The 57,553-nt window shown below is 69.6% G+C and carries 47 protein-coding genes (2 of these 47 running past the window's edge); 18 read left to right on the top strand and 29 right to left on the bottom strand.

Going from position 1 to position 57,553, the window contains the following annotated elements; all coding sequences use genetic code 11:
• Positions 1-1,129: the 5' portion of a glutamate--cysteine ligase gene (locus F0P95_RS06950; protein WP_182336255.1), read on the bottom strand. Its footprint begins 251 nt before the window's first position; only the first 1,129 of its 1,380 coding nucleotides appear in the window; it begins with the start codon at positions 1,127-1,129; its stop codon lies beyond the left edge, outside the window.
• 341 nt (positions 1,130-1,470) lie between these two features.
• On the opposite strand from F0P95_RS06950, the gene F0P95_RS06945 reads away from it, so the two are divergent.
• The 3 genes from F0P95_RS06945 to F0P95_RS06935 all read left to right on the top strand — a co-directional run bounded on the left by F0P95_RS06945 (position 1,471) and on the right by F0P95_RS06935 (position 4,084).
• The gene (locus F0P95_RS06945) at positions 1,471-2,175 is read left to right on the top strand and encodes a VIT1/CCC1 transporter family protein (RefSeq protein ID WP_182336254.1); all 705 of its coding nucleotides are present in this window, start codon (positions 1,471-1,473) and stop codon (positions 2,173-2,175) included.
• A complete protein-coding gene (locus F0P95_RS06940; RefSeq protein ID WP_182336253.1) occupies positions 2,175-3,008 on the top strand; it encodes a helix-turn-helix transcriptional regulator in 834 nt (277 codons plus the stop codon). The genes F0P95_RS06945 and F0P95_RS06940 overlap by 1 nt, the downstream gene beginning before the upstream one ends.
• Before the next feature lie 107 nt (positions 3,009-3,115).
• Positions 3,116-4,084 carry an MBL fold metallo-hydrolase gene (locus F0P95_RS06935; protein ID WP_182336252.1) on the top strand — a complete coding sequence of 323 codons (969 nt, stop codon included), beginning with the start codon at positions 3,116-3,118 and terminating at the stop codon, positions 4,082-4,084.
• Between the two features lie 172 nt (positions 4,085-4,256).
• On the opposite strand, the gene yihA is transcribed toward F0P95_RS06935, so the two are convergent.
• Positions 4,257-4,856 carry a ribosome biogenesis GTP-binding protein YihA/YsxC gene (gene yihA / locus F0P95_RS06930; protein WP_182336250.1) on the bottom strand — a complete coding sequence of 200 codons (600 nt, stop codon included), beginning with the start codon at positions 4,854-4,856 and terminating at the stop codon, positions 4,257-4,259.
• Between the two features lie 125 nt (positions 4,857-4,981).
• Here yihA and F0P95_RS06925 point away from each other — a divergent pair, with 125 nt between their 5' ends.
• The 4 genes from F0P95_RS06925 to F0P95_RS06910 all read left to right on the top strand — a co-directional run bounded on the left by F0P95_RS06925 (position 4,982) and on the right by F0P95_RS06910 (position 8,242).
• Complete coding sequence (locus F0P95_RS06925; RefSeq protein WP_182336248.1) at positions 4,982-5,758, top strand: c-type cytochrome; 777 nt, start codon at positions 4,982-4,984, stop codon at positions 5,756-5,758.
• A 96-nt stretch (positions 5,759-5,854) separates the two neighbouring features.
• Entirely contained in the window at positions 5,855-6,499 is a 645-nt protein-coding gene (locus F0P95_RS06920) for a thiol:disulfide interchange protein DsbA/DsbL (protein WP_182336246.1), read from the top strand.
• 119 nt (positions 6,500-6,618) lie between these two features.
• Complete coding sequence (locus tag F0P95_RS06915; protein ID WP_182336244.1) at positions 6,619-7,434, top strand: thiol:disulfide interchange protein DsbA/DsbL; 816 nt, start codon at positions 6,619-6,621, stop codon at positions 7,432-7,434.
• Between the two features lie 70 nt (positions 7,435-7,504).
• Positions 7,505-8,242 carry an endonuclease/exonuclease/phosphatase family protein gene (locus F0P95_RS06910; protein ID WP_182212923.1) on the top strand — a complete coding sequence of 246 codons (738 nt, stop codon included), beginning with the start codon at positions 7,505-7,507 and terminating at the stop codon, positions 8,240-8,242.
• 51 nt (positions 8,243-8,293) lie between these two features.
• On the opposite strand, the gene F0P95_RS06905 is transcribed toward F0P95_RS06910, so the two are convergent.
• Both F0P95_RS06905 and F0P95_RS06900 read right to left on the bottom strand, forming a co-directional pair.
• Positions 8,294-9,172 (bottom strand): EamA family transporter, encoded by an 879-nt coding sequence (locus F0P95_RS06905; RefSeq protein WP_054662996.1) that lies wholly within the window; start codon positions 9,170-9,172, stop codon positions 8,294-8,296.
• Positions 9,173-9,271: 99 nt separating this feature from the next.
• Complete coding sequence (locus tag F0P95_RS06900; RefSeq protein WP_054662993.1) at positions 9,272-9,679, bottom strand: ExbD/TolR family protein; 408 nt, start codon at positions 9,677-9,679, stop codon at positions 9,272-9,274.
• Positions 9,680-9,865: 186 nt separating this feature from the next.
• Here F0P95_RS06900 and F0P95_RS06895 point away from each other — a divergent pair, with 186 nt between their 5' ends.
• Both F0P95_RS06895 and F0P95_RS06890 read left to right on the top strand, forming a co-directional pair.
• Complete coding sequence (locus F0P95_RS06895) at positions 9,866-11,824, top strand: transglycosylase SLT domain-containing protein (RefSeq protein ID WP_182336242.1); 1,959 nt, start codon at positions 9,866-9,868, stop codon at positions 11,822-11,824.
• On the top strand, positions 11,821-13,041 hold the full coding sequence (locus F0P95_RS06890; protein WP_182336241.1) for a multifunctional CCA addition/repair protein: 1,221 nt from the start codon (positions 11,821-11,823) through the stop codon (positions 13,039-13,041). Before F0P95_RS06895 ends, F0P95_RS06890 begins: the two co-directional genes overlap by 4 nt.
• A 38-nt stretch (positions 13,042-13,079) precedes the next feature.
• On the opposite strand, the gene F0P95_RS06885 is transcribed toward F0P95_RS06890, so the two are convergent.
• From F0P95_RS06885 to F0P95_RS06860, 6 genes are all read right to left on the bottom strand, one after another.
• A complete protein-coding gene (locus F0P95_RS06885) occupies positions 13,080-14,159 on the bottom strand; it encodes a S41 family peptidase (RefSeq protein ID WP_182336239.1) in 1,080 nt (359 codons plus the stop codon).
• A 63-nt stretch (positions 14,160-14,222) separates the two neighbouring features.
• The gene (locus F0P95_RS06880; RefSeq protein WP_182336237.1) at positions 14,223-15,311 is read right to left on the bottom strand and encodes an acyltransferase family protein; all 1,089 of its coding nucleotides are present in this window, start codon (positions 15,309-15,311) and stop codon (positions 14,223-14,225) included.
• Positions 15,312-15,897: 586 nt separating this feature from the next.
• Positions 15,898-17,037, bottom strand: coding sequence for an N-acetylglucosamine-6-phosphate deacetylase (gene nagA / locus F0P95_RS06875; protein ID WP_182336235.1), 1,140 nt, complete (start codon positions 17,035-17,037; stop codon positions 15,898-15,900).
• Between the two features lie 159 nt (positions 17,038-17,196).
• Positions 17,197-18,222, bottom strand: a complete 1,026-nt coding sequence (locus F0P95_RS06870; RefSeq protein WP_182336233.1) for an SIS domain-containing protein — start codon at positions 18,220-18,222, stop codon at positions 17,197-17,199.
• A 4-nt stretch (positions 18,223-18,226) separates the two neighbouring features.
• The gene (locus F0P95_RS06865; protein ID WP_182336231.1) at positions 18,227-19,303 is read right to left on the bottom strand and encodes a LacI family DNA-binding transcriptional regulator; all 1,077 of its coding nucleotides are present in this window, start codon (positions 19,301-19,303) and stop codon (positions 18,227-18,229) included.
• A 43-nt stretch (positions 19,304-19,346) separates the two neighbouring features.
• Positions 19,347-20,630 carry a sugar MFS transporter gene (locus F0P95_RS06860; RefSeq protein ID WP_182336230.1) on the bottom strand — a complete coding sequence of 428 codons (1,284 nt, stop codon included), beginning with the start codon at positions 20,628-20,630 and terminating at the stop codon, positions 19,347-19,349.
• Positions 20,631-21,002: 372 nt separating this feature from the next.
• Here F0P95_RS06860 and F0P95_RS06855 point away from each other — a divergent pair, with 372 nt between their 5' ends.
• From F0P95_RS06855 to F0P95_RS06830, 6 genes are all read left to right on the top strand, one after another.
• Positions 21,003-22,055 carry a glucokinase family protein gene (locus F0P95_RS06855; RefSeq protein WP_425507490.1) on the top strand — a complete coding sequence of 351 codons (1,053 nt, stop codon included), beginning with the start codon at positions 21,003-21,005 and terminating at the stop codon, positions 22,053-22,055.
• A gap of 60 nt (positions 22,056-22,115) precedes the next feature.
• Positions 22,116-24,791, top strand: coding sequence for a TonB-dependent receptor (locus F0P95_RS06850; protein ID WP_182336228.1), 2,676 nt, complete (start codon positions 22,116-22,118; stop codon positions 24,789-24,791).
• A gap of 109 nt (positions 24,792-24,900) precedes the next feature.
• Entirely contained in the window at positions 24,901-27,210 is a 2,310-nt protein-coding gene (locus F0P95_RS06845) for a family 20 glycosylhydrolase (protein WP_182336226.1), read from the top strand.
• A gap of 351 nt (positions 27,211-27,561) precedes the next feature.
• Positions 27,562-28,578 carry a glucokinase family protein gene (locus tag F0P95_RS06840; RefSeq protein WP_425515930.1) on the top strand — a complete coding sequence of 339 codons (1,017 nt, stop codon included), beginning with the start codon at positions 27,562-27,564 and terminating at the stop codon, positions 28,576-28,578.
• A gap of 117 nt (positions 28,579-28,695) precedes the next feature.
• The gene (locus tag F0P95_RS06835; protein WP_182336223.1) at positions 28,696-31,494 is read left to right on the top strand and encodes a TonB-dependent receptor; all 2,799 of its coding nucleotides are present in this window, start codon (positions 28,696-28,698) and stop codon (positions 31,492-31,494) included.
• A 169-nt stretch (positions 31,495-31,663) separates the two neighbouring features.
• A complete protein-coding gene (locus tag F0P95_RS06830; RefSeq protein ID WP_182336221.1) occupies positions 31,664-34,012 on the top strand; it encodes a beta-N-acetylhexosaminidase in 2,349 nt (782 codons plus the stop codon).
• A gap of 58 nt (positions 34,013-34,070) precedes the next feature.
• Here the strand turns inward: F0P95_RS06830 and F0P95_RS06825 are convergent, their stop codons facing one another.
• Positions 34,071-35,306, bottom strand: coding sequence for an exo-beta-N-acetylmuramidase NamZ family protein (locus F0P95_RS06825; protein ID WP_182336219.1), 1,236 nt, complete (start codon positions 35,304-35,306; stop codon positions 34,071-34,073).
• Positions 35,307-35,405: 99 nt separating this feature from the next.
• Between F0P95_RS06825 and F0P95_RS06820 the strand changes: the two genes are divergently transcribed.
• On the top strand, positions 35,406-37,703 hold the full coding sequence (locus tag F0P95_RS06820; RefSeq protein WP_232528883.1) for a beta-N-acetylhexosaminidase: 2,298 nt from the start codon (positions 35,406-35,408) through the stop codon (positions 37,701-37,703).
• Positions 37,704-37,769: 66 nt separating this feature from the next.
• On the opposite strand, the gene F0P95_RS06815 is transcribed toward F0P95_RS06820, so the two are convergent.
• From F0P95_RS06815 to F0P95_RS06800, 4 genes are all read right to left on the bottom strand, one after another.
• Entirely contained in the window at positions 37,770-38,135 is a 366-nt protein-coding gene (locus F0P95_RS06815; RefSeq protein WP_182336215.1) for a cupin domain-containing protein, read from the bottom strand.
• 62 nt (positions 38,136-38,197) lie between these two features.
• Positions 38,198-38,752 (bottom strand): hypothetical protein, encoded by a 555-nt coding sequence (locus F0P95_RS06810; protein ID WP_182336214.1) that lies wholly within the window; start codon positions 38,750-38,752, stop codon positions 38,198-38,200.
• A 310-nt stretch (positions 38,753-39,062) separates the two neighbouring features.
• Entirely contained in the window at positions 39,063-39,476 is a 414-nt protein-coding gene (locus tag F0P95_RS06805; protein WP_182336212.1) for a VanZ family protein, read from the bottom strand.
• On the bottom strand, positions 39,473-40,657 hold the full coding sequence (locus tag F0P95_RS06800; protein WP_182336210.1) for a class I SAM-dependent methyltransferase: 1,185 nt from the start codon (positions 40,655-40,657) through the stop codon (positions 39,473-39,475). The genes F0P95_RS06805 and F0P95_RS06800 overlap by 4 nt, the downstream gene beginning before the upstream one ends.
• Positions 40,658-40,711: 54 nt before the next feature.
• Here F0P95_RS06800 and F0P95_RS06795 point away from each other — a divergent pair, with 54 nt between their 5' ends.
• Positions 40,712-41,449, top strand: a complete 738-nt coding sequence (locus F0P95_RS06795) for a pteridine reductase (RefSeq protein ID WP_182336208.1) — start codon at positions 40,712-40,714, stop codon at positions 41,447-41,449.
• 92 nt (positions 41,450-41,541) lie between these two features.
• Here F0P95_RS06795 and folK read toward each other — a convergent pair whose 3' ends face one another.
• From folK to F0P95_RS06730, 13 genes are all read right to left on the bottom strand, one after another.
• Positions 41,542-42,030: a 2-amino-4-hydroxy-6-hydroxymethyldihydropteridine diphosphokinase gene (folK, locus tag F0P95_RS06790; RefSeq protein ID WP_182336206.1), complete on the bottom strand. Its 489-nt coding sequence runs from the start codon at positions 42,028-42,030 to the stop codon at positions 41,542-41,544.
• Positions 42,031-42,151: 121 nt separating this feature from the next.
• Positions 42,152-43,672 carry a hybrid sensor histidine kinase/response regulator gene (locus F0P95_RS06785; RefSeq protein ID WP_182336204.1) on the bottom strand — a complete coding sequence of 507 codons (1,521 nt, stop codon included), beginning with the start codon at positions 43,670-43,672 and terminating at the stop codon, positions 42,152-42,154.
• Between the two features lie 6 nt (positions 43,673-43,678).
• Positions 43,679-44,119, bottom strand: a complete 441-nt coding sequence (locus F0P95_RS06780) for a response regulator (RefSeq protein ID WP_054662938.1) — start codon at positions 44,117-44,119, stop codon at positions 43,679-43,681.
• An 11-nt stretch (positions 44,120-44,130) separates the two neighbouring features.
• The gene (locus tag F0P95_RS06775; RefSeq protein WP_182336202.1) at positions 44,131-45,936 is read right to left on the bottom strand and encodes a sensor histidine kinase; all 1,806 of its coding nucleotides are present in this window, start codon (positions 45,934-45,936) and stop codon (positions 44,131-44,133) included.
• A gap of 193 nt (positions 45,937-46,129) precedes the next feature.
• A complete protein-coding gene (locus tag F0P95_RS06770) occupies positions 46,130-46,477 on the bottom strand; it encodes a BON domain-containing protein (protein ID WP_182336201.1) in 348 nt (115 codons plus the stop codon).
• Positions 46,478-46,495: 18 nt separating this feature from the next.
• Complete coding sequence (gene gnd, locus F0P95_RS06765) at positions 46,496-47,410, bottom strand: phosphogluconate dehydrogenase (NAD(+)-dependent, decarboxylating) (protein WP_182336199.1); 915 nt, start codon at positions 47,408-47,410, stop codon at positions 46,496-46,498.
• Positions 47,395-48,681, bottom strand: coding sequence for a hypothetical protein (locus tag F0P95_RS06760; RefSeq protein ID WP_425515917.1), 1,287 nt, complete (start codon positions 48,679-48,681; stop codon positions 47,395-47,397). The genes gnd and F0P95_RS06760 overlap by 16 nt, the downstream gene beginning before the upstream one ends.
• A complete protein-coding gene (locus F0P95_RS06755; RefSeq protein ID WP_182336197.1) occupies positions 48,678-49,223 on the bottom strand; it encodes a DUF2242 domain-containing protein in 546 nt (181 codons plus the stop codon). Before F0P95_RS06755 ends, F0P95_RS06760 begins: the two co-directional genes overlap by 4 nt.
• Positions 49,224-49,318: 95 nt before the next feature.
• Positions 49,319-51,493, bottom strand: coding sequence for a carboxy terminal-processing peptidase (locus F0P95_RS06750; protein ID WP_182336195.1), 2,175 nt, complete (start codon positions 51,491-51,493; stop codon positions 49,319-49,321).
• Positions 51,494-51,878: 385 nt separating this feature from the next.
• On the bottom strand, positions 51,879-52,886 hold the full coding sequence (lipA, locus tag F0P95_RS06745) for a lipoyl synthase (RefSeq protein WP_182336193.1): 1,008 nt from the start codon (positions 52,884-52,886) through the stop codon (positions 51,879-51,881).
• A gap of 15 nt (positions 52,887-52,901) precedes the next feature.
• Positions 52,902-53,606: a lipoyl(octanoyl) transferase LipB gene (gene lipB, locus F0P95_RS06740; RefSeq protein WP_182336191.1), complete on the bottom strand. Its 705-nt coding sequence runs from the start codon at positions 53,604-53,606 to the stop codon at positions 52,902-52,904.
• Positions 53,594-53,872, bottom strand: coding sequence for a DUF493 family protein (locus F0P95_RS06735; RefSeq protein WP_182336190.1), 279 nt, complete (start codon positions 53,870-53,872; stop codon positions 53,594-53,596). The genes lipB and F0P95_RS06735 overlap by 13 nt, the downstream gene beginning before the upstream one ends.
• Positions 53,873-54,018: 146 nt before the next feature.
• On the bottom strand, positions 54,019-54,972 hold the full coding sequence (locus tag F0P95_RS06730; RefSeq protein ID WP_182336853.1) for a CsgG/HfaB family protein: 954 nt from the start codon (positions 54,970-54,972) through the stop codon (positions 54,019-54,021).
• 304 nt (positions 54,973-55,276) lie between these two features.
• Here F0P95_RS06730 and F0P95_RS06725 point away from each other — a divergent pair, with 304 nt between their 5' ends.
• Positions 55,277-56,335 carry a lipid A deacylase LpxR family protein gene (locus F0P95_RS06725; RefSeq protein WP_182336188.1) on the top strand — a complete coding sequence of 353 codons (1,059 nt, stop codon included), beginning with the start codon at positions 55,277-55,279 and terminating at the stop codon, positions 56,333-56,335.
• Between the two features lie 72 nt (positions 56,336-56,407).
• Here F0P95_RS06725 and F0P95_RS06720 read toward each other — a convergent pair whose 3' ends face one another.
• Positions 56,408-57,553, bottom strand: partial view of a D-alanyl-D-alanine carboxypeptidase family protein gene (locus tag F0P95_RS06720; protein ID WP_182336186.1) — the 3' portion only. The gene runs 54 nt beyond the window's last position; the window shows 1,146 of its 1,200 coding nt (coding positions 55-1,200); the start codon falls outside the window, past its right edge — the gene reads right to left on this strand; its stop codon occupies positions 56,408-56,410.

Below are 57,553 nucleotides of genomic sequence, written 5' to 3'. Positions count from 1 at the left end.
GCGGCACGCCGTCGCGCAGCGCATGGCGCTCGGCCAGGCTGAAATCCTTGACCAGGTCCCAGGCCGCATCCAGCGCGGCATCGTCGTACAGCAGGCCCACCCAGAACGCCGGCAACGCGCAGATCCGGCTCCACGGGCCGCTGTCGGCGCCGCGCATTTCCAGGTACTTCTTCAGCCGCACCTCGGGGAAGGCGGTGGTCATGTGGTCGGACCAGTCGCGCAGCGTCGGCAGCGCGCCCGGAAGTACGTCCAGCTGCCCCTTGAGGAAGCGACGGAACGACTTGCCGCTGGCGTCGTGGTAGACGCCATCGCGGTAGGAGAAGTACATCGGCACGTCGAGCAGGTAGTCGACGTAGCGCTCGTAGCCGAAGCCGTCCTCGAACACGAAGTCGAGCATGCCGGTGCGGTCGGCATCGGTGTCGGTCCAGATGTGCGAACGGTAGCTGAGGTAGCCGTTCGGCGCGCCTTCGGTGAACGGTGAATCGGCGAACAGCGCGGTGGCGATCGGCTGCAGCGCCAGCGACACCCGGAACTTCTTCACCATGTCCGCCTCGGAGGCATAGTCCAGGTTGACCTGGACCGTACTGGTGCGGGTCATCATGTCCAGGCCGAGCGAGCCGACCCTGGGCATGTACTCGCGCATGATGCGGTAGCGGCCCTTGGGCATCCACGGCATGTCCGAGCGCGTCCACTTGGGCTGGAAACCCATGCCCAGGAAGCCGAGCTGCAGTTCGCCGGCCACCTGCGCCACCTCGTTGAGGTGGGTGCCGGTTTCCACGCAGGTCTGGTGGATGCTCTCCAGCGCGCCGCCGGACAGCTCGAGCTGGCCGGCCGGCTCCAGCGTCACCGAGGCGCCGTCGCGCAGCAGGGCGATGGTGTTGCCCGGCCCCTGATCGACACGCTCCTGCACCGGCTCCCAGCCGAAACGGGTCAGCCCGGTCAGCAGCGCCTGGATGCCGCGCTCGCCCTCGAACGTCGGCGGGCGCAGGTCGTCCAGGCGGAACCCGAACTTCTCGTGCTCGGTGCCGATGCGCCACTGCGGGCGCGGCTTCTCGCCGGAGGCGATCACCTCCACCAGCTGCGAGCGGTCGGTAATGGGCGTATCGGCAACGTGGCTGGGGCTCGACAAGGGCTGGCTCGCAGTATTCTGGCTGGGCGGGAAATGGGGGCCTTCCCCCGGCATCACAAGAACCGGCCTGCAGTCCGTCGCGCTCGTCCCCGCGCCCCGTCCAGCGCCGGCAAGGCGCGCATCCACGCACGCTGCGCCTGCTCGGCTCCGCCACGGGCCACCGGCCCTCGCCCGCGATGGATCGCGAACAGCTCCCGAGCGCGCACTATATCGCGGCCCCCAGCGGCGGCATGTCGCGGTGACGGTTTTCAGCATCCCACCGGCGGCGACTTGACCGGCCCCGCCAGCGCGGCTGCGAGTCGTTTTCACCACCGGTCCACGTGCCGTCCTACACTGCGGCCATGAAACCGACCCGGCACATCGAAACCCATCGCTCCGAACGTGTCGGCTGGCTGCGCGCCGCCGTGCTCGGGGCCAACGACGGCATCGTCTCGGTCGCCGGCCTGGTGGTCGGCATCGCCGCCAGCGGCGCGCCAGCCTCCACCATCCTGGCCACCGGCGTCGCCGGCACCGTGGCCGGCGCCATGTCGATGGCCGCCGGCGAGTACGTCTCGGTGCAGTCGCAGGCCGATACCGAGCAGGCCGACCTGGCGCTGGAACGCCGCGAGCTGCACGAAGACCCGCATACCGAACTGGAAGAGCTGGCCGGCATCTACCGGCGGCGCGGGCTGACGCCCGAACTGGCGCACGAGGTGGCCGTACAGCTCACCGCGCACGACGCGCTCGGCGCGCACGCGCGCGACGAGCTGGGCATCACCGAGGAGCTGCGCGCGCGGCCGCTGCAGGCGGCGCTGGCCTCGGCCGGCGCGTTCGTCGTCGGTGCGATCCTGCCGGTGCTGACCGCGCTGTTCGCCCCCTACGCCTACGTTGCGCAGATCACCACCGTTTCCACCCTGCTCGGCCTGTGCATCACCGGCGCGATGGCCGCCCACGCCGGCGGTGCGTCGCGCCTGCGCGGCGCGCTGCGGGTGGTGTTCTGGGGTGCGCTGGCGATGGGCGCGGCGGCGGCCATCGGCAACCTGTTCGACACCCACCTCGCCGGTTGATGGCGCCCTTGGCGGCGGCACCCCACGCGCTGCTGGAACGGCTGGCGACGCTGGCCGACTGCCAGAACGCCGGCGACTATGCCTGCATTACCGCGCGCCGCGAACACGGCGCGTCCTCGGTCGAGATCCCGCGGCCGCAGTTCGCCATCCTGCTGCAGGGACGCAAGCACGTCCGTACCGCGCAGCAGACGCTGGAGCTCGCTCCCGGCGACCTGTTCCTGATCACCCGCCGCTGCCGGATCGACGTGGTCAACGTGCCCGACCCCGACAGCGGCCTGTATCTCAGCGCCATCGTGCCGCTGTGCGCCGAAGTACTGGCCGCCACGCGCAGCCTGTGGAGCGGGCCGCTGCCGGACGCCGGCGACCCGCTGGCGCGGCTGTCGCTGGCCGCGCACGGCACCGAGCTGCTGCAATGGCGCCAGGCACTGGAGCACGGCGACTACACCGCGGCGCGGCTGGCGCTGGCCACGATGACCGTGGCGTTCTGCGCGTCCGGCCACGGCAGCCTGCTGGTCGCACCGGAGCCCGGCCTGGGCGAGCGCATCCGCGACCTGGTCGCCGCCCAGCCCGGACGCAGCTGGCAGTCGCGCGATTTCGAACAGCACCTGGGCATCAGCGGCGCCACCCTGCGCCGGCGCCTGGCCAGCGAACGACTCGGCCTGCGCGAACTCATCGGCGATGCACGGCTGGCGCAGGCGATGCAGTTGCTCTACACCACCCGCCTGCCGCTGAAGACAGTGGCCGCGCGCGTCGGCTACCGCTCGCTGTCCAGCTTCAGCCGGCGCTTCTGCGAACGCTACGGGATGGACCCGTCCGCCATCGGCAACCACTGACGGCGCGGCGGCGGTGAGCGGATCGCGCGGCATTCCGAGCGCTTCGCAGGCATGGCCGGCGGCAACATGACGGCTCCGCGGCAATGCCGCCCCTGACGGAACCGCCCATGCCTCGCGCTGCCCTTCGCCCCCTCGCCCTGGCCCTGGCCCTGCTGCTGGCCACCGCCGGCGCCCACGCCGGCACCACGCATGTCCCGCGCACACAGGTCCCCGGCGTGTATCACCAGCAGATCGGCGACGTGCGCGTCACCGCGCTGTTCGACGGCACCGTGGCCCTGCCGCGGCAGGCGCTGACCGGCATTGCCCCGGGCGTGGTCACACGCCTGCTCGAGCACGGCTACGTGCCCGAGGACGGCAAGGGCCTGCAGACCGCGGTCAACGCCTACCTGGTACAGCGCGGTGGACACCTGGCGCTGGTCGATACCGGGGCCGCGCAATGCTTCGGCCCCGGCCTGGGCCAGGTACTGGCCAACCTGCGCGCCGCCGGCTACGACCCGGCCGAGGTCGACGACGTACTGCTGACCCACGCCCACCCGGATCACCTGTGCGGGCTGCTCGACGCCGACGGCAAGCCGGCGTTCGCCAACGCCACCGTGTGGCTGTCGCAGGCCGATGCCGGTTACTGGCTGGACCCGGCCAGCGAAGCCGGCGCGCCGCAAGCACTGCGTTTCGCCTTCCCGATGGCGCGCAGCGCGGTGGCGCCGTATGCCGCGGCCGGGCGCCTGCGACCTTTCGTCGCAGGCGATGCCCTGCCCGCCGGCATCACCGCGCTGGACAGCCACGGCCACACCCCGGGCCACGTCGCCTGGCGGATCGACGGCGGCGACGGCCAGCAACTGCTGGTCTGGGGCGACATCGTGCACTTCCACGCGGTCCAGTTCGCACGGCCCGATGCCAGCTACGAAGCCGACAGCGACCGCACGGCAGCCATTGCCAGCCGCCGCCGGCTGATGGCCGAGGCCGCGGCGGGCGGATGGTGGGTGGCCGGCGCGCACCTGCCGTTCCCCGGCCTGGGGCACGTGCGCCGGGAGGGCACGGCATTCGCGTGGGTGCCGGGCGAGTTCTCGCCGCTGTGACACGCGCGCGCTGCGCGCTGGCGCCCCACGGTCCGCGCCGCAGACCGCGGCGCCCCTGACTCAGGGGGCTTTGCCCCCGCCACGTTCCCGCCAGGCCGGGCCATGGAACAGCAGCCACCGGGCAGGTGTGTGGCGCATGGGAAAAGGCGGGAGTGCCCGCCTGGTGCCGGCGTTACAGGCCCAGCCAGCCGCCGATCACCGCGCGGGCCTCGTCCACGCCCTGTTTCGACTCGCCGGAGAAGGTCTGCACGCTGACCAGGTCGCCGAACGCGGCGGCCAGGTCCTTGCGCACCTTCTGCAGGGTCTGCGCCTGCTGGCCGCGGCCGAGCTTGTCGGCCTTGGTCAGCAGCGCATGCGCCGGCAGCCCGCGCTGCACCGCATAGGCGAGCATCTGCCGGTCGTAGTCCTTGAGCGGATGGCGGATGTCCATCACCACCACCAGCCCCTTGAGCGCGTCGCGGGTGCGGAAGTAGTTGTCGATGAAGGCCTGCCAGTGCGCCTGCAGTTCCTGCGGGACCTTGGCGTAGCCGTAGCCGGGCAGGTCGACCAGGTGCGCCTCGGGCGTGACCTGGAAGTACACCAGTTGCTGGGTGCGGCCCGGCGTCTTGGAGACGCGGGCCAGCGCGTTCTGGCGGGTCAGCGCGTTGAGCGCGCTGGACTTGCCGGCGTTGGAGCGCCCGGCGAATGCCACCTCGGCCCCTTCGTCCGGCGGCAATTGCCGGGCATTGTGGGCCGAAAGCAGATAACGGGCGCGTTCTAGGAGCTGTGACATGCGCATAGGATCGCACGCCGGGGGCCCCGCTGGCGCCCGTGCGTTGACCCTGCCATGAATCGGCGTGGATAATCCGGTCGATGCCGGCGCGGACCCGCCCGGCCCGTTCCACACGGAGCTTCTGCATGCGCCACGCTCGTGTCCTAGCCGTTTCTGCCCTTGTCATCCCGCTGATCGCCGTCGTCGCGTTCGCACAGAGTTCGGTCACGCCCGTGCCCGACAACGCGCCGGTGCAGACCGCACCGCTGGAGATCGACCTCAGCAAGACCCTGCCCGGCGACGCCGAGGCCGGCGAAGGCAAGGCGCAGGCCTGCGCTGCCTGCCATGGCGCCGACGGCAACTCCGCCGTGGAGATGTATCCGCGGCTGGCCGGCCAGAGCGAGCGCTACATCGCCCGCCAGTTGGCCCTGATCGCTGGCGGCCAGCGCACCGAAGGCGCGGTCGCCGCCATGCTGCCGTTCGTGCAGGGCATGACCGCGCAGGACATGCGCGACATCGGCGCCTTCTTCGCCCGCCAGAAGTCCGGCGCCGGCGTGGCCGACGACACCGCCATCGCCGACGGCACGTACGCCGGCATGAAGTTCTACGAGATCGGCCAGAAGCTGTACCGCAACGGCGATGCCAGCCGCGAGATCCCGGCGTGCATGGCCTGCCACGGCCCGACCGGCGCCGGCAATCCCGGCCCGGCCTACCCGCACATCGGCGGCCAGCACGCCATGTATGTCACCCAGCGCCTGCAGCACTACCAGGCGGGCCAGACCCAGGAAACCGATCCGTCGCAGTTCCGGATCATGGCCCAGGTGGCCGGCAAGCTCACCGAGCAGGAAATCCAGGCGCTGGCCAGCTACGTGCAGGGCCTGCACGCGCGTGCCGACGACGTGGCCGTGGCCGCGGCCCGTTGACCGCCTGACGGTGCCGGTCGCCGCGGCGACGAGCCCCCTGTTCGCGGATACGCCGACCCCTGTGGTCGGCGTCTCTTTTTCCAGTTGGAGACCTCAATGACGTATTTCCCGCGCGTGTTCCTTCTGCTGATGGCGCTGCTGCCGCTGGCCGCCTGTGCCGCCGACGCCGCGCCGGCGGAAGGCCAGGACTATGAGCTGATCGCCGAGCCCGGCCCGTTCGCACCGCTGGCGGGCAAGATCGAGGTGGTCGAGGTGTTCGGCTACCCCTGCATCCACTGCGCCCACTTCGAGCCGCTGCTGGAAGCCTGGGTCGCCAAGCTGCCGGCCGACGTCCGCTTCACCGCGGTGCCGGCTGCCTTCGGCGGCCATTGGGACGCCTATGCGCGCGCCTTCTACGCCGCCGAGCAGACCGGCGTGCTCAAGCGCAGCCACGCCGATGTGTTCAAGGCCCTGCACGAGCGGCGCAGCCTGCCGATGCAGAACGTGTCGCCGCAGGAACTGGCGACCTTCTACGCCGCCTACGGGGTGCAGCCGCAGCGCTACACCGATGCGCTGCGCAGCGACCAGACCGAAGCCAAGGTGAAGGCCGCGCGCGCCTTTGCCATGCGCGTGCGGGTGCCCGGCACGCCGGCACTGATCGTCAACGGCAAGTATCTGGTCAAGGGCCGCAGCTTCGAGGACCAACTGCGCATCGCCGGCGCCCTGGTGGAGCGCGAGCGCGCTGCCGCCCGGCGTCGCTGAGGCCGCACCGCAACATTCGACGAACCGGTTCAGCCGCTGCCGCGGATAATGTCATCATGCGCCCCGCGGTCGCCGCCGGCGGCCTGACGACCCGACGAATCCCTGCTGGAGATCCACCCATGAAGATCCGTTTCGTACTGGCCCTGGCGGCCCTGCTCCCGTTGATGGTGGCCTGCAAGGCCCAGGACGGCTCTGCCGACGCCGTCGCACCGGCCGCCGAACAACCGGCTGCCGCCCCCGCCCCGGCCGCCGAAGCTGCTGCCGAAGGCGCCGCCACGCCGGAAGCGGCCGGCGAACCGGCCGCCGCGCAGAACGCGGAGAACACCCCGGTACCGGCACAGGCGCGCCTGGTCGGCCCCGAGCCGGTGGCCGGCACCGACTACCTGGTGATCGACGGCGGCCAGCCGATCCAGCCGGCGACCGGCAAGATCGAAGTAGCCGAAGTCTTCGGCTACGTCTGCCCGGCCTGCGCGCGCTTCCAGCCGCTGATCGGGCCGTGGAAGGCGGGCCTGCCGTCGGACGTCAACTTCGTCTACGTGCCGGCCATGTTCGGCAGCATGTGGGATGACTACGGCCGCGCCTTCTATGCCGCCGAGGCGCTGGGCGTGCAGGAGAAGACCCACGACGCGCTGTACTCGGCCATCCACGTCGAGCAGTCGCTCAAGGGCGAGCTGGGCCGCGATTCGGTCGAGGACATCGCCAACTTCTACGCCAAGTTCGGCGTCAACCCGAAGACCTTCGCCGACACCATGGGCAGCTTCTCGGTGGTGGCCAAGACCAATCGCGCCAAGCAGTTCGCCCAGCGCAGCAAAATCACCGGCACGCCGTCGCTGATCGTCAACGGCAAGTACCTGGTCAAGGGCAAGAGCTACGAGGACATGCTGCGCATCGCCGACCACCTGATCGCACGCGAACGCGCCGCCAACGCCAAGTAAGGTATTAAGGGCCTCGTCGACACGAGGCCCTTGTTCCACCGCCGTGAAATCCCCCACCCACACCCTGCGCCTGCTCACGGCCAACATCCAGGCCGGCTCCAGCACGCGCCGTTACAGCGACTACGTGACCCGCAGCTGGTCGCACGCGCTGCCGTCGGGCAGCAAGCGCTCCAGCCTGGATGCGATCGCCAAGCTCGCCAGCGGCCGCGACATCGTCGGCCTGCAGGAGGCCGACCCCGGCAGCCTGCGCTCGGGCTTCACCAACCAGACCCACTACCTGGCCCAGCGCGCCGGCTTCAATTACTGGAGCCACCAGCCCAACCGGCGCATGGGCGGCGTCGCCTCCAGCGCCAATGGCCTGCTCAGCCGGCTGGAGCCGGTGGAAGTGCAGGATCACGCCCTGCCCGGCCGCATCGGCGGCCGCGGCGTCCTGCTGGCCCGCTTCGGCGACGGCCGCGAAGGGCTGGCGGTCGCCGTCGCGCACCTGTCGCTGGGAGTAGGCTCGCGCCTGTCGCAGCTGGATTTCATCGCCGACCTGATGTCCGACTACCCCAACGCGGTACTGATGGGCGATTTCAACTGCAAGGCCGAGCGCCCGGAAATGCAGGTGCTGTACCGCAAGACGCGGCTGCAGCCGCCCGGTTGCCTGGTACCCACCTTCCCCAGCTGGCGCCCGGACCGGGCCATCGACCATATCCTGGTCAGCGACAGCCTGCGCACGCTCGAGACCGGCGCCGTCGCCGCGGCCCATTCGGACCATCTGGCGGTGGAGATGCAGGTCGAGGTTCCGGGCAACAGCCTGCGCTGATCCCGCCGCACCGCCTGCGGCCGGACCGGCCGCACCCGGCATTGCGCGATCTCACGTCACCACGGCGGCCGCGGGCGGCGGCCGGCGCCGCGCGGTCGCCGCGCTGCCCACCGATGCCAGCACCGTGCAGCCAATCGCCAGCCACTGCAGGCCGGACAGCTGTTCGTGCAGCAGCAGCAGGGCCCACAGCGCGGCCACCGCCGGCTCCATGCTGATCAGGATGCCGAAGGTCTCCTTCGGCAGGCGCTTGAGCGCCATCATCTCCAGCGACATGGGGATCGCGCTGGACACCACCGCCACCAGCAGCCCGGCCAGCAGGATCGACGGCTGCAGCAGTGCCGTGCCGGCATGGGCCACGCCTACCGGCACCACCACCAGCGCCGCGACCGCCACGCCCAGCGATACCGAGTGCCCGGCATGCAGGTGCCCGGCACGCTTGCCGAACACGATGTACAGCGCCCAGCAGGCCGCGGCGCCCAGCGCATACAGCACGCCGGCCACGTCCAGCGCCGGCCCGCCGCTCAACGGCAGCAACAGCAGCAGCCCGGCCAGCGCGCAGCCGACCCACAGGAAGTCGATCGGCCGCCGCGAGGAGAACATCGCCACCGCCAGCGGGCCGATGAACTCGATGGCCACCGCGATGCCGAACGGAATCGTGCGCAGCGCCATGTAGAACAGCAGGTTCATCACCCCCAGCGCCAGCCCGTAGCGCAGGATCGCGACGCCGTCGACGCGGCTGGTATGCCAGCGCCAGGGCCGCCACAACAGCAGCAGGAACAGCGCCGAGAAGCCCACGCGCAGCGCGCTGGTGCCCTGGGCGCCGATCAGCGGGAACAGGTGTTTGGCATAGGACGTGCCGATGGCCAGCGAAGTCACCGAGCCGAGCACCGCCAGCGCCGGCAACAGCGGCGCGAATCGGGAAGTCTGCATGGGCGTAGTGTAGTGCGCCTGCGCCCGGCGGCGGCGCGCCGCGCGCCACTGCCCGTGGCTCCCGGGCCGCCCATCGCCACGGGCGGCCCGGCCAATCCCTCATCGCAGGAAGGCGATGCGTTCCATCCGTGCGTTGTCGGCCGCCGCCAGCACCTTGGCCATCGTGTCGTACTCGGCATCGGGACTGGCATCGATGCGCAGCTCCGGCAGGTTGCCGGCATGCAGTCGCGCCTGCTCCTGCAGCCGCGACTGCAGCGCGGCGATCGGCAGCGCCTGGCCATTCCAGGTGAGCTGGTTGGCCGCATCCACCCGCAGCTCGATCGGCGGTGGCGGATCCACGCGCGGCACCTGGCGGGTAGTGGGCTGCGGCAGGTCCACCGGAATCGGCCAGGACACCAGCGGCGCGGTGACGATGAAGATGATCAGCAATACCAGCATCACGTCCACCAGCGGCGTGACGTTGATATCGGCGATCGGCCCGGAACTTCCAGCTGCACTGAATGCCATGCTCCGCTCCTTCGGCGAGGCGGCACGCCTCGCCATCGACACTACGCCGCAGGCGCCCACGGGCAGCAGACGCACGCCCCCTGCGTTCAGCCACCGTTGCGCCTCATCGCCGGGTCGCGGGCCACGTTCATGCACGAGCCGGGATCGCCGCGGCGCTGTTGACGGGCGCCCGGCTATGCTTTGCCGATGAAACGGAATATCTGCCTGCTGTCTTTCGCCGCGTCCCTGCTGCTGGCCTGTACCGGCACCGGCGCACAGACCCTCGACGCCCAGCGCGCGGCCATGCGCGTGGCCATCGACAATGCCGAACGCGGCCAGTTCGATGCCGCCGCGACCGCGGGCCTGCGCAACCACCCGCTGTACGGCTGGCTCGAGTACAGCGCGTTGCGTCGTGGCATCGACACCGTGGACACGCCGCAGGCACTGGACTTCCTCAAGCGCTACCAGGGCCAGGCCGTGGCCGATGCGTTCCGCGCCGCGTGGCTGCCGGCGCTGGCGCGGCGCCAGGACTGGCCGACCCTGCTCGCCAACTGGCGGCCCAGCAACGACCCCGGCCTGCAGTGCGCCGAGCTCAACGCCCGCCTGGCCACCGGCAAGGCCGATGCCGGCTGGATCCGCGACGCGCAGGCGCTGTGGCGCAGCAGCGGCAAGTCCCTGCCCGATGCGTGCGACCCGGTGTTCGCCGGCCTCGCCGAGCGCGGCGGACTGACGCCGGCGCTGCGCTGGGAGCGCATCGATGCGGCCGCCGACGCACAGCAGCCCGGGGTGATGCGCGCGGCCGCGCGCGGCCTGCCCGCCGCCGAGCTGGCCCAGGCCAACGACTACGCCGCCTTCGTCGACAAGCCCGACGCACGCGCCCTGAACTGGCCCAGGAGCGAACGCAGCCGCCGCATCGCCACCGATGGCCTGGCAAGGCTGGCGCGGACCGACCCCGATGCCGCCGAGCGGCAGCTGCCGCAGTACGCGCAGGCACTGGCGCTGGATGCCGGGCAACAGGCGCAGGTGCGCTACCAGATCGCGCTGTGGACGGTGGCCTCGTACCTGCCGGACTCGGCGCGGCGATTGGCCGCGGTACCGGAATCGGCGTACGACGAGCGCCTGCACGAATGGCGCGCGCGCGAAGCGATGGCGCGTGGCGACTGGCCCTCGGCGCTGGCCGCGATCCGCGCGATGCCCGCGGGCCAGCGCAGCGACTCGCGCTGGCGCTGGTTCGAGGCGCGGCTGCTGGAAAAGACCGGCAGGGCCGCGGAGGCGACGCCGCTGTACCGCGCCGTCGCCACCGAACCGACCTTCCACGGCTTCCTCGCCGCGGACAAGCTGCGCCAGCCCTATGCGCTGTGCCCGTGGAACCCCGGCAGCGACCCGCAGACGCGTGCCGCGGTGGCCCGCGACCCGGCACTGGTGCGGGCGCTGGAGCTGTTCCGCATCGACCGCGCCACCTGGGCCGCGCGCGAATGGGCCGACGCGCTGTCGCGGTTCGACGATGCCCGGCGCCGGCTCGCCGTCGAAGTGGCGGGTGAAGCGGGCTGGTTCGACCGCGCCGTGTTCGCCCTCAAGGGGCCGCAGGAGATGCGCCTGTACGCGCTGCGGTTCCCGCTGTACCACGACGACACCATCCGCCGCGAAGCGGCACGCAACGCGCTGGATCCGGCGTGGGTCGCCGCCGAGATCCGCGCCGAGAGCACCTTCAACCCGAACGCGCGCTCGCCGGCCAACGCCCTCGGGTTGATGCAGGTGCTGCCCGCCACCGGCGCCAGCGTCGCCAGGCGCATCGGGCTGAGCGGCTATGGCGGCGCGGCCAGCCTCTACGATCCGGACACCAACATCGCCATCGGCACCGCCTACCTGCGGCAGCTGCTGGACACTTACGGCGGCCTGCCCTACGTCACCATCGCCGCCTACAACGCCGGGCCCACGCCGACGGCGCGCTGGCAGTCGCAGCGGCCCGGTTTCGACCCGGACTTCTGGATCGAGACCATCAGCTACAAGGAAACGCGCGAGTACGTCGCGCGCGTGCTTGCGTTCAGCGTGATCTACGACTGGCGCCTCAACGGCAAGGCGGTGCCGCTGGGCGACCGCATCGCCGGCCGCAACGTCCCGGCCTCGCGCGGCTTCGCCTGTCCGGCAGTGAAGGACGGCGCATGAAGACCTACCTGGTCGGCGGCGCGGTCCGCGACCGGCTGCTGGGGCTGGATGCGGGCGACCGCGACTGGGTGGTGGTCGGCGCCACCCAGCAGGAGATGGAGGCACGTGGCTTCAAGGCCGTTGGCCGCGACTTCCCGGTGTTCCTGCACCCGCATACCGGCGAGGAACACGCGCTGGCGCGTACCGAGCGCAAGAGTGGGCGCGGCTACCGCGGCTTCGTCGTCGACGCCGATCCATCGGTGACGCTGGAGCAGGACCTGCAACGCCGCGACTTCACCATCAATGCCATCGCCTGCGACGAGGAAAGCGGCAAGCTGGTCGATCCATGGGGCGGCGCGCGCGACATCCAGGCGCGCGTGCTGCGCCACGTCGGCCCGGCCTTCGTCGAGGATCCGCTGCGGGTACTGCGCGCGGCACGGTTCATGGCGCGCTTCGCACCGCTGGGGTTCACCTTGGCCCCGGAAACCGCCGCGCTGATGCGGGAGATCGCCGCCAGCGGCGAACTGGACGCGCTGGTACCCGAACGCATCTGGCAGGAACTGCGCAAGGCGCTGCGCGCTGCGCGCCCTTCCGCGTTCCTGCGCACCCTGCACGACACCGGCGCGCTGGCACCGATCCTGCCGGAAGTGGCCGCGCTGTACGGCATCCCGCAGCGCATCGAGTTCCACCCGGAAGTGGACACCGGGGTGCACCAGGAAATGGTCAGCGACATGGCCGCGCGGCTGGCGCCGGGCGACGACCTGGTCGGCTTCGCCGCGCTCACCCACGATCTCGGCAAGGCGCTCACCCCGGCAGACCAGCTGCCGCGCCATGTCATGCACGAACAGCGCGGGCTGAAGCCGCTGGCGGCGCTGTGCGACCGGCTGCGGATTCCCGCCGACCACCGCCAGCTGGCCGCGGCGGTATGCCGCGAGCACCTCAACGTGCACCGCATCGACGAGCTGCGCGACGCCACCGTGCTGGACCTGCTCCAGCGCTGCGACGGCTTCCGGCGCCCGGAACGCATCGCGCAGATGGCGCTGGCCTGCGAATGCGACAAGCGCGGCCGGCTCGGCTTCGAGGACAGCGACTATCCCCAGCGTGCCACGCTGCTGCGCCTGCACGCCGCGGCGCTGGCGATCAACGCACGCGACCTCGCCGCCGAAGGCCTGACCGGCCCGGCCGTGGGCGAAGCCTTGAAGCGGGCCCGGATCAACGCCATCGGCGCAGCCCGCTGAGGCGATGGAGGAGAACAGCCGGGGTCAGAGTGCATTTTTCAAGGGAACTGGACCCTGACCCCGGTTTTCCAGCGCGCTGCCGCAGGTTTTCCCGAGCAGGCCGGTTGGGACAGCAACCATACCTGCGCCAATCGCATCGCGTCGGCGCGTCCCGCCGCAGCGACATCGGGCACGATGCGACTGCCATCGCCAATGCCGTTGCGGTCCTTCATCACCGTGGTGGTGAGCAGCAGCGTGCTGCCATCGACCAGCGTCAATGGAACGTTGCCGGTGGAATAGCCCATCGTCGGCGTGCCGAAACTTCGGCTGGCCGGACGTCCGCGCAGCGCAAGCACGATGGCTTCGCCTGAGCTGGCGGTACGCCCGGACTGGAGCACCGCAACCGGGGCATCCGGCCTTCGCAGGCGACGAGTCGCATTGTCCGGAACCAGTAGCGACGCGTCGCCCACCCATACCGCCCCTTCCCGATAGCGCCAAGGCTGCAGGGTGGCACCGTCGAAGAAGTGACCGACGACATCCGGCCCATCGACCCGCCCGCGCAACAGCGGCCCCACGCCAAGCAGCATCGGCCACATGTTGCCGCCGGTGTTCTCGGCCAGGTCCACGATCCAGCCACAGCGACTGCCGTCATCCTGTTGCCAGAGGGCATCCTGCAGACGCTGCGCATGCCGGCGCTCGGCATCCCGCTGCAACCCGCGCGGGAGACCCAGATCGGGCAGATAGGGGCCGACGCTGACCAGACCAAGCCGCGCGTCGATCCGCTCGGCCCCCGGCTCCGCGATCGCTCCCACAGCCGGCACCACCGGGGCCGTATGCTCAGTCCTGCGGGACCTGTCACGTAGTTCTCCGGCCGACATCCACCCGCCATGACCGGCGGTCGCGCGGTTGATGGCCTCGGCCAGCAGCCTGCGTTGCCGTTCGGGATCACCCGTCGCGGCAAGATCACGACGCAACGTCATCCAGTCGACCCGGTCGTGGTGCAGCGCCTGGCGTTCCAGCAGGCCCAGCATCTGCTCCCGGGCCGGCAAAGACGGTACCGGGCTGGCCATGGCGGGGAGCGCCCACAGCGTCACCAACCACACCGCCACCGCCATCCCACACTTCTGCTTCCTGCGCATCCTGGTTCCATCCCTTGGAGCCCCCATACCGATGCAGGATAGAACAGCTCATTGAAAAGCCCGCTAGATCTTCAGGTAGATCCGGCGCCGGTCCAGCCACCACATCGGCAGCCACCAGACCGCGACGAAGGCGATGGCCATCGCCAGCGAGGCGGCTTCGGCCCCGGCCAGCGGGGTGATCCAGCGGTCGAACACATTGCCGTACAGCCAACCCCAGCCGCCGGTGCCCAGCAGCGCCAGCACCGTCACCCCGGAGCCGGCGTAGGCGGTGATCGCATTGACGCCGAAGCGCCGCCCCAGCGGCGGCCACTGCACGCGGTCGATGAGCATGTGCGCCAGCCACAGCGCCGCCAGCGCCCAGCCGGCGGTCCACAGCACGTAGGACGGGGTCCAGAGGTTCTTGTTGAGCGGCTGCCAGGTCGACCACAACGCCCCGAGCACCAACAGCACGATGGCCGCAGGCAGCAGGCGCGCCGGGCGACCGTCGCGCAGCAGGGCACCGGCGCGCAGGCCGATCAGGGTCGAGGCCAGGGCGCCGAGCGTTGAAAGCAGTCCTTCGGGATCGTGCCCCAGGCCGGTGGCGGCGTCGTACCGGTACGCCATGTCGCCGAACAGAACGGTGTCCACGCGGCTGGGCAGGTTGTGCCATGGCTCGAGCGTACCCCCGGCAGCCAGCAGCGCCGCGTAGCCGAACAGCAACAACAGCAGGCAGGCCCACTGCGTGGTCGCGCGCGACCAGATCGCCAGCACGCCGACGGCGGCGAAGCACACGCCGATGCGCTGCAGCACCCCCAGCGGACGGTAATGCGCAAGATCCAGCCACCACCACGCCAGCAGGTGCAGCAGCAGGCCCAGGCCGACGATGCGCGCCGCCCGCACCAGCACGGTGCGGGTCAGCACGGCGCGGTCGGCGCCCTGCTCGACCCGCGGCACCACGCCCAGCGCGATCGACACGCCGACGATCACCAGGAAGAACGGAAACACCAGGTCGGTGGGCGTGCACCCGTTCCATTGCGCGTGTTCCAGCGGCGCGTACACATGGCTCCAGGTGCCCGGGTTGTTGACCAGCAGCATGGCCGCGACGGTGATGCCGCGCAGGGCATCGACCGATGCAAAGCGGGTGGGTGCCTGCCTGGATGGGGAAGCGGTCATCGAGGGTGTCCCGTGCGATCAGGTAGCGGAGGCTGGCAGACACTGCATTGAGAAGCGATTGACCAGCCCTTCGGTCTGTTGAAAACAACTGCCGCCTTTGCCGGAACCACACGCAGAGGCCTGCTGTTGCTGTTGCTGTTGCTGTTGCTGTTGCTCGTGATTTTGACTTGCCGGGTTCCCTTCCGCAGTGACGGAGCCGACGGACAAGACCCCGCAAGGGGCGACGTGCAGGGATGCACGTCGTTTTTTCGACGAGACAGGGATGCCCCGTCGAAAAATCCCCGCCGCGGAGTGGATCCACGGTACCTCGGTGCCGTGGGCGCGAAGGCAGGGCGTGCTTCCCCTTGGTTACCTTCGCTCTGCACGAGCAAAGAGAAGTAACCCGCTCACCCGAAGCGGGAGCGAACGCCGTTGCCGTTGCCCAGCGCCGATCAAAACGGGGCTTCGTACGATCAAACGCTACGAGGCTCCGCCCCTACCCTCCCGCTCCGCACCCCGGCCCACGCCAGCGGCGTGGGTGCTCGAAGGCAGGCGCGCCAGCGGCGCGCAAACCGTGCCTTCCCGCCCCGAAGGGAGAAGAGCTCCCTCACTCCCGCTGCCCCGCGATCCACGTCGCCTGCACCTGCAGGGCGTCGTCCAACAGCACGAAATCCGCCTGGTAACCCGCCGCGATATGCCCGTAACGGTCGTCCACGCGCAGGAACTGCGCCGGATAGGTCGAGGCCATGCGCGCGGCTTCGGCCAGGGGCAGCCCGAGCAGGCCCACGGTGTTGCGCACGGCGCTGGCCATGTCCAGCGCGGAGCCGGCCAGCGAACCGGCCGCATTGCGCACCACGCCGTCGACGGCGGTGATCACCTCGCCATACAGCACGAACGAAGGATCGTCGGCGCCCACCATCGGCATCGCGTCGGTCACCAGCAGCACCTTGCCGCGCGGCTTGGCCGCCAGCGCCACGCGCAGGCTGGCCGGGTGCACGTGCACGCCATCGACGATCACCCCGCACCAGCTGTACGGATCCTCCAGCGCGGCGCCGACCACGCCGGGCTCGCGCCCCTGCAGTGGCGTCATCGCGTTGTACAGGTGGGTGAAGCCGCTGATCCCCGCATCCAGGCCGGCGCGGGTCTGTTCGTAGCTGCCCGCGGTGTGGCCGGCGCAGACGATGGCGCCGTTGCCGACCATCGCCCTGATGGTCTCCACCGGTACCCGCTCGGGTGCCAGCGTGATCACGGTGACACCGTTGTCCAGCGAGGTCGCCATCGCCACCTCGTCCGGCCCCGGCACGCGGAACTTGCCGGCGTCGTGGGTGCCCTTGCGCGCCGGCGCGATGTACGGGCCTTCCAGATGGATGCCGAGAATGCCGGGCACGCCTTCGGCGATGGCCTGGCGCACCGCGGCGATGGCCCGGGCCATCACTGCCGCATCGTCGCTGATCAGGGTCGGCATCATGCCGGTGGTACCGAAGCGCCGGTGCCCGCGCATCATCGTGCGCAGCGACGCCACGTCCGGGGCATTGTTGAGCAGGGCGCCACCGCCACCGTTGACCTGCACGTCGATGAAGCCCGGCAGCAGCCAGCCGCCGCCAAGATCGTGCTGCGGCACGCCCGCCGGCAGCGACGCCTCGGGCAGCACCGCGGCCACCTTGCCGTCCTGCACCAGCACCGCATGGCCGGAATGGAAGTCGTCGTTGCCCAGGACACGGGCGTTGGTCAATGCGTAGCGGGTCATCTTCTCGTTTCCGGATGTCCCCCCGCGCCCGGCGGCGGGAAGGATGAACAACGGCCGCGTCCCTGCCCTTGCCGGGGCGGCGGGGGAATGCCCGGCCCGCCCCTGGCCGGATCCGGTGCCTGGCTCGCCCGGCCTGTCGCGCAGGCCAGGGAACAGCGGTCAGACGGTTTCGGTCACCTTGTTCAGGTGCGGCGGCAGGTCCGGATTATGGCCCCTGCGCAGCGCCAGGGCGTTGATCGCACGGTAGAAGCTCTGCACCGTCAGCAGCGGCGCGCACAGCGGGTGCGGGGCCACCGCCACCGGCAGGTCGCCGCCCTCGCCCGCCAGCCAGACGCGTGCGCCGCGTGCGGCGAACTCGTCGGCCAGGGCGCGGGTGCCGGCGCCGGTCTCGTCCGGCTGGGCGAAGGCCAGCACCGGGAAATCCCGGCCCACCAGCGCCATCGGCCCGTGCTTGACCTCCGCCGAGCTGTAGCCCTCGGCGTGCAGGCCGCAGGTTTCCTTGAACTTGAGCGCGGCTTCCTGTGCCGCGGCCAGCCCGGGGCCACGACCGACGACGAACAGATTGTGCGCATCGACCAGGCCTTCGGTGAGCGCGCTCCAGTCGCACTGCCAGGCCTCGGCCAAGGCCGCGGGCAGGGCGTCGAGTGCGGCGATCAGGGTCGGGTCGTCGCGCCAGTACGCGCACAGCTGCAGGATCGCGGCCAGCGATGCCAGGTAGCTCTTGGTCGCGGCCACGCTGCGCTCGGCGCCGGCGCCGAGCGGGATCACCGTATCGGCCAGCTGCGCCAGCGGCGAATCCTCGACGTTGACCAGCGCCACCACGCGCGCGCCGGCGGCCTTGGCCGCCTCGGCGTTGCGCAGCAGGTCCGGACTCTTGCCGGACTGCGAGATCACCAGGTACAGCGCGCCCTGCAGCTTCTGCCTGGCTTCGTACACCGAGCCCACCGACGGCGAGGCCGAAGCGGTCACCAGCCCCAGCCGCGTCTCGAACAGGTACTTGGCATAGGTGGCGGCATGATCGGAGCTGCCGCGCGCGCAGGTCACCACGAACGGCGGCGGGTTCCCGCGCAGGTCCGCGGCCAGCGCGCGCACGCGCTCCTGGTTGCGGGCGAACTGGGCGGCGATCACCGAGGCGCTGGACGCGGCCTCGTTGAACATCAGGGTTTCGGTCTCGCTGGGCAACATGGTCCTACTCGGAAAGATCGTGGGAAGGGGAAGGCGGCCGCAACGGCTGCTGGCGCAACGGCGCGGTCGAGCCGCGCACCACCAGCTGCGGCACGAAGCCCTGGTTCTGCAGCTGCAGCGGGTTGTCCTCGTAGGCGTCGGTGCGCAGCTGGCTGATCAGCAGCCGCGCGGCATGCCGGGCAATGTCGCCGGTGGCCTGCTTGGCGGTGGTCAGCGCCGGCCACGACTGGCGCGAGAACGGGCTGTCCTCGAACCCGGCGATGGACAGGTCGTAGGGCACGTTCAGCCCGGCCGAGTTGGCCGCCGCCAGCACGCCGGCGGCGATCTCGTCGTTGGAGCCGAAGATCGCCGTGGGCGGCTCGCGCAACGCCAGCAGCCGGCGCGCGCCGCGGAAGCCATCGTCGAAGGTGTAGTCGCCGGGGATGACCAGGTGCTTGTCCAGCGGGATGCCGTAGTCCTTCAGCGCCGCCTCGTAGCCGGCGTAGCGCTCGCCGCTGGAACGATGCTCCGGCCCACCCCACAGGAAGCCGATGCGCTGGTGGCCGAGCTGGATCAGGTGTTCGGTGATCTCGTAGGCGGCGTCGCGGTCGTCCACGAACACGCAGGCGCCGTCGGCCGGGTCTTCGGTGGCGGCGATGATCCGCACCGTCTTGATCCCGCGCGCGTTGAGCGCGGCCACCAGCTCCGGGCGCTCGGACATCGGCGCGGTCAGCACCAGCCCGGCCAGGCGCGAACGCTGCACCCAGTCGGCCAGTTCCTCGGCCAGCATCGGCGAGGTCGAGTCGCAGGGGTGGATCTGCAGGCCGAAGCCGGTCTCGCGGCAGGCCGACAGCACCCCGTTCTGCACGCCGATGATGTGGTACGGATTCGGATTGTCGTAGACCAGCCCGATCACGAACGTGGTGTTGCTGCGCAGGTTGCGCGCCGACGGATCCGGCTCGTAGTCCAGCTCGGCGACCGCGCGCAGCACCCGCGCGCGGGTGGCCTGCATCACCGATGGCTCGTTGTTGATGACCCGCGATACGGTCTTGAGCGAGACCTTCGCCCGCTCGGCGACGTCCTTGATGGTGGGCCTGCGCATGACGGTTTCCTGCCTGGACTGACTGGCCGCCATGATGCTCGATTCAGCCGCCATGCGCGCGGCCCGCACGCTGCCCGCTGACAGCGAAATAGAGGATGTACAGGTAGCACGGCACCATCAGCGCCGCGAACACCAGCTGGAAGTCGAAGTGCTGCTTGAGCACCGCGAACGCCTGCGGAATGATCGCGCCACCGGCGATGCCCATCACCAGCAATGCCGAGCCGGTCTGGGTGAAACGGCCCAGGCCGCGGATCGCCAGCGGGAAGATCGCCGGCCACATCATCGCGTTGGCGAAGCCCAGCGCGGCCACGAAGCCCACCGAGACGTAGCCGCGGGTGACGTAGGCGCCCAGCGAGAACACCACCCCGAGCACCGCCGAAACCGCCAGCCAGCGTTCCTGCGAGATGAAGCGCGGGATCAGCACCAGCCCGACCAGGTAGCCGACCAGCATCGCCGTCAGCGTGTAGGAGGTGAACAGCTTGGTCTGGTCCAGCGGCAGGTCGAAGCCATGGCCGTAGGTACCGATGGCATCGCCGGCCATCACCTCGGCGCCGACGTAGACGAACAGGCACAGCACGCCCAGCCACAGGTGCGGGAACTGGAAGATGCTGCGCTTCTCCGGGGCGCCGTCGGCGGCCACGGCATTGGCCTCGGCCGCGCGTACTTCCGGCAGCGGCGAGAACAGCACGCCCACCGCCACCAGCAGCAGCACCCCGGCGATGACCATGTAGGGGGTATGGATCTTGGCGGCGAAATCGCTGAGCAGCTGCGCCTTGGTCGCCGCGTCGGCCACCTTCACCTGGGCGTCCAGGTCGCCGATGCCGTGCAGCACCAGCGAGCCGATCACGATCGGCGCCAGGATGCCGGCGACCTTGTTGCAGATGCCCATCAGCGCGATGCGCTGGGCCGCGCCCTCGATCGGGCCGAGGATCGAGATGTACGGGTTGACTGCCGTCTGCAGCAGCGCCATGCCGCCGCCGATCACGAACAGCCCGCCCAGCGCACCGGCGAACCAGCGCTGGGTCGCGAACTGCCCGAACAGCATCGCGCCCACCGCCATCACCGCCAGGCTCAACGCCAGGCCCTTCTTCATGCCGGTGAGGTTGAGGATCAGCGACGCCGGCAGGGCCAGGAAGAAATAGGACAGGTAGAACACCATCAGCACCAGGAACGCCGACACCTCGCTGACCTCGAAGGCCAGCTTGACGAAGGTGATCAGCGGCCCGTTGATCCAGGTACAGAATCCGAGGATGAAGAACAGACCGCCGACGATGGCGATCGAGGACGCCATGCCGGTGCGCGGCGTGGAGGCGGGAACGGCGGACATTGGCAAGGCTCCTGCAGCTGCGAGAGGGACGGCTCACGCCGACCGGTGGTAACTGGGAACAACGTTGTCACATTTATGGTTGGGTGCCGCCGCATTTGTCAACAACGCGTGCATGCGCGACCCGCCGACGGGCTGCCAGCCGGGACGCGGCAAGGCCATGCCGATCAACATGCCCGCCCTTAAAAAACGCAGGATTTGCCGCACGCCTGCTTTCGATTGCAACCTTGCGGGCAGAGCGGTCGGTGCGCAAAACGGCGCTGCGGCGCAACATCGAAAGTTTCAACTATTCGTTGACATCGTTGTCAGAACGATTACAGACTCGGCTCCCGATGGCGCCTGACGGGCGCTCCCCCAACGCCATAGGGAAACCGAGTGACCGCTGCCGCCCCCACACTGCAGACCTTTCCGCTCGACAGTGCGTCGCGGCCATTCATGGCCGCCGACGTGGGCGGCACGCATGTCCGCGTCGGCCTGATCCGCGCCGGTGGCAGCGACGGCGGGACCATCGAGATCCTGTCCTACCGCAAGTACCGCTGCGGCGACCACCCCAGCCTGAGCGCGATCCTGTCCGACTTCGGCAGCCATCATCCGCAGGTGGCGCACTGCGTCATCGCCACCGCCGGCTACCCGCTGGCCGATGGCAGCGTGATCTCAGCCAACCTGCCCTGGCCGCTGTCGGCCAGCCGCATCCGCGACGACCTCGGCTTCCAGGCCGTGCACCTGGTCAACGATTTCGAAGCCGTCGCCCATGCCGCCGCCCACATCGACGGCAGCCAGGTGCTGCAGCTCACCGGCCCGGCGCAGGCGCCGCGCGGCCCCACCCTCGTCGTCGGCCCCGGCACCGGCCTGGGCGCCGCGCTCTGGATTCCCGTCGGCGAGCGCTCCGTCGTGCTCGCCACCGAGGCCGGACAGGCCGCGCTGGCCGCCGGCAATGAACTGGAAATGGCCGTGCTGCAGCAGATGCTGCGCAACCGCAGCCACGTCTCCATCGAGCACGGCGCGCTGTCCGGGCCCGGCCTGCTCAATCTCTACAACGCACTGTGCGCCGTGCGCGGCGCCACGCCCGTGCACGCCACCCCCGATGCCGTCAGCGCCGCCGCCTGCGATGGCAGCGACCCGCTCGCGGTACAGACCCTGGAACTGTTCTGCGGAATCCTCGGTTCCACCATCGGCGACATGGCCCTGCTCTACGGCGTGCAGGGCGGCATCTACCTGGCCGGCGGCATCCTGCCAAAGCTCGGCCCGTTCCTCATCGGCAGCACCTTCGTCGAGCGTTTCCTCAACAAGGGACCCATGGCAAAGGCGCTGCAGCGCATTCCCGTGAAACTGGTCGAGCACGGGCAACTGGGCGTCATCGGCGCTGCCAGTTGGTATCTGGAAAAGTTGGCCACGCAAGCCTCGCAGCATAAGCAACAGATGCAATAGCAAGACCAGAAGTAAAGCGGCACGCCCGTGCCTTTCATTCCGATGTTGAGGAGAGACAACATGCACCGCAAGACCCTGCTTTCGGCAGCCATCGCCGGCTGCCTTGCCTTCAGCGCCCACGCGCAGGAAGCGCAGCCCAAGGCGACCGACCTGGACACCGTCACCGTCACCGGCATCCGCGGCTCGATGGAAAAGTCGCTGGACACCAAGCGCGAAGCCAATGCACGCGTCGAGGTCGTCACCGCGGAAGATGTCGGCAAGCTGCCGGCGCACAACGTCGCCGACACCCTGCAGCGCCTGCCGGGCGTGAACATCAGCTCGTCCAGCGCCGATGAAGGCGGCTTCGACGAAGCCGACCGCGTCAGCCTGCGCGGCACCAGCCCGAGCCTGACCCAGACCCTGATCAACGGCCACAGCGTCGGCTCGGCCGACTGGTTCGTGCTCAGCCAGGGCAGCAACGTCGGCCGCAGCGTCAGCTACACCCTGCTGCCGTCGGAACTGGTGCGCTCGGTGGAAGTGAACAAGTCCTCGCAGGCCAAGCTGCAGGACGGCGGCACCACCGGCACGGTCAACATCATCACCCGCAAGCCGCTTGAATTCGCCAAGCAGATCACCGCCGAAGCCTCGATCGGCGCGGTGCGCTCGGACCAGGCCAAGTCCAACGACCCGCAGCTCGCCGGCCTGTTCAACTACAAGAACGAGGACAGCACCTTCGGCGTGATGGTGCAGGCGTTCAGCCAGAAGCGCGAACTGCGCCGCGAAGCGCAGGAGCTGCCCTCGGGCTTCTTCCAGATCACCGGCAGGGACGGCAACGGCAACCTCACCGAAGTGGGCCTCAACAATCCGGACCTGATCGGCGCGTACGCGCCGGCCCTGCTCGGCTCGACCCTGTTCGAGCAGACCCGCGAGCGCAAGGGCGGCCTGCTCTCGCTGCAGTTCAAGCCGGCGGACAACCTGACCCTGGGCGTCGAAGGCTTCAGCTCGAAGATGGATGCCAACAACTACAACCGCAATTTCATGTTGTGGGGCGGCAACTTCGCCAATACCGAATCGCCCAAGCCCGGCTATGTGGTCAAGGACGGCGTGCTGACCAATGCCACGTATGCGGGCAAGCCCGGCACCAACTATGCCGTGTACGACATGATCTATCGCGAGGCGACGGCCAAGAGCAACTACCTCACGCTCGACGCCGACTGGCAGGTCAACGACCGGCTCGGCGCCAAGTTCCAGGCCGGTTCCACCAAGGGTGAAGGTTCTACCCCGCGCCAGTTCATCGCCGAGGTGACCCTGGCGGCCGACGCAGGCGCGAGCTGGGCCACCCACGGCATCGGCTCGCCGGTCGACTGGACCCTGGGGGGCGGCACCGACCCGAGCGACGTGACCAGCTTCGGCACCTGGGGCAACCAGCAGGTCACCGCACTGGACAAGGAGAAATGGTTCACCGCCGATTTCAACCAGTACTTCGACAACGGCACCCTGAACTCGATCGATTTCGGCCTGCGCTACGCCGACCACAAGCGCGAGGCGCTGTCCCCGGAAGGCGCCTCGCCGGGCGACATCTGGAGCACGCTCAAGAACGGCGCGACCGCCTCGTATCCGGGCGGCTTCGCCAGCAGCATCGGCGGCAGTTTCCCGCGCAACCTGTGGTACTTCACGCCGGCGGCGCTGAAGGAAGCCATCCTCAAGAACTCCACCTGGCTGTCCGGCAATGACGGCCCCACCGGCCGCCACAACTACGGCGGCGAGTGGAAGGTGGCGGAGAAGAACTTCGCCGGCTACGTGCAGGCCAACTTCTCGGGCGATCGCTGGAGCGGCAACGTCGGCCTGCGCTATGTCAACATCGACCAGGACATCGACACCTACCAGGCCGTCAGCAACCCGGCCAATGCCGACGTCAGCAGCCTGTTCGGCGCATGGAAGGCGCTGTCCTTCAACAACAAGCACAGCCGCGTGCTGCCGAGCGCGAACCTGAAGTTCGACATGGCCGACGACCTGGTGTTCCGTTTCGCCGCCTCGCAGACCCAGACCCTGCCCGACTACTCGGCACTGGGCGCCGCATCGAGCGGCTCGGACCTGAGCCGCACCGGCAGCGGCGGCAACCCGAAGCTCAACCCGGTGGTCTCGACCAACTTCGATGCCAACCTCGAGTGGTACTTCATGCCGCGCGGCCTGCTTTCGATCGGCGCCTACTCGATGAACCTGAAGGACTACGTCGCCTTCGGCACCGAGAAGCAGATGCTGTTCAGCGAGCTGACCAACAAGCTGGAGGAATACCAGGTCGCGGTTCCGGTCAACTCCAATGGCAAGGTGACCGGCGTCGAACTCGCCTACGAACAGCCGATCGGCGACAACTTCGGCGTCAACGCCAACTACACCTATGCCGACGGCAGCACCTCGCACACCTGGGCCGATGGCAGCAACAACCTGCTCGGCACGTCGAAGAACACCTACAACGTCGGCGGCTACTTCGAGAACGACACCTTCGGCGCGCGGGTGAGCTACACCTACCGTTCGGCGTTCCTGATCGGCCTGAAGGGCGCCAATCCCTACTACCAGGACGATTTCGGCACCCTGTCGCTGTCGCTGAGCTACAAGGCCACCGACTGGATGAGCGTCAGCTTCGATGCGCTGAACCTCAACAACCCGTCGCTGAAGTACTACCAGAGCGCGAGCATTCCGAGCGCGTTCTACAGCAATGGCCGCCAGTACTACCTGAACTTCCGCTTCAAGTACTGATCCATCCCGGCACGCTGCATCGCCGGACAGCATGACGCGCCGGGCCTGGATCATTCCGGGCCCGGCGTTTTTTTTGAGTACCCTCCAGAAAACACAGGAGCTCCGCCCGATGACGAAGTCCCTCCGCATGCGCCGCCGCACGACCTGGCTCGGCAGCTGCCTGCTGCTCGGCAGCATCGCCCTGCAGGCCCATGCCGCCGGCAGCGCCCCCATGCCATCGCTGATCCCGCAGCCGGCCCGCTACCAGGCGAGCGGCGGCGGGGACTTCGTGCTGGAAGCCGGCGCCCGCGCCGGCGGCAGCGATGATGCGGCGCGCCGCGCCGCCGGCCAGTTCGTGGAGTTGCTGGCACGCAACGGCGGCCCGACCCTGGCCGTGGCCGACGACGCCGGCCAGGCGCAGGTCCGCTTCCGCCTGGATCCCTCCGCGACCAACACCGCCGAGGGCTATGCGCTGAAGGTCTCCCGCACCGGCATCGAGATCAGCGCCGGCGACGACGTGGGCCTGTTCTACGGCGCGGTCACCGCCGCGCAGCTGCTCACCGGCGACGTCCCGGGCCGCGTCGCGGCCGCCACCATTGACGACACCCCGCGCTTCCGCTGGCGCGGGCTGATGCTGGATTCGGCACGCCATTTCCAGAGCATGGACGAGATCAGGAAGCTGCTCGACGCCATGGCCCAGCACAAGCTCAACACCTTCCACTGGCACCTGACCGACGACCAGGGCTGGCGCATGCAGATCAAGCGCTACCCGAAGCTGACCGAGGTCGGCAGCTGCCGGGTGCCGCTGGGCGATGCCGGCCGCGACCCGGCCACCGGCAAGCCGCGCCGCTACTGCGGCTACTACACGCAGGAACAGATCCGCGAGATCGTCGCCTATGCCGCGCAGCGGCACATCCAGGTGATCCCGGAGATCGACGTGCCCGGGCACGCCACCGCCGCCATCGCGGCGTACCCGGCGCTGGGCACCACCGGCAAGCCGCTGGTCATCGACAACCAGTGGGGCGTGTTCCCCAACCTGTTCAACACCGATGAAGGCACCCTGCGGTTCCTGGAGAACGTACTGCTGGAAGTGATCGACATGTTTCCGGCGCGCTACGTGCACATCGGCGGCGACGAGGCGGTCAAGGACCAGTGGATCGCCTCGCCGCGCGTGCAGGCGCACATGCGCAGGATCGGCGCGAAGAACGAGATGGAGATGCAGAGCCACCTCATCAAGCGCCTGGAGAAGTTCCTCGAGCAGCACGACCGGCGCCTGATCGGCTGGGACGAGATCCTCGAGGGCGGATTGCCGCCGGAGGCCACGGTGATGTCCTGGCGCGGCACCGAGGGTGGCCTGAAGGCCGCCAGCGAGGGCCACGACGTGGTGATGACCCCGGTCACCCACATGTACATGGACTACCTGCAGACGTCCTCGCCGAACGAGCCGCCGGGCCGGCCGACCACCATCGAGCTGCGCAAGGCCTATGAGTTCGAGCCGGTGCCCGCCGGACTGGCCGCCGACAAGCGCCAGCACATCCTCGGCCTGCAGGCCAACATGTTCACCGAGCACACCCGCAGCGACCGCATCCTCGAGCACAACCTGTTCCCGCGCCTGGCCGCGGTTGCCGAAACCGGCTGGAGCCCGGCGGACAAGCGCGACTTCGCCGGCTTCCTGCAGCGGTTGCCGCGCCAGCTGCAGCGCTACCGGGCGATGGGCATCGGCTATGCGCAGACCCCGTTCCAGGTGGACATGCACGACAGCGGCGACCGCGCCGCCGGCACCGCCCGGGTCACCCTCGACAATCCGCTCGGCTACGCGGTGCACTACACCCTGGACGGCAGCGAGGTCGGCCCCACCTCGCCGCGCTACACGCAGCCGCTGCAGGTCGGGCTGCCGGCCGATATCCGCGCCGCGGCGTTCTTCCAGGACCGCCCACTGGCAGCCGCCAGCCGCTTCGCCGTCACCGCCGATTCGCTGCTCACCCGCGACGACACCCGGCTCGACCTCTGCCCCGGCGACGGCAAGCTGCTGCTGCGCCTGGAAGACGACGGCCCGGCCGATGGCGAGCGCGCGATCTTCAACGTCAACATCTTCAGCCCGTGCTGGCTGTGGCGGGACGCGGACCTGGCCGGGGTGAGTGCGGTGAAGGTCCGCGCCGGCCGCATCCCGTACAACTTCCAGCTCGCCCATGACGAGCCCAGCCGCCGCTTCGCTCCTGCCCGCACCGCGCATGGCGAACTGGAGATCCTGGCCGACTGCAAGGGCACGCCGCTGGTCTCGCTGCCGCTGCCGGCGGCGCCGGGCGCCGACGGCTTCGTCGAACTGCAGGCGCCGCTGCACGCCGCCTCGCCGCGCGCCGACCTGTGCATCCGTTTCACCGGCGACACCCGCCCGGAGCTGTGGACGCTGGACTGGATAAAACTGGAAACCACGCGCTGAGTACGCCCCAGGGGCCACCGGAAACGGTGGCCCCTGTCTTTATGGGGTGCGCCCGAGGCGGGTAGCAGCCGGCGTGCCGGAGGCCGGCCCAGGCCCAGGCCATGCCCCCTGGGACGAGGATGCGAAAAAATTTCACAGAACCAGCCAACAAGCCTCTTCATCCACTCGATTTTTACGCATCGTTTCGAATGAAATGATTTTATCCATTGCAATCATTGACTTATTTAGGATTCTGGCACGACCAGCTATCTGAAAATTTTTTGCAAAGCAGCTTGACATCGTTGTCAACCAGCACCGAAACTCCGGATGCCGCAGCTCCCCACGGATCTGCAGACACTCCGGGGGAACCGCGTGGTCGCCAGCTTCAGCCCAACCCAGCACCTGCCCGTCGCCGCGCCGGCCGTGCCGCTGATCGCCGCCGATGTGGGGGGCACCCATGTGCGGGTGGGGCTGGTCCGCGCCACGCCCGGCCAGGGCATCGATGTCATCGCCTACCGCCGTTACCGCTGCGCCGACCACGCCGGGCTGGGCCCGATCCTCGCCGACTTCCACGCCCATGCCCCGGGCGCGCGCGAATGCGTCATCGCCAGTGCCGGCTATGCGCTGGCCGATGGCAGCGTGATCTCCGCCAACCTGCCCTGGCCGCTGTCGGCCAGCCGCATCCGCGACGACCTCGGCTTCCAGGCCGTGCACCTGGTCAACGATTTCGAAGCCGTCGCCCACGCCGCCGCCCACATCGACGGCAGCCAGGTGCTGCAGCTGACCGGCCCGGCGCAGGCGCCGCGCGGCCCCACCCTCGTCGTCGGCCCCGGCACCGGCCTGGGCGCCGCGCTCTGGATTCCCGTCGGCGAGCGCTCGGTCGTGCTCGCCACCGAGGCCGGACAGGCCGCGCTGGCCGCCGGCAATGAACTGGAAATGGCCGTGCTGCAGCAGATGCTGCGCAACCGCAGCCACGTCTCCATCGAGCACGGCGCGCTGTCCGGGCCCGGCCTGCTCAATCTCTACAACGCACTGTGCGCCGTGCGCGGCGCCACGCCCGTGCACGCCACCCCCGATGCCGTCAGCGCCGCCGCCTGCGATGGCAGCGACCCGCTCGCGGTACAGACCCTGGAACTGTTCTGCGGAATCCTCGGTTCCACCATCGGCGACATGGCCCTGCTCTACGGCGTGCAGGGCGGCATCTACCTGGCCGGCGGCATCCTGCCAAAGCTCGGCCCGTTCCTCATCGGCAGCACCTTCGTCGAGCGTTTCCTCAACAAGGGACCCATGGCAAAGGCGCTGCAGCGCATTCCCGTGAAACTGGTCGAGCACGGGCAACTGGGCGTCATCGGCGCTGCCAGTTGGTATCTGCAGCACCGCAGCACCTGACCACGCGCCCACCCACGCAGCAACGCATACCGCCGCACGGGCAGCCGCCCGCGCACCGCCCCCCCCCAAGCACCCGCGGTTCAACCCACAAACACGCCAATGATGAGGAGAGACATCATGAGGTACCGCAAGTCCGTACTGTCCGCCGCCATCGTCACCTGCCTGAGCTTCTCCGCGCATGCGCAGGAGGCGGGCAAGGAGGCGACCGACCTCGACCGCGTCGTGGTCACCGGCATCCGCGCCAGCCTGCAGCAGTCGCTGGAGACCAAGCGCAATGCCGACGCCATCGTCGACGTCATCACCGCCGAGGACGTCGGCAAGTTCCCGGCCACCAACGTGGCCGAGGCAATGACCATCATCCCCGGCGTGACCATCGACCGGGCTTACGGCCAGGGCGAGAAGGTGTCGATCCTGGGCACCGATCCGGCGTTGAACCGTACCCTGCTCAACGGCCAGTCCATCGCCTCCGGCGACTGGAACATGTCCGACTTCCCGACCCGTACCTTCAACTACTCGCTGCTGGCGCCCGAGCTGGTCGGCAAGGTGGAAGTGTTCAAGTCGCCGGAAGCGCGCATCGACGAGGGCTCGATCGGCGGCACGGTGATCGTCTCGACCCGCAAGCCGCTGGACATGCCGGAGAAGGTCAGCCTGTCCGGCCGCGTCAGCTATGGCCGCAACGACCGCGTCGAGAAGACCGATCCCAATGCTTCGGCCGCGTTCGCGTGGAAGAACGACGCCGGCAGTTTCGGCGTGATCGTCTCTGCCCAGGCCTCCAACGAGAGCATCCGCCGCGACGGCATCGAGTCCTACGGCATCGTGCGGGCCAAGGACTACATCGCCGGCGTCGGCGGTGCACCGGGCTCGGTCACCAACCTGCCGCCGGACTGGTCCAAGCCGCCGGTCAACGGGGTGCAGCCGACGCTGCCGGCAACCTGTACCGGGACCTGCGCCGCAACGCTGTACGCCAACCCGGATGCGGTCGGCCCCAACTCCACCAGCGCGCACTTCTTCGAGCAGCAACGCGAGCGCAAGACCTACTCGCTGGCGCTGCAGTTCAAGCCGGTGGAGCAGATGAACATCGAATTGAACGCGCTGAAGATCGACGCCAACTTCGACCACATGGCGCAGTCGATGTTCACCCACCAGGGCAACACCTGGAACAGCCTGAAGACGCTGAGCGACATCACCGTCAAGGACGGGCTGATCACCAGCGCCAGCCACAAGAACGGGCTGGTGGTGTTCGACCTGCAGAACCGCCGCGCCAACGTCGAATCGTCGACCTACGACGTCAAGCTCGACTGGAACGACGAGCGCTGGTCCGCGTCCACCCATATCGGCCGCACCAAGGCCGACGGCGGCCCGGAGCAGGTGTTCGGCGAATTCCTGGCCCGCACCGACTACACCTGGTCCATCGCCGATGCACCGGGCAATCCGGGCAGCGTGACCTTCACCGGCAACAACCCGTTCCTCAACCCCGACCAGTTCCAGATGGACGGCGGCTGGGGTGGCGACCCGTCCAAGCCCGGCTGGAACACCGGCTGGGGCGGCAACCTGGTGGAGAAGCCGACCGTGGACAAGGAAACCTACGGCCAGGTCGATTTCGGCATCAAGCTCGATTCGCCGGTCTATCTGCTCCGCTTCGGCTACAAGCAGCGCAAGCACGAGACCCGCCAGATCCAGCAGGGTATCGGCCTGGCGGCCGTGGCCACCTACGGCGATGCCAAGGCGTCGGATTTCGATCCGCGCGAACTGCCCGGCAACTATCTCAACGGGCTCGGCGGCTACGGCGACCTGGGCAAGCGCTTCACCATCGACGGCTGGAAGCTGGCCGACTACATCAGCAGCGGCAAGTGGCTGGCGCCGTGGCAGACCATGCCGGTCGTGTCACCGTTCAGCGCCGAGGAGTTCGCGCGCAACAACTGGTCGATCAACGAGGACATCGGCGCGGCGTACGTGCAGGCCGACTTCAGCTTCGACAAGCTGCGCGGCAGCGTCGGCGTGCGCTACGTGCGTACCGACCTGGAGTCGGGCAGCTACGAATGCAACACCGGCCTGGCCGGGTGCACCAAGCCGGAATGGTCGGCCGAGAAGCTGGCCGCCTCGTACGACCCGGTGGTGAAGAAGAACAAGTACAACAACGTGCTTCCGAACCTGAACCTGGTCTACGACGCCACCGAATCGCTGGTGCTGCGCGCATCCGTCGCCAAGACCATCGCCCGCCCGAACTACACGGACATCTCCTCCTACCTGTGGCTGTCCGACACCGCGCTGACCGGCGGCGGCGGCAACCCGAACCTCAAGCCCTACCAGTCCACCAACGTCGACTTCTCCGCCGAGTGGTACTTCGCCGAGAACGCCATCGTCGCCGGCTCGATCTTCTACCGCGACGTGGCCGACTACATCCTCACCGAGTCCACCCCCGAGACGCACTGGAACCAGAACCAGAACAAGAACGACACCTACCTGGTGGACCGTCCGCGCAATGCCGGCGACGCGAAGATCAAGGGTTATTCGCTGGCCTGGCAGCAGAACTTCGGCCTTGGTTTCGGCATCGTCGCCAACTACACCTACTCCGACGGCGAAGCCACCGGCGGCCGCCCGCTGCCGTTCAACTCGAAGAACCAGTTCAACATCAGCCCGTTCTTCGAGAACGACACCTGGACCGCGCGCGTCACCTATGGCTGGCGCGACAAGTACTTCACCAACGTCAGCGCCGGCCGCCAGCTGTGGACGATGGACTATGCCTCGCTGGATGCGTCCATCGCCTTCCGGATCAACGAAAACCTGTCCGTCGGCCTGGAAGGCATGAACCTGCTGGACGAGCAGTACCACTCCTACTCGGGCGTGGAACAGCTCACCCGCGGCGCCTACCTGAGTGGCCGCCGCTACATGGCCTCGCTGCGCTTCGCCTTCTAAGGGCGGGGCACCGGCGCGGAATCCCGATTGCGTTCTTTCTCCTCCAACGGGCCTGGAGCTTTTCCAGGCCCTTTTTTTTACAGTGGCGACCGGCAGTCCGCATCCCGTGCCCCGAAGCCCGGACACAGGCGCCCACCGCCACGCATCCGCCCAGTTCCAGGGAGTCACGATGATCCGAAACAGAACCGCCGCCACGCTGGTGACGGCCACCCTGCTCGCGGCGCTTTCCATGGCCGCCGGCTGCACGCCTGCATCTTCCACTGCACCGCTCCCGACGGTGGCGGCCGCCGAGGTCAAGAGAGTGCCGTTGATTCCACTGCCGGCCATGGTGCGGGCGGCCGAGGGCCGTTTCGTGGTCGATGCGACCACGCCCCTCCGCGCCCAGGGCGATGCCGCCGGCCGGGTGGCCGCGCGCTTCACCGAACTGCTGGGCAGGACCACGCCGCTGCGGCTGGCCAGTGGCAAGGGCGAAGGCAATGGCATCGATTTCCGCATCGTTCCCGCGCAGGCCGGCGCATCGGCGGAGGCCTACACGCTGCACATCGGCAATGACGGCATCCGCGTCGAAGCCGGCGACGAACATGGACTGTTCAATGGCGCGATGACGCTGTGGCAGCTGCTTGCCGGGCCGCAGGCGGTGGCGGTGGCGCTGCCGGCGATGCGGATCGAGGACACGCCGCGTTTCGCCTGGCGCGGGCTGATGCTCGACTCGGCGCGCCATTTCTGGAGCGTAGAGCAGATCAAGGCCCTGCTCGACACGATGGCCACGCACAAGCTCAACACCTTCCACTGGCATCTCACCGACGACCAGGGCTGGCGCATCGAGATCAAGCGCTACCCCCGGCTCACCGAGGTCGGCGGCTGCCGCGTGCCGCAGGGCGACGCCGGGCGCAACGCCGACGGCACCCCCAACCGGTACTGCGGCCATTACACGCAGGAACAGATACGCGACGTGGTGGCCTACGCCGCGGCCCGCCATATCACCATCGTTCCGGAAATCGACGTGCCCGGCCACGCCCAGGCGGCAGTGGCGGCGTATCCGGAGCACGGCGTGGTCGATGGCCCCACCGAGCCGTCGCACAACTGGGGCGTGAACCCCTACCTGTTCAACCCGCGCGAGGAAACGCTGCAGTTTCTCGAAGGCGTCCTGGCCGAAGTGATCGACCTGCTCCCCGGCCCGTACGTGCACATCGGCGGCGACGAGGCGGTGAAGTACCAGTGGCAGGCATCGCCCGCGGTGCAGGCGCATATCCGCAAGCTCGGGCTGAAGGACGAAGAAGCGCTGCAGTCGCACATGCTCAAGCGCCTGGAGACGTTCCTGGAAGCGCGCGACCGCAAGCTGATCGGCTGGGACGAGATCATCGAGGGCGGGCTGCCGCCCCAGGCCACGGTGATGTCCTGGCGCGGCATCGAGGGCGGCATCGAAGCGGCGACCCACGGCCACGACGTGGTGATGTCGCCCGGCAACACGCTGTACCTGGACTTCCTGCAGACCAACCTGCCGGACGAACCGCCGGGCCGGCCGAAGTTCACCTCGATGCAGAAGATCTACGCGTTCGATCCCGTACCCGGGCAGCTGCAGCCCGAGCAGCGCCGGCACGTGATCGGGGTGCAGGCCAACATGTGGACCGAACACACCCGGACCTGGGAACGCCTGCAGCACAACCTGTTCCCGCGCATGGCGGCGCTGGCGGAGATCGCGTGGACGCCGCTGCAGCGCAAGGACTACGACGGCTTCCTCGCGCGCCTGCCGGTGCAGCTGCAACGCTACCGGGCGCTGGGCATCGCCTACGGGCAGACCGCATTGTCGGTGGCGATGCAGCGCCAGGACGACCGCGCCGGCAACCGGGTGCGGGTCGAGCTGTCCAACCCGCTGGGCTACGGCGACATCCGCTACACCACCGACGGCAGCCTACCGACGGCACGATCGCCCGCCTACACCGCACCGCTGGACCTGGCGGTGCCGACCGAGCTGCACGCCGCCGCCTTCTTCGAGGGCAGGCCGCTGGCCGACCGGGCAAGCCGGTGGACGCTGGATGCGGCCGCACTGCTCAGCCGCACCGACAAGACCCTGGCGCAGTGCCCGCAGGGCGGCCGCCTGCTGTTGCGGCTGGAGGACGACAACCCCACCGATGGCCCGCGCGAGAGCTTCGACGTGAGCATCTTCAACCCATGCTGGCTGTGGGAGGGCGCGCAACTGCAGGACGTGGCCTCGATCCAGGTCCGCGCCGGCCGCATTCCGTACAACTTCGGCCTGCTGCGCGATGAAGAGGCCAGGCGCGGCTTCCGCAAGGCGGTGGCGGCGCACGGCGAGTTCGAGGTCCGCGATGGCTGCGAAGGCCCGGTGCTGGCCTCCGTGCCGCTGCCGCAGGCACCGGACGCCGATGGCTTCATCACCCTGGACGCGCCGCTGCGCTCGGCGGTCGGCGGCAGCGCCGACCTGTGCATGACCTTCAGCGGCGACACCCGGCCGCGGATGTGGGTGTTGCAGCAGGTGACGCTGCGGACCCGGAATTAGGTGCGGCCACCGCCTCCGGGCATCCCGCAGGGGGCGCCGGGGAGCATCCCCGCCGCCCTCACGGGTACAGCAGATAGCGCGTGCGCAGCGCCTCGAACCGCCGCAGCTCCGGCTGCCAGCGCGCCTGCATCGCATCGAGCGCATCGCCGCGCCCGATCGCCTCGCGCAGCCAGGCATTGCCGGCCAGCTTGTCGAAGAAGCCGGGCGTCGCGCCCGGTGCATCGGACTGGAAGCGGAACGCATCCGGATACAGGTCGTGCAGGGTCTTGACCACCGCCAGCCCGGTACGGAACGGCAGGAACGCCTCGCGGTCGGTGACGTGGATCTGCACCCCGCCGCAGGCCTTGCCGGCGTGCTTGGAGAAGCTCGGGGTGAACGCGGTCGGGCGGAAGCGCACGCCCGGCAGGTCGAGCGCGTTGAGCGCATCGGCCAGTTGCCGCGCATCGACGAAGGGCGCACCGAGGGTCTCGAACGGTCGCGTGGTGCCGCGGCCCTCGGACACGTTGGTACCTTCCAGCAGCGCCGTGCCCAGGTAGACCAGCGCCGTATCGCGCGTGGGCATGTTCGGCGACGGCGGTACCCACGGCATCGCCCCACCCGGCTCGGCATCGCCGCGCTGCCAGCCGCGCATCGGCACCACGCTGAGATCGGCGCCGATGCCGAACCCGGCATTGAACAAGCGCGCCAGTTCGCCGATGGTCATGCCATGGCGCACCGGAATGGGGAACATGCCCACGAACGAGGCCTGCGCCGGCTCCAGTACCGGGCCTTCCACCTTCAGCCCGCCGACCGGATTGGGCCGGTCCAGCACCCACACCGGGATGCCGTCGCGCCGCGCCGCGCGCAGCACGTTGGCCAGCGTGTACGGGTAGGTGTAGAAACGCGCCCCCACATCCTGGATGTCGAACAGCAGCAGGTCGATGCCGCGCAGCATCTCCGGGGTCGGTTCGCGGTGCTCGCCGTAGAGGCTGTGCACCGGCAATCCGGTGGCCGCATCGCGCGATGAATCCACGTGCCCACCGGCCTGCACGTCGCCGCGCACGCCATGCTCCGGGCCGAACAGCGCCACCAGCTGGACGTCGGTACGCGCGGCCAGCAGGTCGATGTCGCTGCGCAGCGCGCGGTCGACGCCGGTCATGTTGGTGACCAGGCCGATGCGCTTGCCCTTCAGCGCATCGGCGCGCTCGCGCAGCAGCACCTCGATGCCGGGCTCGGGTCCATCGCCAACCGCCGCGATGGCCTGCACCGGCACCGTCGCCGCCAGCAACAGCCCGCACAGGAAAAGGTTTCTCATGTATCCATGCATGCGCGTATCCGGAGTAGGGGCGGCGATGGGCAACGATAGCCGATCATCGGATAATCCGGCCTGGCCCTTGCGCAACCGGAATCCATGATGCGTCGATCCGCGTGGCTGTCCCTCTGCCTGCTGGCGCTGTGCCAGCCGGTCCGCGCCGGCGGCGACGCCATCGTCCCCTCGCTCATTCCACAACCGGCCTCGATGCGGGTCGATGCCGATGCCGCGGCCTTCTCCGTGGACGCCAGCACCGTCGTGCAGGCCGAGGGCGACGCCGCGATGCGGGTTGCGGGCCAGCTCAACGCGTTCCTCGCAAAGGCCGGACGCACGCCCTTGTCCATCGCCGCGCGCGGCCAAGGCACGCACGGCATCCGCCTGGCTGTCGAACCGGGCAGCGGCATCCCGGCGGAAGGCTATGCGCTCAGCGTCGGCGACGACGGCATCACGATCCGCGCCAGCAGCGAGGCCGGCCTGTTCCATGGCGCGGTGACCCTGTGGCAGCTGCTCACCCAGAGCGCCGCCGCGCGCGTGACGCTGCCGGCCATGCGCATCGACGATGCGCCGCGCTTCCCGTGGCGCGGCTACATGCTCGATTCGGCCCGGCATTTCCAGACCCCGGCGCAGGTCAAGCAGGTGCTCGACACGATGGCGCTGCACAAGCTCAACGTGTTCCATTGGCACCTGACCGACGACCAGGGCTGGCGCATCGAGATCAAGCGCCATCCACGCCTGGCGCAGGTCGGTGGCTGCCGGGTTCCCGCCGGCGATGCCGGCGTCGATCCGGCCAGCGGCACGCCGGTGCGTTACTGCGGCTGGTATACGCAGGACGATATCCGCGACATCGTCGCCCATGCCGCCGCACTGCACATCACCGTGGTGCCGGAGATCGACATGCCCGGCCATGCCACCGCCGCCATCGCCGCCTACCCGGCGCTCGGTACCGAGGGCCGGCAGATCCCGGTTTCCGCGCACCGCGGCATCCACGCCAACCTGTTCAACGTGGACGATGCCACGTTCGACTTCCTCGATGGCGTGTTCGCCGAAGTGGCGCAGCTGTTCCCCGGCCCCTACATCCACGTCGGCGGCGACGAGGCCATCAAGGCGCAGTGGCAGGCGTCGCCACGCGTGCAGGCGCGGATGCGCGAGCTCGGGCTGGCCGACGAGGATGCGTTGCAGAGCTGGTTCATCCATCGCCTGGAAGCGCAGGTCCACGGCCACGGCAAGCGCCTGATCGGCTGGGATGAGATCCTCGACGGCGGCCTGGCGCCCGACGCCACGGTGATGTCCTGGCGTGGCATCGACGGCGGCCTCGCCGCCGCGCGGCAGGGCCACGACGTGGTGATGTCGCCCAACGCCGACCTGTACCTGGATTACCTGCAGACCGATTCGCCGGACGAGCCCGGCGGCCGCCCGCGGCCGAAGCTGATCCCGATGGAGCGATTCTACCGCTTCGAACCGGTGCCCGAGGCGCTGGATGCGGACCGGCACCACCACATCCTCGGCCTGCAGGCCAACATGTGGACCACCGACGACGTGCGGTTTTCCGCGGTCGAGCACAACACCTTCCCGCGCCTGCTGGCAGTGGCCGAGACCGGCTGGACGCCAAAGGCCGGCAAGGACTACGCCAGCTTCCTGCAGCGGCTGCCGGCCTGGACCCGGCGCTACCAGGCGCTGGGCGTCGGCTATGCGCGCACGCCGTTCGGCGTGCTGCTGGACGATGCGCCCGCCGCTGCCGGCAAGGCGACGCTGCAGCTGTCCAATCCGCTCGGCTACCCGGTGCGCTACACGCTCGACGGCAGCGAGCCGACGGCGCGGTCGCCGCTGTACGCCGGCCCCATCGAGGCCGGGCTGCCGCTGCAGCTGCGCACCGCCGCCTTCGCCGGCGACAACGCGCTGCAGCCCGCGCAGCGTTTCGAGGTGACGGCCGCCAGCCTGCGCAGCCGCGGCAACGCGCAGCTGCAGCCGTGCATCGCCCAAGGCCCGGTGCTGCGGATGCAGGACGATACCGTGCAGGCCGACGGCCGGCGCGCCCTGTTCAACGTCGCCTTCATGCAGCCGTGCTGGCGCTGGGAACACGCGCCCATGGCCGGCGCGGAAAGCATCGAAGTACGCGCCGGCCGCCTGCCCTACATCATCGACCAGAGCGAGGAAGAGAACGCCCGCCGCCGCTTCCTGCCCGCACGCAGCGCGCATGGCGAACTGGACATCCGCGCCGGCTCCTGCGACGGCAAGCGCATTGCCACCGCACCGCTGCCCGCACGCCCCGACGCCGACGGCTTCATCACCCTGCACGCGCCACTGCTGCGCCGCACCGACAAAACCGAAGCGCTGTGCATCCGCTTCAGTGGCGACTTCCGCCCCGACATGTGGGTGCTGGACCGGGTGACGCTGCGCTAGCGGCGCGCACGGGTACCGGCGCGCCGCTGCGGGGGCCGCCCGGACGCCCCGGCAGCTGCGCCCGCGTTACACCCAGACGTCGTTCGGTGCGGTGTAGGCGCCGCCGGCGTCGCCGGTGTTGACCACCCCGCGCGGCTCCACCAGCATGATGCTGCATTCGCGGGACGCCACCGGGCGGTGCTCCACGCCCTTGGGCACCACGTACATTTCGCCGGCGGCAAGCGCGACGGACCGGTCCCTGAACTCGATCACCATCTCGCCGGCCAGCACGATGAACACCTCATCGGTGTCCGCATGCGAATGCCAGACGAACTCACCCAGCACCTTGGCGAGCTTGAACTGGTAGTCGTTCATCTCCGCGATGACCCGGGGCGACCAATGCTCCGAGAACCGGGCCAGCTTTTCCTGCAGGTTGATGGCGGTATCCGACATGTGCTTTCAAAGCCTGGGTTGAGTTGTGCCGCAAAGCGAGGGTCGCAGGGACGAACCAAGATCTATCGCGACCGCTCGGAGACCACGGGAGCATGGGCACTGAGTACATGAGTGACCGCGTTCTCCGCGTACACGATATGGTGCTGCAAGCTCCCAGGCCCAATATCGCGCGCTAATTCCAGCTGCTCCCCCATTTCCTTCATGTAGGCGCTGGAAGACTCCCGGAACAAGAAGGACCCCACCTTCTCGGCCCCTTCCGAGACCTCATCGAACATCTCTGGCACGGTCTTGAATGCACCGACCTCCCCGAAATGCACTGAAAAGCGGGGCGACTCAGGTTTGACTACAAGGGGAAGGCCGATAAATTCATCCTGCTCACCACGCACGAGTTGCGCGAGATGAAGGACGAGCAATTCCCCATCGTGCTCTAATTTTTCGAGCCAGTAATAGCTATACATGCTTCCCCATGCCTTAGTTGGACCGCGCCGTGACGCCACATCGGCCTGAAGTGTTCGCCGTACGCCCGTTGGTAGACGCGGCCAGCAGGCGCTGATGCGGCGATGATCCTGATACCGAAAGAGATCGCGCAAGATCTGCACGATTACAGCGATCGGCACTCCGCACTCCGTGAAAGACGCGCGCTCGGAAGATGGAGGGCGAAGAACTTCTCCCCCGCCCCTGATGTGCATCACTGGTGCGCAGGCGTACCGTGTTGCCCTGCATGGACGGTATCACCCTGGCCGTACGCTCTCAACGCAGGTGGCGGACTCCGGAAAGCGGGGACATTTCCGGCAGAAGCCGGCCAGCACCTTCCCGAAAAAACACGTGGAGGCAGCGGCAGCAGCGAAGTCGCCTTCCTGCCACCTCGAACTGCCGGCAACCCTCAGGAAGCGCCGTCTACCTGCTCCTGCGCATGGAGGCGCGCTTTTACTGCTTCCGCTCGGCGTCGCGGCGCGGCTGCAGCCGCAGCAGCAGGTCACGCAGCGGGGTGAATGCCGTTGCCAGTCCCACCGCCACGCCGACGGTATTGGCCAGCGCGTCGAACGGGTCGGCACTGCGGGTGTCAGTCAGCGCGCCCTGTGCGAATTCGATGCACACGCCCATCGCCACCAGCGCCAGGCCCACGGCCGCCAGCGCGCGGCCGCGGCGGAACAGCTGCACCGCGCTGGCCGCGAGCAGAAAATAGGCGATGAGGTGTTCGGCCTTGTCGCCGTTCTCGGGCAGCGGCGGCAACGGTGGCGGCGGAAGCAGGCACACCGCGACCACGCCCAGCACCGCCAGCACCCACAGCCCGATCCAGAACGGCAGGTGGCGCAGCGGCTTGAACAACGGGCCGCTCACAGGCGCCAGGTCAGGTCGCCCATCGCGAACGCCGCCGACAGGTCGACGTCGCGACTGAAGCCCATCACCTGGAAGCGCTCGCCCATTTCGGTGGGCAGGGTCAGGCGCTTGAACTGTTCGCGCAGGCGCACGCGCCCGACCTCGTCGGTGCGCTCATCGGCGTCCTCGAGCAGGGCGGTGATGCCGTTGCCGAACAGGAAGCCGGCCTGGTGGCAGTAGCCGGCCAGGTCGAAGCCGGCGCCGGTGCCGGCCTCGGCCAGTGCGGTGAAATCCACCGACGCGGTGATGTCCTGCAGGCCCGGCCAGCGGTAGACGTCGTTGTGCACGCGGTGGCGGTAGAACGCACGCACGGTGCCGTCGCGGCGGTCGTCCTGGTAGAACTCGGCGCGGGTGTAGCCATAGTCGACGAACAGCATGGCGCCGCGGCGCAGGCCGCCGGCCACCGCCTGGATCCAGTACGGCAGCTGCGGCAGCAGTTCCGAGCGGTAACCGTCGGCGAACGGGCGCTCCAAGTAGCGCTCCACGTGGCGCACCGCGGCCGACAGCAGCATGTCCGCCGGCTGCGCACCGCGTACGAAGTGGCCCTCGCCGTCGAGCTCGACGGTTTCCTCGTAGACCTCGCCCTGGTCGATGAGGAAGCGCGGCGTGGGCAGCGCGTCGATCACCTCGTTGGCGAACAGCACGCCGTCCCATGCGTCCTCGAACGGGCGGTCCAGCCATTCCACGCGGGCGAAGACCGCCGGGTCGAGCGCGTCCTGCAGGCGCTGGTGCTGGCGCTGGCGCAGGTCGGCGCTGGGTTCGAGGATGGCGTAGCGCGCCGGCAGGGCGTCCAGTTCGGCCAGGCGCCCGAGCGCGGCCTCGGCGAACGCGCCGCTGCCGCCGCCCAGTTCCAGCACGCGCGCCTGTGCACCGAGCCCGCGCAATGCCGGCGCCAGCGCGTTGGCGGTGGCCGCGGCGAACAGCGTGCCCATTTCCGGTGCAGTGACGAAGTCGCCGGCAGCGCCGAACTTGCTGGCGCCGGCGCTGTAATAGCCCCAGCCCGGCGCATACAGCACCAGCTCCATGAACCGCGAGAACGGCATCGCGCCGCCCTGGGCGAGGATCTCCGCGCGCAGGTGCGCGGCCAGCTGCTCGCTGTGGGCCAGTGCGTCGGATTCGGGCAGGGGCAGGTCGGAATGCATGGGACGGCGGTTTGCGGAGACAATGCACAGGATAGCCGAGCGAGGAAAACGCAGATGACGGATCCGCAACGGGTGGCCTTGGTGACGGGCAGCGCGCGCCGTATCGGCGCGGTCATCGCCCGCCACCTGCACGCCCATGGTTACCGGCTGGCGCTGCACGCGCACCAGTCGGGCGAGGAGCTGCAGGCGCTGGCCTTCGACCTGGAGAGCGAGCGCCCGGGCAGCGTGCTGGCGGTACAGGCCGACCTGCGCGACCCGCAGGCGCTGCCGGAGCTGGTCGAGGAGGTGGTGGCGCATTTCGGCCGGCTCGATGCGCTGGTCAACAATGCCTCCAATTTCTTCCCCACCCCGTTCGGCCAGGTCCAGGTCGAGCAGTGGGACGAGCTGTTCGCGGTCAACGCGCGGGCGCCGTTCTTCCTGGCCCAGGCCGCCGCCGGGCACCTGCGCCGGCAGCGCGGGGCCATCGTCAACCTGACCGACCTGCATGCCAGCCAGCCGCTGCGCGACCACCCGGCCTATTCAGCGGCCAAGGCCGCGCTGGAAATGACCACGCGCTCGCTGGCGCTGGAACTGGCCCCGCACGTGCGGGTGAACGCGGTGGCGCCCGGCGCGATCCTGTGGCCGGAACAGGGCAAGAGCGAAGCCGCCAAGCAGAAGCTGCTGGAGCGCACGCCGCTGGCGCGTACCGGCACCCCGCACGAGATCGCCGCGGCGGTGCGCTGGCTGCTCGACGATGCCGGCTACATCACCGGGCAGACGCTGCGGCTCGATGGCGGGCGTACGCTGACCTGAGCCAGGGGGCGGCGGGCGGCCGGGATGGCATCAGCGCGCGGCGCCGCTCCGGGCCGCGGCGACATGCCGGGTCGGACGCCGTGGCGCCAGTTTCAGTCCGCCAGTTCGACGGTATCGAACACGTCGCCATGCTGCGGGTGCGCCTGCCACATCTGCCGCAGGCTGAGGCCACGGACCGGGTCGATGAACTCCGGGGCGATGTCGGCCAGCGGCTTGAGCACGAAGGCGTGCCTGAGCTCGGGCCGGGGGATGCGCAGGTGCCCGGGACCTTCCACCACCAGGTCGCCGTAGTACACCACGTCGATGTCCAGGGTGCGGTCGCTGAAACGCGGCCCGCTGCGGTCGCGGCCGTTCGCATCCTCGACCGCATGCAGCCAGTCGTCCAGTTCCACCAGCGGCAGGCCGGTGTCCAGCATCACCGCGTTGTTGAGGAAATCGGGGCCGTCGAAGCCCACCGCCGGCGTGCGGTAGGCCGGGGAGACGGTGATCTGCCCGAAACGCCCGCGCAGCGCCTGCACCGCCACCTGCAGGTGATGTTGCGGGCGCACGTTGCTGCCCAGGCTCAGTAGGACGGTCGTCATCGGGGGGAGGCGCGGCGTGCCGCCGCGCGGTCGCAATCGGGATGCACATGATAGGGCCTGTGCCGGGCCATCAGTACCCGGCAACCCGGCGCCAGCACCTTCCGCGTGCGTTGCCGGCGCCTCAGCCGGTGCCCAGCGCGTCGGCCACGACCCGGAACACGCGCTGCATCTCCAGCGGGCGCGGCAGCACGTGCACGCTGATTCCCGTCGGCGCCATGCCGTCGGCAAACGCTTCGTCGCGGTTCTCTTCCAGCACGATGGCCGGCCCGCGGTACCCCATGCCGTGCATCTCGGTGAGCAGTTGCCCGGCGGACAGCAGCGGGATGCCGCTGTCGACCAGCACCGCGTCCGGCATGCCGGCCTCCTGCAGGTGGCGCATCGCCGCGGCGCCGTCCGCGGCCAGCCGCAGCCGGTACCCCTGGCTGGCCAGTGCGTTGCCCAGCAGCGACAGGCGCGTGGCTTCGTCGTCCACCACCAGTATCCGCCGGCCGCGACCGGCCGGGACCACCGGCTTGTCGCCGTCTTCGGGTTCCACCACCGCGCCATGCAGCGGCAGCAGCAGGTCGAAGCAGGTGCCCTCGCCCGGGCGGCTGGACACCGAGATCGTGCCGTCCAGGCTCTCGACGATGCGCTTGCACGACACCAGCCCCAGCCCGGTGCCGCTGGCCTTGGTGGTGAAGAACGGGCTGAACAACCGCTCCAGGGTCGCCTCGTCCATGCCGATGCCCTGGTCCTGCACGCGGATGCACAGGCGCTCGCCGCCGGTGGTGGCCACGCGTTCGGCGACCAGGCTCAGGCGGCCGCCGTCGGGCATGGCCTGGATCGCGTTGAGCGCCAGGTTCAGCAGCACCTGCTGCAGCTCGGTGTAATTGCCCTCCACCGCCATGTGCTCGTCGCCCACGTCCAGGTGCAGGTCGATATTGCCCGGCAGGCTGCTCTTGAGCAGCATCCCCACCGCCTGGAACAGCCGCTGCAGCACGATGCGCTCGCTGGGCAGGCGCGAACCGCGCACGAACGACAGCATCGACTCGACCATCTCGTGGCCGCGCCGCCCGCATTCGGCGATGACGTCGGCCAGCCGCACCACCTTGGGGTCGTCGCTGCGGTCGCGGATCAGGTCCGGCACGATCAGCAGCGGCTGCAGGATGTTGCGCAGGTCGTGGCTGAGGCCGGCCGCCAGCAGCGCCAGGCTTTCCAGCCGCTGCGCGCGCATCAGTTCGTCCTCGACCCGCAGCCGCTCCATCTCGCGCCGCGCCTCGCGGATGGCGCGCGCCACCGCCGAGGGCAGCCGCGCCGGGTGGTGCTTGATGATGTAGTCGTTGGCGCCTTCGTGCAGCGCCTGTACCGCGGTCTCCTCGCCCATCGTCCCGGAGACGAAGATGAAGGGCACCTGCGGGTGCGTCTCGCGCAGGATGCGCAGCGCCTGGTAGCCGGAGAAGCCCGGCATGCTCAGGTCCGAGAGCACGATGTCCGGCGTCCACCGCGCCAGCAGCGCGCGCATCCCGGCGTCGCTGTCGACCCGCTCGAAGCTGCATTCCAGCCCGGCTTCGAGCATCTGGTCGCACAGCAGTTCCGCGTCCTCGGCCGAGTCCTCGACCAGCAGGATGCGCAATGGCCCCAACGGCGTCCCTTTGTTGGGCATCTGCGCTTACTCCAGCTCCGGGGCCTGGTTGATGACCGCCCAGAAGGTGCCGAGCGTCTTGACCGCGTTGAAGAACTGGTCGACGTCCACCGGCTTGACCACGTAGGCGTTGACGCCCAGGTCCCAGCTGCGCGCCAGGTCGCTTTCCTCGCGCGAGGACGACAGGATCACCACCGGCAGGCGCTTGAGTTCGTCCTCGGCGCGGATGCGCTGCAGCACCTCCAGCCCGTCCATGCGCGGCATCTTGATGTCCAGCAGCAGTACCGCCGGCAGGCCTTCCTCGCGGTTGGCGTACGCCCCGCGGCGCATCAGGAAATCCAGCGTCTCCACGCCGTCTTCCACGTGCACGATCGGATTGGCCAGGCGCGCGTCGCGCAGCGCGTCGATCGCCATTTCGGCGTCGGCCGGGCTGTCTTCGGCAATGAGGATGGTACGCAGGGGACTCATTCGGGTGGACCTCAGCTGTGCGCGTCGGGCGCAGGGGGGGGAAGGATGAAATGGAAGGTGGCGCCCTGGTCGACCTGGGCCTCGGCCCAGATGCGGCCGCCGTGGCGGGTGAGCACGCGACGCACGCTGGCCAGGCCGATGCCCGTGCCGGGATAGTCGCTGGCCTTGTGCAGGCGCTGGAACACGCCGAACAGCTTGCCCGCGTACTGCATGTCGAAGCCGGTGCCGTTGTCGCGCACCGTGAACTGGTGGCTGCCGTCGGGCAACTGCTGCGCGGACACCTCGATCAGCGCATGCTCGCGGCCGCCGGTGTACTTGACCGCGTTGCCGAGCAGGTTCAGCCACACCTGGCGCATCATGTTCTCGTCGGCCACCAGCACCGGCAGCGGGCCGATGTTCCACTGCACGTCGCGCACAGCGCCATCGACGCCGGCTTCGGCGCGCAGGTTGGAATCCAGCAGCGCGCGCGTGTCGGCGACCAGCGACTGCATGTCCACTGGCTGCAGGCGCATCGCGCCGCGGCCCAGCCGCGAATAGACCAGCAGGTCGTCGATCAGCGCCGCCATGCGCCGCGCCGAGTCGCCGATCACCTGCAGGTAGTGGCGCGCGCGTTCGTCCGCATCCTCGCCCAGGTGCCGCGCCAGCTTGTCGGAGAAGCCGGCCACGTGCCGCAGCGGCGCGCGCAGGTCGTGCGATACCGAATAGCTGAACGCCTCCAGCTCGCGGTTGACCTCGGCCATCTGCTCGACCTTGCCTTCCAGCTGCCGGTTCAGCTCCTCGACGCGCAGCTGCACGGCGCGCTGCAGGGTGACGTCGCTGACCGTCATCAGCACCACTTCGTCGTCGCTGTCGGGCAGCGGCATGCGCCGGGCATTGACCAGCATGATCCGCACCAGGCCATCGACACCGCGCTGTTCGTGCTCGTAGTCCCACAGCTCGCGGCCACGCAGCAGCACGTCGGCCAGGCGCTGGTGGAAGATGGGATCGGCCCAGGCGCCTTCGCCGACCGACTGCAGCGGCTGGCCGTTGACGTCGCGGCCCTGGACGCCGTAGAGCTCGGCGAAGGCGGCGTTGTGCAGCACGATGCGCTGCTCGGCATCGAGCAGCACGATCGGCTCGCGCACCGTCTGCAGCACCGCCCCGGCGCGGGCGCTGGCCTGCAGCAGGCGCTGCTCGGCGCGGTTGCGGCGGCCGATCTGCCGCTTCAGCAGCCACAGCACCAGCCCCAGCAGCAGCAGCTGCGCGGCCAGGGTGCTCCAGGTGACCAGGGTGGACAGGCGCTGCTGCCGCTGCGCCGCCGCCACGCGCTTGGTCAGCAGCTGCTCTTCGTGATGCTGCAGTTCCACGACGATGTCGCGGATCGGATAGCTGAAGGTCATCTCTTCGATCAGCTGGCGCTGGCGCGGCGAATCGACGCTTTCGGCGATCTGCTTGGACAGCGCCATGCGCCGCTCCAGCATGGAGGTGATGCGGCCGATGCGCACCAGTTGCTCCGGGCTGTCGCTGACCAGGCTGGAGAGCTCGCCCAGCGTCTGCCCGATATAGTCGGCGCGCCGCAGGCGTTGCCGCAGCGCATCGGATTCCACGCCCTTGGACATGGTCAGCGCGGCCGACTCCACGTCGCGGATATCGGCCTGCAGCACGTACAGCCGGGTGCTTACCGCCTGGGTATGCGCCACCCAGTTGGCCGCATTGACGCTGTCGCGCGAAAGCTGCAGCAGCAACAACGAAGGCACCACGACGATCAGCAGCGCGGCCAGTCCCAGGCCGGCGAAGCGCCAGCGGTCCCAGCCCTCGTCGGTGAATCGATAAGCCATCCTCATTCCTCAGCCTGTGGCCGGTACCAGAACCGGGATGCGCATGAACGGTTTCCCAGGGACGCCAGGCCGTTGGCAGGCAGCGCCAAGGGAGCGGCTCCACTACGAGGGGAGCCGGCCGAGTGCATGCAAACCGGTATGCAAGCATTGCATGATTCGCCGCCGGAGTGAACGCGGCGCAGGGGGGCCGCCGTCACGGATACGGCGCTGTCCCGGCAACCTGCAATGCCTGCGCCTCCACGCCGCGCACGCCCCATACCCGAGTGGCCAGTTCAACCACACGGTCGCGGGTGATCGGGCTGTCGACCGATCCTTCCAGGGTGACCATGCCTGCAGCGGTAGCGACGCGCACGTCGGCATGGCCGTCGCGCTGCAGCGGCACCAGCGCGGCACGGATGCGGGTGGTGATCCAGGCGTCGTCCGGCTGCTCCGGAGCCGCTGCCTGTGGCGGCTCCGGCGGCACCTGGGCGCGCAGTGGCGGCGCCGCCACGCCGCACAGGCATCCGCCCAGCAGGATCCATGCATGCCAGGGATTCTTCATCGCCCCGTCCCTCCGTATTCATTCGCCATCGTTGGCCGCCTTCACCGCATGCCCGCCGAACCCGCTGCGCATCTGCGCCAGCATCCGGTCGGCGAAGGAGTTGGCTTCGCGCGAGCGCAGGCGCTCCAGCAGCGAGAGCGTGATCACCGGCGCCGACACGTCCAGTTCGATCGCCTCGCTGACCGTCCAGCGGCCTTCGCCGGAATCCTGCACATAGGGCGCGATGCCTTCCAGCCGCGGGTTGTCCCGCAGCGCGTCGGTGGCCAGGTCCAGCAGCCATGAACGCACCACGCTGCCATGCCGCCACACTTCGGCCACCTGCGCCAGGTCCAGCGCGAACGCCTGTTTCTTCTGCATCAGCGCGAAGCCCTCGGCGTAGGCCTGCATCATTCCGTACTCGATGCCGTTGTGGACCATCTTGCAGAAGTGCCCGGCACCGACCGGCCCCATGTGCGCCCAGCCGCGATCCGCCGCCGGCGCCAGCACCTGCAGCGCCGGCTTCAGGCGCGCCATCGCACCCGGCTCGCCGCCCAGCATCAGGCAGTAGCCTTCCTCCAGGCCCCAGACGCCGCCGCTGGTGCCGCAGTCGATGAACGCCACCTGCGCCTGGTGGCAGCGCTGCGCGTGCCGCAGCGAATCCCGGTACCAGGAGTTGCCGCCATCCACGACCAGGTCGCCGGGCGCCAGCAGTGGCAGCACCTGCTCCAGCAGCGGCTCGACCGCCGCCGCCGGCACCATCAGCCACACCGCGCGCGGCGCCGGCATCGCCTGCACCAGCGCCTCCAGCGAGGTGGCCGTGGCCACGCCGGCGCTGGCCATGCGTTCGCGTGCCGCCTGCCCGGGATCGAAGCCGGTCACGCGGATGCCGCCACGGTGCAGGCGCTGGGCCATGTTGGCGCCCATGCGCCCCAGCCCGATCATGCCCAGTTCCATGTTCCACCTCGTTCGTCGATGTAAGCGGTTGCCCCCGCACAATCGCGCAGCTGCGCCTGCAGCCAGCGGCGGAACAGCGTGGTGTGCAGATTGTGCAGGGCCAGGTCGATGGCGTACGGCGTGCGCGGATTGCGGTCGAGCAGGCGCGCGATGTGATAGCCCAGCGGGCGGATGCCCCTGGGGTGCACGTAGAGCATCAGCCCGGCATAGACCGGGTCGGCGAGCAGCGCGTCCATCTGCGCCAGCAACGGGCGCTGCGCCGGCGGCAGCGCCTCGCGCAGCGCCGGGTCGCGTTCGTGCAGCAGCCGCTCGAAGTAGCGCCCGCCGCTGGCCGGCATCTGCCGCGACAGTTCCCACAGGCGCCGGTTGAGCGCGTCGTAGTGGGCGAAGCCGCCATGTCGCGCCAGCGCGTCGGCGGCCTGCGCGCTGACATCGGTGATGATGAAGTTCTCGGCCTGGTTGTTGATGTCGTCCAGGTACTGCCGGTCGAATACGTGCTCGATGAAGCCGGGCACGCCCATGAACGCCTGCCGGCCCAGGCGCGCGCTGCGCACCGCCTTGCCGTCGGCGAAGAACTCGCCGGCCTGGCTGCCCAGCAGGATGCTGGGGGTGTCGTGCAGGGTGAGGAAGGTGCCGATCGACAACTCGCCCGGCGCGAACTCGCGGTCGAAGCCGGCATCGCCGTACAGCTCGCGCTGCGTGGCCAGCTGCGCGACCTGGCGGCCGACGCCGCATTCCGAACGCACCCGCCCGCTGTAGAACGCCTCCAGCGCGACCGCATTGGAGGCGACCGGCCGGTAGCCGCGGCCAAAGCTGCGGAAGCGCTGCCAGCCCTGTGAACGCGCGCCGCGTGCGCCGAACCCGATCCACCCCAGCTGCAGCGCGGAGAAGCGGTAGCCGCGATTGTCCTGCAGGCGCGTGGCGGCGCGGCGCGCGGCCTCGCCCAGTTCGAACGCGTAGGCGCACAGGGTCGCGGGGTGCTCGAGCAGCTCGCGCTGCAGGCGCTCGCGCGGGACGCCTGCGTAGCCGCGCGGCACCTGCACCTGCAGGTCGCCGTGCCGTCGCGCATCCTCCAGCGAGGCACGGCGGCAGGGCTCGCCCCCGTGTACCAGCGGCGCGGGCACGTCGCTTTCGCGTATCTGCCAGCCCAGCCGCTGCAGCAGCGGCAGCACGCAGGCGGCGCCATCGGCGGCCGTCACCGGCGGCGCCAGGCCCAGCAGCGCCAGCGCGCATCCGCACAACCAGGCCGGGATGCGACGGGCACGCCTCACCGCGCGGCGTCCCCTGGAGCCGCCGGGGCCAGGTACTGCTGCAGGCGCTCGAAGAAATGACGGTAGAACACCGGGTCCTGCACCGTGCTGCTGGCCACCCGCACCAGCGAATCGTCGTTGCCGCCGAACGGCAGCGATACCGAACCCAGCGCGCCGACCCCGACGCTGGCCGACGTCGGCGACTTCTTCAGTGCGTAGCGGTCCTGCACGGCGCTGGCGAACACCTGCGCGCGGCCGTTGCCGTGCGCCGCACAGGACACCCGCAGCACCAGCTGCTCGTGCAGTTCTTCCCGGGGCTGGAAATTCTTGTTGGCCTCGACGCTGTCGGCACCGGCGCGGGTGATCGCGTAGCCCTGCCCCAGCAGCGCACGGCGCGCGGCTTCGCAGGCCTGCGCCGGCGACGCGTCGATGTCGCGGGTATAGGTATCGCCGGAGTCGAACGACTCGCGCAGCAGCGGGGTGTCGGCGGCACGGCCGCCACAACCGCCCAGAGCGGCGCAGCAGGCCAGGGCCAGCAGTACCCGTGAACGATGCCTGTGCATGGCGCCTCCACATGCCGGAAGGCCATCAGCATAACGCCGCCAGCGTGCAGGCACGCTGACGGCGCATTGAACGCGCGGACGCTGTCGGCCCGCGCTCAGTCGGCCCAGCGGCCGGGGCCGCTGGACTGCGGCAGCACCTGCGCCGACAGCGGCCGGTCCTTCTCCAGCAGGTTCACCGCATCGGCCAGGATCGACGCCGATTCCTTGAGCAGCGGATCGGGGCGCTTCTCGGCGGCCTTCTCGCGCGCGGCATCCTTGACGATGTCGCGCTCGTTGCCGGTCAGGCCGTCGTCGCTGCCGTCGTCGGCCAGCGGGTCCAGCGGCAGGCCCAGTTCCTTGCGCACTTCCTGGCGCTGCCTGCGCTGGGCGTCCTGCTTGTCGCGCTCGGCGCGGCGCTCGGCCTCGTTGAGCGATACGTACTTCTTCGCCGCCTCGGTGCGGAACTGCTGCACGTCCTCTTCCCACCACCTGAACTCGCGGTCGCCACGGATGCGCGCGGCATGGCGCGTCTCCAGCTTCGGCAGGATCGGCGCGAAGTTGCCGTACTGGGTGTGCGGCACCGCGGCGATGCGGGTCCAGGGCAGCGCGTTGTCGTAGGTGCTCTCGCCGAACTCGCTGGCATCGACGCTGGCCGGGAACGCCAGGTCGGGCACCACGCCCTTGTGCTGGGTGGACGAGCCGCTGACGCGGAAGAACTGGGCGATGGTCAGCTTGACCTGGCCGAAGCGTTCCTTCTCGCTGGCCGGCCAGCGGTCCAGCGGCACCACGTTCTGCACGGTGCCCTTGCCGAAGGTGGTCTCGCCGATCACCAGGCCGCGGCCATAGTCCTGGATGGCGCCAGCGAAGATCTCCGAGGCCGAGGCCGAACCGCGGTTGATCAGTACCGCCAGCGGCCCGTCCCATGCCACGGCCGGGTTGCGGTCGCTGTTGACGATGACCCGGCCGCCGGATTCGCGCACCTGCACCACCGGTCCCTGTTCGATGAACAGGCCGGTCAGTTCGATCGCCTCGTCCAGCGAACCACCGCCGTTGTTGCGCAGGTCCAGCACCACGCCGTCGAGCTTGTCGGCCTTGAAGCCGGCCAGCAGGCGCGCCACGTCGCGGGTGGCAGAGGCATAGTCGGTGGCGTTGCGGCGGCGGCCCTCGAAATCCTGGTAGAAGGTCGGCAGCTTGACGATGCCGATGCGGCGCGCAGGCTCGCCTGCGGCGCCGGGAATGGCCATGGTCTCGCCCTTGGCGGCCTGCTCGGCCAGGCGCACCTTCTGCCGGGTCAGGGTCACCATGCGGTGCTTGCCGTCCAGGCCTTCGGCGGCGGGGATGAACTCCAGCCGCACCTGGGTGTCCTTGGCGCCGCGGATCTTGGCCACCACGTCGTCGATGCGCCAGCCGATCACGTCCTCGAGCGGGCCCGAGCGGCCCTGGCCGACGCCGACGATGCGGTCGCCCGGCTTGAGCGTGCCGTCCACCGAGGCCGGGCCGCCGGCGATGATCTCGCGGATCACCACCACGTCGTCCTGGCGCTGCAGCTGCGCGCCGATGCCTTCCAGCGACAGCGACATGGCCTGGTTGAAGTTCTCGGCCGTGCGCGGGGTGAAGTAATCGGTGTGCGGATCGACCGCGCGGGTGTAGGCGTTCATGAAGAAGGAGAACACGTCCTCCCCCTTCACCTCGTTGACCGACTTGAGCAGCGTGGCGTAACGCTTGTCCAGGGTCTTGCGGATGTCGGCGGCCGGCTTGCCGGCCAGCCGCAGACGCAGCCAGTCGTTCTTCACCGACTTGCGCCACAGTTCGTCCAGCTCGGCGCTGGTCGCCCACGGCACGTCCTTGCGGTCGTAATCGAAGCGCTCGTTGGTGGTGAAATCCGGCTCCTGCCGCAGCAGCCGCCGCGCATGGGCCACGCGTTCGCCGACGCGCTGGCGGTAGACCGCGAACACCTCGAACGCCGGGTCGAGTTCACCGCTGCGGATCGCGTTGCCGGTCCGTTCGGCCAGCGGCGCGAAGCGCTCCACGTCGTCCCGGGTGAAGAACTGCTTGCCACTGTCCAGCGACTCCAGGTAGCGCTTGAACACATCCTGCGAGGTCGCCGCGTCCAGCGGGCGCGGGCGGTAGGCGTAGCGGCTGTCGGACAGCAGCCCGTAGACCAGCTTGGAGGTGGTCGCCTGGTCGACCGTCGCGGTGGACGGCAGCGCCGAGGTGTCGGCGCGCGCCAGCAGCGCGGCCGGCGCGGTCAGCGCGAAAGCCAGCAGGAAAGCGGGTACTCGGTAGTTCATCAAAATACTCGTGGCACCGGGCGGTGGAATGAGACTGCGGATGACTCGGACAACGGGACAGTGCCGGAAGTTGCAGCGCTTGTCATCCGGACCGCCCACAGCCTAGCGGCCCGACCGTAGCGCAACGTGAACCGTGCCGGCGCCCCGCCGAGCCGGCCAGCCCGGCGACGGGCGCGGTGGTCATTCCAGCCGGGGCACCCGGGGTGCCTGGCGATCGCCCGGCGGCAGGGGCGAGGCTCCCGGGCCTGCGGGCAGCCGGGGCGGCGGAACGGGAAAAGCAGGCCCGGGCCACGCTGCCGGGCAGCACGCCGTGCGTCCTGGCGCTGGCGCTGCGCCACCCTGCAGGCGGTGCGGACACGGGCTCGCGGGGTGCGGCGAAGGCGCGTCAGCCGACCCCGGCGCCGGCGGCCTGGCGGTCGGCGTGGTAGGACGAGCGCACCATCGGCCCGGACGCCACGTGGTGGAAACCCAGCGCGTAGCCGTAGTCTTCCAGCGCCTTGTATTCGTCCGGCGTCCAGTAGCGCAGCACCGGGTGGTGGTGCGGGGTCGGCTGCAGGTACTGGCCGATGGTGACCATTTCCACGTCGTGCGCGCGCAGGTCGCGCAGGGTGGCCTGCACCTGCTCCAGGGTTTCGCCCAGGCCGAGCATGATGCCGGACTTGGTGGGCACGCCCGGATGCTGCGCCTTGAACTGCTGCAGCAGGGTCAGCGACCACTGGTAGTCCGCGCCCGGACGCACGTTGCGGTACAGGTCCGGCACGGTCTCGATGTTGTGGTTGAACACGTCCGGCGGATTGGCCGCAAGGATCTCCAGCGCGCGCTCCATGCGTCCCTTGCCACGGAAGTCCGGGGTCAGGATCTCGATCCGGGTACCCGGGCTGAACTCGCGGATGGCGCTGATGCAATCGACGAAATGGCCGGCGCCGCCATCGCGCAGGTCGTCGCGGTCCACGCTGGTGACCACCACGTACTTCAGGCCCATGTCCTTGACCGTCTGCGCCAGGTGCAGCGGCTCGGCGGCGTCCGGCGGCTTGGGCCGGCCGTGGGCGACGTCGCAGAACGAGCAGCGGCGGGTGCAGACCTCGCCGAGGATCATGAACGTGGCGGTGCCATGGCCGAAGCATTCGTGGATGTTCGGGCAGCTGGCCTCCTCGCACACCGTCACCAGCCGGTTCTCGCGCAGCTTGGCCTTGAGCTGCTGGACGGCGTTGCCGGACGGGATGCGCACGCGGATCCACGACGGCTTGCGCAGCACCGGGGCATCGGCGAACTGCACCGGCGAACGGTTGATCTTGTCGCCACCGAGCTGTTTGGCGCCGGCCTGCAGCGGCGCGGACGGGGTGTCGCCCTGCAGGACCTGCAGGGGGATGGAGCGGCTGGTGGATTCGTTCATGGCGTTCCGGCGGCGTCAGGGCCGCATGGTCAGGTCGGGCAGTCCGGGATCGTCGCGCAGGTCCAGCCCGAACTGCCGGGCCAGATGGGACAGCAGCACCGGCTTGACCGCCGCGATGCCCGAAGGACCGCCCAAGTCTAGCACCGAGGTCACCTGCATCCCGGCGTAACCGCAGGGATTGATGCGATGGAAGGGCTCCAGGTCAAGGCTGACGTTGAAAGCCAGCCCGTGGAAACTGCAGCCGCGGCGCACGCGGATGCCGAGCGCGGCGATCTTGGCGCCGCCGACATACACCCCCGGCGCGCCCTCCAGGCGTTCGGCGACGATGTTCCACTCGTCCAGGGTATCGATGATCGCCTGCTCGATGCGGCACACGTAGTCGCGCACGCCGATGCCCAGCCGGCGCAGGTCCAGCAGCGGATAGACCACGATCTGGCCGGGGCCGTGGTAGGTCACCTGGCCGCCGCGGTCCACGTGCAGCACCGGGATGTCGCCCGGCGCGAGCACGTGCTCGTCCTTGCCGGCCTGGCCCAGGGTGAACACCGGATCGTGCTCGACCACCCACAGTTCGTCGGTGGTGGCGTCGTCGCGGGCGTCGGTGAAACGCTGCATCGCGTGCCAGACCGGTGCGTAGGCCTGGCGACCGAGGTCGCGCAGCGTCGCCGCGCGGACCTTGCCACCGCCCACCGCCGCGGCCGCGCAGGCGCCTACAGCGTCCACTTCACTTCCGGATGGTTGCGCAGGGCCACGTGCGCGGCGTCGTACTGCTCGCGGCTGTCGGCCTTGAAGGCGATGCGCACGGACACGTACTTGCCGTTGGACGAATGCTTCCAGCTGATGCGCTCGCTGAGCACATCCAGACCCGCCTGCAGCAGCAGCTGCGGCAGTTCATGCTCCAGCCCGATGTTGGCCGCGCCCATGGCGCTCAACTCGAAGGTGCCGGGAAACTGGAAGCCGTGTTCGGGGTTGTCGGACTTGATTTCCATGCCCGCCATTATCGGGGCGCGGACCGGCAAACCCAAGGTCCGGGAACGCGGAAGGGCCGCTGCGGGCGGCCCTTCCATGGAAAGCTGCGTTGTCGCCGCGCGGCCGGGGCCGGGCGGACGCCGGCACCGGTGCGGGCGCGCCGCCCTTACTTGGACAGCTCCAGCAGGGTCGAGGAGACCCAGCCCTTGTTGCCCAGTTCATCCTCGACTTCCCACATCACGCCTTCCTTGTTGCCGGTCGGGTACAGCATCATGCCCGCGTCCAGCGAACGCACCGGCGCGCCGGTGCCCTTGGCGTTGGCCAGCAGGCGCCCCGGACGGGTCACCGTCACCGCCTGCTGGGCGTTGGCCGCCGAGGCGTTCTCCGGCAGGCCGCCGAGCTGGGCGACGATGTCGGTGTAGGCCTGCAGGTAGGCCATGGTGATGACCTGGCCGATTTCGGTGTTGGCATAACCGCCGACGCCGGCGGCACCGAAGCCGCTGCCGCCGAACAGGCCGCCGCCGGCGCCGAAGCCGATGTCGCTCTTGCGCGCCGAGCCCTCGGAGATCGCCACCTGCTCGGAGGAGCGCACGTCGGTCACGGTCAGCACCACGTCGGCGGTCTTGCTGCGGAAGTTCAGGCCGCCGACGATCGCGCCGGCCTTGCCGCCGATCAGTCCGCCCAGCAGGCCGCCGATGGCATTGCCGCCGGCGTTGCTGTTCTGCGACACCAGGTCGGGGATCATCACGTAGTCGGCGGCCTTGATCTGGCCCTTGCCGACGTTGGAACGGCCGCGCAGGTCGCCGCTGGCGGCCAGTTCACGCTCGAACTGGCCGGCGGCCATGCCGGCGCCGCGGTCCACCAGGGTGAAGCAGCGCGAGCGGCTGACGAACACCTTGATCAGCCGCGACGGTGCCGGCAGCTGCTGCCCGGTCCACCAGTTGGTGGCGTCTTCCGGCTCGATCACCGAGATGGTGCCGATCGGGCGCTGGCACACCGGGATCTGGGCGGCAGCCTGCTTGCGCTGCTCCTGGGCCTGGGTGCCGGTGTTCTTGAACGACGCCTGCGCCGGCTGGCTGGACACGACCGCGGCGACACCCACGGTCAGGGCAGCCGCCATCAGCGGCGAAAAGACATTACGCATAGTGTTGTATTCCCCGTTAACCTGCGCCGCGTGGCGGGCGCGTTCCTTTGGTCTGAAAACCCAGCGACTAGGGTCCTGGTCCTTGCAGGCAGCCAGTATGGCAAGCGCGGAGTGGTCGGCGGCGATGCTACCGCAGGGCCATGACGGTTTCCAACCTGCGCCCGTCACGGTTCGCGGCGCCAGCCGGCGATGCCGCAACGGTGTGATCCGCGATCGCCACTGCGCCCACGCGGGCCGCGCCGGTAAGCTGCGCGCACTCCCACGACCCGGATCCGAGTGCATGGACACCCGCCTCCGGCTGCCCCTGGCGCTGGCCCTGGCGCTCGCCGGCAGCCCCGCCTACGCCGCGGCCACGCCATCCGGCACCTGCAGCGGCAGCGCCCTGCACGACCACCCGCCCGCGGTCAATTTCCGCGTGGACAACGACCTGTTCGGCGGCGCCCACCAGGACCAGGGCTATACCAACGGCGCGATGCTGACCCTGGTCTCGCCGAACCTGGCCGACTACACCGGCGACCCCTGCCTGCCGGCGCCGGCGCGCTGGATCAACCGCCATCTGGAACGGCTGCAGCCGGGCGGTTTCGAGCAGCAGAACATGATCTTCAGCGTCGGCCAGGGGCTGTTCACCCCGACCGACAGCACCCGCACCGACCTGATCGCCGACGACCGCCCCTATGCCGGGGTGCTGCTGGTCAATTTCGGCTACAACGCGCGCACCGGCGACCGCCTGCGCACCACCCAGCTGGCGCTGGGCATGGTCGGTCCGTCGGCGCAGGGCAAGCAGGTACAGGATGCCGTGCACGGCGTGCTGGACGACGAGAAGTTCATGGGCTGGAAGAACCAGCTGCACGACGAACCGGTGCTGCGCCTGCTGCATGAACGGATGCGGCGCTGGCCGGCGAACAACCCCGCCGGCTGGGGCTGGGACGCGATCAGCCACTGGGGCGGCGCCCTCGGCAACCTGGCGACCTACGGCAACGCCGGCGGCGAAGTCCGCTTCGGTTGGCAGTTGCCCGACGATTTCGGCAGCTCGCCGCTGCGTCCGGCCGGCGAGAACACCGCGCCGACCCGTGGCGGCCGGCTGTCCGGCTGGTCCGGGCACCTGTTCGCGACCGCCGATGCGCGCTGGGTGCTGCGCGACATCACCCTGGACGGCAACACCTTCCGCGGCAGCCACCGCGTGGACAGGCGCGCGCTGGTCGGCGACATCGGCTACGGCGTGGCGCTGACCCGCGGCAAGTGGAAATTCGCGCTGGCCCGCTACCACCGCAGCCGCGAATTCGAGGGACAGACACAGCGCCCGGTGTTCGGCAGCTTCACCATCAGCCGCACACTGTGATCATGCAGGCCGGCAGCCGCCGGCGGCCGCCCATCAAAAAAGCCGGCTTGCGCCGGCTTTTTTTGGACAGGGTCAGGACTTCCACCACATCATGAAAGCGTCCCACAGGCGCTTGAAGAAGCCGCCTTCCTCCACTGCCTGCACCGCCACCAGCGGCGACTCGGCGACCACCTTGCCGTCCAGCGTCACCTTCACCGTGCCGATCTGCTGGCCGGCGGCGATCGGCGCGACGAGCTGCTTGGGCACGTCCATGCTGGGCTTGAGGTCGGCGTAGCGGCCGCGCGGCACGCTGACCAGCAGCGGCTGCGCCACCCCCAGCTGCACCTCGTCGGCGGCGCCCTTCCACACGTGCTGGGTGGTCACGGCCTTGCCGGTCTCGTACAGGCGGTGGGTCTCGAAGAAACGGAAGCCCCAGTTCAGCAGCGCCAGGCTGTCGTCGGCACGCTGCTTCTCCGACGCCCCGCCCATCAGCACCGCGATCAGGCGCTGGTCGCCGCGCTGCGCCGAGCTCAGCAGGCAGTAGCCGGCCGCCGAGGTATGCCCGGTCTTGATGCCGTCCACGCTGGCGTCGCGCCACAGCAGCAGGTTGCGGTTGGGCTGGGTGATGTTGCCTACGGTGAATTCCTTGATCTTGTTGTAGGCATAGGTTTCCGGGTAATCGCGCACGAAGGCGCGGCCCAGCAGCGCCAGGTCGTAGGCGCTGGACTGGTGGCCGTCCGCGGTCAGGCCGTGGGCGTTGACGAAGTGCGAGTCCTTCATGCCGATCTTGGCGGCATAGTTGTTCATCAACGCGGCGAACGCCTCCTGGCTGCCGGCGGCGTGCTCGGCCAGGGCGATGGCGGCGTCGTTGCCCGACTGGATCGCCATGCCCTTTTCCATGTCCTCCAGGCGCGCGGTCTGGTTGACCGGGAACCCGCTGTAGCTGCCATCGGTACCGGCGCCGCCCTCGCGCCAGGCGCGCTCGCTCATCATCACCTGGTCGTCGGGCTTGATCTTGCCGTTGCGGGTCTCGGCGGCCAGTACATAGGACGTCATCACCTTGGTGATGCTGGCCGGCGGCAGCGGCATGTGGATGTTCTCGCCGGCCAGCACCTGCCCGGAGGCGTAGTCCATCAGCACCCAGGCGGTGGAGGTGGACGGCGCCGGTGCGGGCGGGATCGCCACCTGGGCGGGGGCAGCGGCCGGGGCCGGGGCCGGGGTGGGCGTCTGGGCGGAGGC

The organism is Stenotrophomonas acidaminiphila, assembly GCF_014109845.1.
Classification (GTDB): domain Bacteria; phylum Pseudomonadota; class Gammaproteobacteria; order Xanthomonadales; family Xanthomonadaceae; genus Stenotrophomonas; species Stenotrophomonas acidaminiphila.
Note: the sequence above shows the minus strand (reverse complement) of the source record. Positions and strands in the feature narration are given on the sequence as shown.

What these genes read in the sequence shown, in the direction of transcription:
- F0P95_RS06945 (WP_182336254.1), top strand. Translation starts at nt 1,471, where the DNA reads ATGAAACCGACCCGGCACATCGAAACCCATCGCTCCGAACGTGTCGGC.
- F0P95_RS06940 (WP_182336253.1), top strand. Translation starts at nt 2,175, where the DNA reads ATGGCGCCCTTGGCGGCGGCACCCCACGCGCTGCTGGAACGGCTGGCG.
- F0P95_RS06935 (WP_182336252.1), top strand. Translation starts at nt 3,116, where the DNA reads ATGCCTCGCGCTGCCCTTCGCCCCCTCGCCCTGGCCCTGGCCCTGCTG.
- yihA (WP_182336250.1), bottom strand. Translation starts at nt 4,856, where the DNA reads ATGTCACAGCTCCTAGAACGCGCCCGTTATCTGCTTTCGGCCCACAAT.
- F0P95_RS06925 (WP_182336248.1), top strand. Translation starts at nt 4,982, where the DNA reads ATGCGCCACGCTCGTGTCCTAGCCGTTTCTGCCCTTGTCATCCCGCTG.
- F0P95_RS06920 (WP_182336246.1), top strand. Translation starts at nt 5,855, where the DNA reads ATGACGTATTTCCCGCGCGTGTTCCTTCTGCTGATGGCGCTGCTGCCG.
- F0P95_RS06915 (WP_182336244.1), top strand. Translation starts at nt 6,619, where the DNA reads ATGAAGATCCGTTTCGTACTGGCCCTGGCGGCCCTGCTCCCGTTGATG.
- F0P95_RS06905 (WP_054662996.1), bottom strand. Translation starts at nt 9,172, where the DNA reads ATGCAGACTTCCCGATTCGCGCCGCTGTTGCCGGCGCTGGCGGTGCTC.
- F0P95_RS06900 (WP_054662993.1), bottom strand. Translation starts at nt 9,679, where the DNA reads ATGGCATTCAGTGCAGCTGGAAGTTCCGGGCCGATCGCCGATATCAAC.
- F0P95_RS06895 (WP_182336242.1), top strand. Translation starts at nt 9,866, where the DNA reads ATGAAACGGAATATCTGCCTGCTGTCTTTCGCCGCGTCCCTGCTGCTG.
- F0P95_RS06890 (WP_182336241.1), top strand. Translation starts at nt 11,821, where the DNA reads ATGAAGACCTACCTGGTCGGCGGCGCGGTCCGCGACCGGCTGCTGGGG.
- F0P95_RS06885 (WP_182336239.1), bottom strand. Translation starts at nt 14,159, where the DNA reads ATGCGCAGGAAGCAGAAGTGTGGGATGGCGGTGGCGGTGTGGTTGGTG.
- F0P95_RS06880 (WP_182336237.1), bottom strand. Translation starts at nt 15,311, where the DNA reads ATGACCGCTTCCCCATCCAGGCAGGCACCCACCCGCTTTGCATCGGTC.
- nagA (WP_182336235.1), bottom strand. Translation starts at nt 17,037, where the DNA reads ATGACCCGCTACGCATTGACCAACGCCCGTGTCCTGGGCAACGACGAC.
- F0P95_RS06870 (WP_182336233.1), bottom strand. Translation starts at nt 18,222, where the DNA reads ATGTTGCCCAGCGAGACCGAAACCCTGATGTTCAACGAGGCCGCGTCC.
- F0P95_RS06865 (WP_182336231.1), bottom strand. Translation starts at nt 19,303, where the DNA reads ATGCGCAGGCCCACCATCAAGGACGTCGCCGAGCGGGCGAAGGTCTCG.
- F0P95_RS06860 (WP_182336230.1), bottom strand. Translation starts at nt 20,630, where the DNA reads ATGTCCGCCGTTCCCGCCTCCACGCCGCGCACCGGCATGGCGTCCTCG.
- F0P95_RS06850 (WP_182336228.1), top strand. Translation starts at nt 22,116, where the DNA reads ATGCACCGCAAGACCCTGCTTTCGGCAGCCATCGCCGGCTGCCTTGCC.
- F0P95_RS06845 (WP_182336226.1), top strand. Translation starts at nt 24,901, where the DNA reads ATGACGAAGTCCCTCCGCATGCGCCGCCGCACGACCTGGCTCGGCAGC.
- F0P95_RS06835 (WP_182336223.1), top strand. Translation starts at nt 28,696, where the DNA reads ATGAGGTACCGCAAGTCCGTACTGTCCGCCGCCATCGTCACCTGCCTG.
- F0P95_RS06830 (WP_182336221.1), top strand. Translation starts at nt 31,664, where the DNA reads ATGATCCGAAACAGAACCGCCGCCACGCTGGTGACGGCCACCCTGCTC.
- F0P95_RS06825 (WP_182336219.1), bottom strand. Translation starts at nt 35,306, where the DNA reads ATGAGAAACCTTTTCCTGTGCGGGCTGTTGCTGGCGGCGACGGTGCCG.
- F0P95_RS06820 (WP_232528883.1), top strand. Translation starts at nt 35,406, where the DNA reads ATGCGTCGATCCGCGTGGCTGTCCCTCTGCCTGCTGGCGCTGTGCCAG.
- F0P95_RS06815 (WP_182336215.1), bottom strand. Translation starts at nt 38,135, where the DNA reads ATGTCGGATACCGCCATCAACCTGCAGGAAAAGCTGGCCCGGTTCTCG.
- F0P95_RS06800 (WP_182336210.1), bottom strand. Translation starts at nt 40,657, where the DNA reads ATGCATTCCGACCTGCCCCTGCCCGAATCCGACGCACTGGCCCACAGC.
- F0P95_RS06795 (WP_182336208.1), top strand. Translation starts at nt 40,712, where the DNA reads ATGACGGATCCGCAACGGGTGGCCTTGGTGACGGGCAGCGCGCGCCGT.
- folK (WP_182336206.1), bottom strand. Translation starts at nt 42,030, where the DNA reads ATGACGACCGTCCTACTGAGCCTGGGCAGCAACGTGCGCCCGCAACAT.
- F0P95_RS06785 (WP_182336204.1), bottom strand. Translation starts at nt 43,672, where the DNA reads ATGCCCAACAAAGGGACGCCGTTGGGGCCATTGCGCATCCTGCTGGTC.
- F0P95_RS06780 (WP_054662938.1), bottom strand. Translation starts at nt 44,119, where the DNA reads ATGAGTCCCCTGCGTACCATCCTCATTGCCGAAGACAGCCCGGCCGAC.
- F0P95_RS06775 (WP_182336202.1), bottom strand. Translation starts at nt 45,936, where the DNA reads ATGGCTTATCGATTCACCGACGAGGGCTGGGACCGCTGGCGCTTCGCC.
- F0P95_RS06770 (WP_182336201.1), bottom strand. Translation starts at nt 46,477, where the DNA reads ATGAAGAATCCCTGGCATGCATGGATCCTGCTGGGCGGATGCCTGTGC.
- gnd (WP_182336199.1), bottom strand. Translation starts at nt 47,410, where the DNA reads ATGGAACTGGGCATGATCGGGCTGGGGCGCATGGGCGCCAACATGGCC.
- F0P95_RS06755 (WP_182336197.1), bottom strand. Translation starts at nt 49,223, where the DNA reads ATGCACAGGCATCGTTCACGGGTACTGCTGGCCCTGGCCTGCTGCGCC.
- F0P95_RS06750 (WP_182336195.1), bottom strand. Translation starts at nt 51,493, where the DNA reads ATGAACTACCGAGTACCCGCTTTCCTGCTGGCTTTCGCGCTGACCGCG.
- lipA (WP_182336193.1), bottom strand. Translation starts at nt 52,886, where the DNA reads ATGAACGAATCCACCAGCCGCTCCATCCCCCTGCAGGTCCTGCAGGGC.
- F0P95_RS06735 (WP_182336190.1), bottom strand. Translation starts at nt 53,872, where the DNA reads ATGGAAATCAAGTCCGACAACCCCGAACACGGCTTCCAGTTTCCCGGC.
- F0P95_RS06730 (WP_182336853.1), bottom strand. Translation starts at nt 54,972, where the DNA reads ATGGCGGCTGCCCTGACCGTGGGTGTCGCCGCGGTCGTGTCCAGCCAG.
- F0P95_RS06725 (WP_182336188.1), top strand. Translation starts at nt 55,277, where the DNA reads ATGGACACCCGCCTCCGGCTGCCCCTGGCGCTGGCCCTGGCGCTCGCC.